This window comes from Amycolatopsis sp. 195334CR (genome assembly GCF_017309385.1).
Classification (GTDB): Bacteria; Actinomycetota; Actinomycetes; order Mycobacteriales; family Pseudonocardiaceae; genus Amycolatopsis.
Genome location: NZ_JAFJMJ010000003.1, coordinates 167,773 through 225,443 on the forward strand (window position 1 = coordinate 167,773; position 57,671 = coordinate 225,443).

Sequence of the window (57,671 nt, forward strand, 5' to 3'; positions counted from 1 at the left end):
GTGACGGGCTCTACGTGGTGGAGTCCGGGTTCACCGTGACGGAGCTGGTTTCGCTGGACCTGACCCGGCGCGTGGCGGACGTGACGCTGTCCGGTGCCCAGGGCACGCCGATCGCCACCGACGCGGCGGCGGCCGAAGCGCTGACCGCGGCGCTGACCGCCGGGGCCGCGCTGCTGGCCTCGGAACAGCTGGGGCTGGCGGAGTGGTGCCTCGAGGAAACGGTGCGGTACCTGAAGGGGCGCTACCAGTTCGGCAGGCCGGTCGGCTCGTTCCAGGCGCTGAAGCACCGGCTGGCGGACGTGTGGCTGGACCTGGTCTCGGCCCGCGCCGCGGCGCGGTACGCGGCCGACTGCCTGGCACGCGGGGACGAGGACCTGCCGGTGGCCGCGGCGGTGGCGCAGGCGCTGTGCTCGGAGGTCGCGGTGCACGCGGCGGAGGAGTGCGTCCAGTTGCACGCGGGGATCGGGATGACCTGGGAGCACCCGGCGCACCTGTACCTGAAGCGGGCGAAGGCGAACCAGCTCGCCCTGGGCACCGCCGGGCGGCACCGGGCCGCGCTCGCCACCCTGCTGGAGCTCCCCGCCTGAGACCGAGCAACCGGGTGGAGCCCGGCTGGCGGTGGGTTTTGTCGGTGGCGGGTGGTACTGGTGAGGCAGGTGATTCGCCGATCCGGAGGAAGCCATGAAACTGCTCGTCGCGACCTCGGTGACCCAGGGCAGCCGCGGGAACGACTTCAGCTACTGCACCGACGGGGAACTGGTCTGGATCGGCCTGGTCTGCAGCGAGGACCAGGCCGACCCGGACGGCGGGTGCGGGTGCGGCCGCGCCTTCTCCGGGATGAACTCCCACCGGGCGGGCACCACCGCGATGGTGGTGGAACGCCCGGGCTTCACCGAGGCCGACTACACCGAGGCCATCCGCTCCAGCCTCGACCAGCAGGGCTTCCCGCCCGACATCGCCGGTGAACTGGCCGCCAGCCTGCTCCGGCTGGCCGCCCACTACCCGCCGGGAACCGTCGTCGAACGCCGCCTCGACGACATCTTCCCGCGCGCCGTCGTGCCGTATTGAAGAGATCTCTAGAGGGGGCGCAGCGCGGAGAGCAACAGGTCCGCGTAGTGGTCGCCGACCTGCTGGGCGGACATCGAGCCGCTGCGCCGGTACCACGAGCCGAGGTGGTGCACCCCGCCGAAGAAGAAGTCCAGCACCAGATCAGCGGGCTTGTCGGCGCGGAACTCGCCGCTGGACTGCCCTTCCTCGATCAGCGAGCGGAACCGCTCGTGGTACTTGCGGCGCTCGGCGCGCACCGACTTCTGCTTCTCCGGGCTCAGGTGGTGCATCGACTGCATGAAGATGGTGGCGTCGTCGAGGTTGGCGATCGTGCTGACCACGACGTCCGACGCGGCGGCGCTGAGCCGCTCGGCCAGCGGCGCGTCGCCGGCCATCAGGCGCTCCAGCTGTTCGGTCTGCTCGCGCAGCACCCGCGCGTAGATCTCGTAGAGCAGATCGTCCTTCGAACCGAAGTAGTGGTACATCGCGCCCTTGGTGACGCCGGCCGCCTCGACGATCTCCTGCACCGAGGTGCGGTCGAAGCCCTTCTTCGCGAAAAGCTTGGTGGCCACCGAAAGCAACCGCCGCGGCACCGACCCCGGAGCGTAACCGTTCTCCTCGACCGTGGTGCCCGGCTTGCGGGTGTTGGCTCGAGTCATCGCCCGGTCCCCTTCACGTCACCCGGCTCACCTGCGGCGAGCCGACCCTCATCGAACGCTGAGCGTACCGATGCGGTGATCACTGTACGTACACCGGGCCGCTGCTCATCCGCGTGCCCGCAACTCCCGGCGCAGGATCTTGCCACTCACCGTCTCCGGTAGCTCGCCGAGCACCTCGATCGAGCGAAGGTTTTCGGCCGCGGTCAGCCGTTCGGCGCAGTTCACCCCGCGAAGCTACGCCTCGACGCGGACCTAAGCAACCGCTTAGTCTGTTGACGGAGAAGGAGGTCCCAGATGTCCGAAACCACTCTGGTCGACGGGGTCCGCTACGCCCTCACGGCGGGAGTCGCCACGCTCACCTTCGAGCGCCCCGAACGGCACAACGCGATGGACCCGGCCATGCGCACGCGCTACGGCAAGGTGTTGCGGGCGGCCGAGCAGGACCCGGCCGTGCGCGCGGTGGTGGTCACCGGCGACGGCCGGTCGTTCTGCCCCGGTGCCGATCTCGACGCGCTCGCCGGCATCGGCGCCACCGGCGTGGCCGACCAGGACCTGACCGCCGAGGACGGCGGGTACGCCGATGTGCTCGCCGCCGCGACGGTGGCGAAGCCGGTGGTCGCCGCGATCAACGGCGGCTGCGCGGGGCTCGGTTTTGTGGTCGCCTGCGCGGCCGACGTCCGGTTCGCCGCGGCGGGCGCCAAGTTCACCACCGCGTTCGTGCGGCGCGGGCTGATCGCCGAGTACGGGATCGCCAAGCTGCTGCCCGAACTGGTGGGCCGGGGCCGCGCGCTGGACCTGCTGCTGTCCGGACGGACGTTCACCGCCGAGCAGGCGCTGGACTACGGGCTGGTGCAGGAGGTCCTGCCGCCGGAGGACCTGCTCGCCGCCGCGACGGCGTACGCGGGCGAACTCGCCACCTACAGCGCGCCCCGGTCGATGGCGCTGATCAAGGACCAGCTCCGGGAGGAGGCGGCGCTGCCGCTGGCCGAATCCGCCCGGCGGGCCACCGAGCTGATGCTCGAGTCGTTCGACCGCCCGGAACTCGCCGAGGGCGTGCGCAGCTGGAACGAGCGCCGCCCGCCGGCGTTTCCGCCCTACCCCAGCGAAAGCTGACCCGGCACACCCTCGAAGGCGAGCAGGAACTGCTTGCGCGGCAGCCCACCGCCGTAACCGGTGAGGCTGCCGCCGCTGCCGATCACCCGGTGGCACGGCACGATGATGCTGATCGGGTTGCGCCCGTTGGCCGCGCCGACCGCGCGCACCGCGCTCGGCTTCCCGATCCTCGCCGCCAGTTCGGCGTAGGAAACCGTTTCCCCGAACGGGATCCGGGACAACTCGGTCCACACCGAACGCTGGAACTCGGTGCCGTCGAAGTGCAGCGGCAGGTCGAACTCGGTGCGCCTGCCGTCGAAGTACTCTTCGAGCTGCCGCGCGGTCTCTGTAAACGGCGCCACCGCGAACGGCGTCTCGTCGCGCAGGCCGAAGCTCTCCTCCGGCGGCCGGTGCCGCTGCTGTTCCATGTAGACACCGGCCAGCCGGTCGCCCGCGGCGACCAGGGTCAGCTCGCCCACCGGGCTGTCCACCACCGCGTGGACCCTGTTCATGCGATTTCCCTTTCCATGTCACGGTTCTCAAGGTATTGCGCGGCGTAGGCCCGCCACGGCCGCCACCGCTGCCCGCCTCCAGGGCGGGGGAAGGCGTCCGGATCGCCCAGCGCGCGCATCGCGATCAGCTCCACCTTGGCCGGGTCGAGGGCGGCCAGCTGTTCTCTGGCCCGCGTCCAGTCGCTTCCCGCGCCGAGTTCGAGTTCGCCGTCGACGAGGGCACGCGCCAGCCCGGCGACCGGTTCCTCGTCGACCAGCGCGGTCGGTTCGGGGAAGAGCAGGGAAAGCCCGCCCGCGGGATCGTCGATGGGCTCACCGTGCTTCGCGACCAGTGCCGCCGCTTCCTCCCCCGCGAACGCGCGGAGCGCGAACTCGGCGCCGTCCACCGTGCGCGGCACCCGGCGGCCGGGGTGCGCGGCGATCAGCGGGGCGAGCGCGGCGTCCTCGGCCAGCAGGGCGTCGACCGCCTCCGGATCGGCGTCGAGGTCGAGCAGCCGGCGGCAGCGGTTGATCGCGGTGTGGAGGTCGCGCAGGTCGGTCAGCGACAGCTCGGCGGCGATGTGCCCCGGCATCGGGCGCAGCGAGACGATCGCCGGACCGTTCGGCAGCCTCAACGTGCGCCGGTACGCACCGTCGCGCCACTCCTCCACCCCCGGCAGCGCCTCGGCGACGAGCGTGTCGAACAACCCGTCGGCGTACAGCGGGGCACGGAACGGAAGGCGCAGCGACAGCGTTCCCGACGCGGGCCCGCCCTTTCCCACGCGGCGGCGGAGTTCGGTCGGCGACATCGCGAAGACCTCGCGCACGGTGTCGTTGAACGTGCGCAGGCTGGCGAATCCGGCCGCCAGCGCCACTTCGCTCATCGGCAGCGCGCTGGTTTCGATCAGCAGGCGGGCGGTCTGGGCGCGTTGCGCGCGGGCCAGCGCCAGCGGCCCGGCGCCGAGTTCGGCGAGCAACTGCCGCTGCACCTGGCGGACGCTGTAGCCGAGCCGGCGCGCGAGCCCGTCGACGCCGTCGCGGTCGACCACCCCGTCGGCGATCAGGCGCATCGCCCTGGCCACCAGGTCGGCCCGCTCGTTCCAGCGCGGCGAGCCGGGGCTCGCGTCGGGACGGCAGCGCTTGCAGGCGCGGAACCCGGCCTGCTGGGCGGCCGCCGCACTGGGCAGGAAGCGCATGTTCTCCACCTTGGGCGGCACCACCGGGCAGCTGGGGCGGCAGTAGATCCGCGTGGTCAGCACCGCGGTGAAGAACCAGCCGTCGAACCGGGCGTCCTTCGACCGCACGGCCCGCACACAGCGTTCGGTGTCCTCGTGTACTTCCTGCACCGCCCCAGCATCGCCGCGCCGGGGCGCCCGCGCTAGCGGAAAAACGACATCTGCGTGGGCCGGCTGGTGAGCCAGGCCTTCGTCGCGGGCCGCAGCACCGCGACCAGGGTGCTCACCGGGACCAGGCCGAGCACCGCCGCGCCGAGGAGCACCACCGCCCCGCCGGTCTGGCCCACCGCGACGACCGAGCCCAGCACCAGCCGGAGCACGACCACCGCCGCGCCGAAGACGACGAGCACCCGGCCGACCGGCTTGCGGGTGCCCAGCAGGACCGCGCCGAGCAGGCAGCCCACCGCGCACACGGCGTCGAGGAACAACCAGACCAGCGTCAACGCCAGCGACCCGCCGAGCCAGGCCCGCACCACGAGGTCGTCGATGCCGCTGAGCACCCCGGCCGTGAAGAAGGCGCCCATCACGGCGGCGAGCACCACGGCCAGCATCGCGGTCCGCGCGGACGGCTGTTCACCGGAACCCATTCACGCGACGCTAACCACGCCGCCCGGGACCCCTCCCCGCGGAAACCCGCCTCAGGGGCGAACCCCGAACGAGGGGCGGCCGAGCAGTTTCGGCAGCACCCGGTACGCGTCGGTCACCCAGTCGCACAGGCGGGCCCGGGTTTCCCTCGGATCGATGACGTCCTCCACGCCGAACTTCTCCGCGGTCCGGAACGGCGACCGCACCCGGTCCAGCCGCTCCCGGATCTCTTCCAGCCGGGCCGAGGGGTCCTCGGCCGCCTCCAGTTCGGCGCGGTAGGCGGCTTCGATCCCGCCTTCGACCGGCAGCGAACCCCAGTCACCCGAGGGCCACGCCCAGCGCCGGACCAGCCGGTGCCGGTTGGTGATCCCGGCCCCGCCGACGCCGAACACCCGCCGCACGATCACCTCGGCGGAGGGCACCCGCGCCTGGTAGACGGCGGTGATCGCCCTTGCCCCGCGCCGGATCGAACCGCGCTTCTCCCCCGCCAGGCCGATCACCATGCCCGCCTGGTCGGTCAGGTTGACCAGCGGCAGGTGGAAGGTCTCGCACAGGTCGACCAGCCGGGTGATCGCGTCGGCGCCCTCGGCGGTCAGCGTCGCTCCGCGGTACGGGTCAGTGGCGATCACCCCGACCGGGTGCCCGTCCAGCCGCGCCAGGCCGGTGTAGGCCGAACCGCCGTAGCACGCGTAGTCGAACACCGAACCCGCGTCGAACACCGCGTCCAGCAACGGCCGCAGCCGGTACGGCTTGCGCCGGTTGCGCGGCACCAGCGAGATCAGCGACTCCTCGGCCCGCGCCGGATCGTCCGTGGACGGCACCACCGGCGGCAGCGAATCCACATTGGAGGGAAGGTACGACAGGAAGGCCTTGGTCACCGCGAAAGCCTCGGCCTCGCTGCCCACGATCCGCTCGACCGCCCCACTGCGCCGGTGCACCGCGGCGCCGCCGAGCTCCTCTTTGGACAGATCCTCCCCGGTGGCGTGCCGGACCAGCGGCGGCCCGGCGACGAACAGCTGCCCGGCCCCTTCGACCAGCACGCACAGGTGTGACATCACCGCCCGAGCCGCACCCAGCCCGGCCACCGGCCCCAAGCAGGCCGACACCACCGGCACCGCGGAAAGGTTGTCCACCACCAGATCCCAGCCGGGGTTGAACGGCATGTAGGTGAAGCCGTAGTCCTCCAGCGACTTCACGCTGCCGCCCCCGCCGGTGCCCTCGATCAACCGGACCAGCGGCATCCCGAGTTCGTTCGCCAGCCGTTCGGCGAGCACCTGCTTGCCGATGATCCCGGCGTCGGCGGCCCCGCCGCGCACGGTGAAGTCGTCCGCGCCGAGCGCCACCCGCCTGCCGTCCAGCCGCGCGGTGCCGACCAGGAAGTTGGCCGGGGTGAACGAATCCAGCGCACCGTCCTCGGTGTACTCGCCGAAGCCGGCCAGCACGCCGATCTCGTCGAAGGTGCCGGGATCGGCCAGCGCCTCGATCCGCTCGCGCACGGTGAGCCGCCCGGCCGCGTGCTGGCGGGCGATCTTGGCCGGTCCGCCCATGCGGTGGGCCAGGTCCCGCCGCCGGGCGATCTCGGCGACCTCGGCCAGCCAGTCCTCGCTCATCTCACTCCCCGAGCGCTTCGACCTTCCGCTGCAGCTTGTTCATCCCGCCCAGCCAGCGATCGGTCTGGGTGGCGCGGGCGGCGTAGTACTCGGCCACCTCCGGGTGCGGCAGCACCAGGAACCGCTTCTCGCCGATCGCGTCGAGCAGCGCGTCGACCACCTGCTCCGGCTCGATCGCCGAGGCGCCCATCAGCAACTGGCCGCCCTTGCCGGTGTTGGCCAGCATGTTCGTGCGCACCCCCTGCGGGCACACCGCGTGCACGTCGATGCCGCGGTGGCGGTAGGTGGCGCTGAGCCATTCGGCGAACGCCAGCGCGCCGTGCTTGGTCACCGAGTACGGCGCCGAGCCCAGGCTGGTCAGGATCCCGGCCGCGGACACCGTGGCGACGAACCGGCCCCGCCCGCGCTCCAGCCACGACGGCAGCAGCGCGTTCGCCGCGCGGACGTGGGCCATCACGTTGACGTCCCAGGTGCGCGCCCACACCTCCTCCGGGCTGTCCGCCCCGCCCAGCGGCGCGATCCCGGCGTTGGCGCAGAAGACGTCGATCTCACCGAGCACCTCGCGCGCACGGGCGAGCAACCGCTCGACCCCGTCCACCCCGGCGGCGTCTCCGGCGACCGCGGTGCCGCCGATCTCCTCGGCCACCGCGGCGGCCGCGTCGCCGTCGAGATCGGCGACCACCACGCGCGCGCCCTCGGCGTGGAACCGGCGCGCCATCGCCGCGCCGATGCCCGCGCCACCACCGGTGACGACGATCCCGGCGTCCTTCAGCTCCTCGCTCACAGGCCACCCGCCAGCGTGCGGCCGCCGTCGAGCACCATGGTCTGCCCGGTGATCCAGCCCGCCTCGTCGGAGAGCAGGAAGGCGACCGCGCCGGCGATGTCCTCGGGCAGCCCGAGGCGCTTCATCGGGTACTCGGCCGAAACCTCCGCCTCCTTGCCCTCGTACAGCGCGGTGGCGAACTTGGTCTTGACCACGGCCGGGGCGACCGCGTTGACCCGGATGCCCGGGCCCAGTTCGTACCCCAGCTCCACGGTCAGCCGGATCAGCGCGGCCTTGCTGATGCCGTACATGCCGATGCCCGGCGAGGCGCCCAGCCCGGCGACCGAGGCCACGTTGACCACCGAACCGCCGTGCTCGCCCATCCACGCGTCGCGCGCCTGGCGGGTCCAGGCCAGCGGTGCCAGCACGTTGACCGCGAGGATCTTCGCCGCCGCCTCGGCGTCGATGTCCAGCGTCGGCCCGAAGACCGGGTTGATGCCGGTGTTGTTCACCAGCATGTCCAGGCTGCCGAAGGTCTCCACCACCTTGGCCACCGTCTCGGCCTGGTGCGCGGGGTCGTCGGCCTTGCCCGGCACGGCGATGGCGTGGTCCGGGCCGCCGAGTTCGGCGACCGCCTCGGCCAGCGGTTCCGGCTTGCGCGCGGTGATACAGACCTTGGCGCCGCGGTCGACCAGGGTGCGCGCGATGCCGAGGCCGATGCCGCGGCTCGCGCCGGTGACGATCGCGACGCGGTCCTTCAACGAGTTCACGGGGGCGTTCTCCTTAATCACCTTCAGGATCGAGCTAAGCGCTCGCTTACACTGTTCAGCGGCGGGCCGCCCTGTCAAGCCCGCCCGGGATCGGAAAGGTGTGCCGCGATGAGCGAGCCGAGCGGCGCGGTGTCGGCCGAGCTGTCCAGCGAACTGTGGCCCGACGTGCAGCCCGACGCGGCCCGGCGGCTGATGCTGGCCGGGGTCGAGTCCTTCGCCCGGCGCGGGTTCCACGCCACCACCACGCGGGACATCGCCGGCCGCGCCGGGATGAGCCCGGCCGCGTTGTACGTGCACTTCCCGTCCAAGGCGGCGCTGCTGTTCGCGATCAGCAAGTACGGCCACGAGCAGACGCTGCACCTGGTCGAGCGGGTGATGGCCCGGCCGGACCCGGCGACGGCGAAGATGACCGCGCTGGTCGAGGACTTCGTGGCCTGGCACGCGCGGCGGCACACCGTGGCCAGGGTGGTGCAGTACGAACTGCAGGCGCTGCCCGAGGCCGAGTACGAGGAGGTCGGGCGGCTGCGGCGGCGCATCGAGCAGCTGGTCCGCGAGCTGATCGCCGAGGGCGTGGCGGCGGGTGAGTTCACCGTGCCGGAGCCGCGCACGGCCGCCAGGGCGGTGCTCTCCCTCGGGGTCGACGTGGCGCGCTGGTACAGCGAGCGCATGCGCAAGTCACCGGCGGCACTGGGCCGCGAGTACGCCGGGCTGGTGCTCAACATGCTGGGCGCCAAGTCCGGCTGACGAGGGGTGCGCACCGCCCCAGGATGACATACTAAGCGGTCGGTCAGCCAGCCCGGCCGAACCGCGCGGCCAGCTCGCGCACGTGCGCGGCCAGCTCCGGCGGGTGCTCCACCTCGAAGTCGCAGCCGAACCTGGCCAGGTAGAACGGGATTTCCTCGATCCGCGCGCCACCGGCGTGCAGGCGGCAGGTGTGCTCGTCGATCGGCTCCACCTCACCGATCGCCGCACCGACCAGTTCGGTGACGCGGCTCGCGGGCGCGTGCAGCTTCACCCGGCACTGGTACCGGTAGGGCGCGCTGGACAGCTGCCGCGTGAGGTACGCGCCGAGGTCCGCCGACGGCGGTTCGCGCGGGGTGAACCGGCCCGCGATCCTCGGTTCGTCGGTGATCCGGTCGATCCGGAAGGTGCGCCACGCCGCTTTGTCGACGTCCCACGCGAGCAGGTACCAGCGGCGGCCGGTGCAGGCGAGCTTCAGCGGCTCGACCCGGCGTTCGGTGGCCGTGCCGTCCCCGGCGGCGTAGGCGAACCGCAGCTTCTCGGTGTCCCGGCAGGCCGCGGCGATCGCGGTCAGCTTGGCCGGGTCCACCGCGGACACCCCGCCGCCGAGCGGCAGCAGCACCGAGCGCAGCGCGTCGACGCGGTGGCGCAGCCGGGCGGGCAGCACCTGTTCGAGCTTCATCAGCGCGCGCACCGAGGTCTCCTCGATACCGGTCACCGTGCCGCCCGCGGCGGTGCTCAGGCTGACCGCGACGGCGACGGCCTCCTCGTCGTCCAGCAGCAGCGGCGGCAGCGCGGCGCCCGCGCCGAGCCGGTACCCGCCCGCCACCCCGGGCGTGGAGTGCACCGGATAACCCAGGTCCCGCAGGCGATCCACGTCGCGGCGCACGGTCCGCACGTCCACCTCCAGCCGGGCGGCGAGGTCGGCACCCGCCCACTCGCGGTGGAGCTGCAGCAGGCTCAGCAGGCGGAGCAGTCTCGCGGAAGTTCGCACCGGTCTCCAATCGAGGACCCATCCTGTCCTGAATGGCTCCTACCTTGGAGAACATGAACGAAGAGATCAAGCCCTTCCGCGTCGAGTTCCCCGAATCCGCCCTCGAGGACCTGAAGGCCCGGCTGGCCCAGACGCGCTGGCCCGACGAGCTGCCCGGGGTGGGCTGGGCGCAGGGCGTTCCGGTGAGCTACCTGCGTGACCTGGCCGAGTACTGGCGCACCGGGTACGACTGGCGCGCGGCGGAGCGGGAGCTGAACGCGTACCCGCAGTTCACCACCGTCATCGACGGGCAGCGGGTGCACTTCCTGCACGTCCGCTCGGCTTCGCCGGCGGCGACCCCGCTGCTGCTCACCCACGGCTGGCCCGGTTCGATCGTCGAGTTCCTGGACCTGATCGAGCTGCTGACCGGCGAGTTCCACCTGGTCATCCCGTCGCTGCCGGGGTTCGGGCTGTCCGGGCCGACCGGCGAGAGCGGCTGGACCTCCCCGCGGATCGCCCGCGCGTGGGTCGAGTTGATGGACCGCCTCGGTTACCAGCGGTTCGGCGTGCAGGGCGGGGACACCGGCGCGATCGTGTCGCCGGAGATCGCCCGGCTCGTCCCCGATCGGGTCATCGGCGTGCACTGCAACGGGCTCACCGCGTTCACGCCGGTGGATCCCGATGCCGAACTGACCGAGGCGGAGCGGGCTCGGGTCGACCGGCTGGCATACCTGGAGCAGGAGCAGTCCGGGTACGCGATGATCCAGATCAGCAGGCCGCAAACGCTCGCGTTCGGGCTCAGCGACTCCCCCGCCGGGCAGCTCGCGTGGATCGTGGAGAAGTTCCACGAGTGGACCGATCCGGCGGCGGACCTGCCGGAGAAGGCGGTCGACCGCGACCGGCTGCTCACCAACGTGATGCTCTACTGGCTGACCGGCACCGCCGCGTCCTCGTCCCGGCTGTACTACGAGACCGCGCACGCCGGGGCCTGGGGCGCGGCGGCGAAGTCACCGGTGCCGACCGGGGTGGCGGTGTTCCCGCACGACGTGTCGATCCGGCGGACCGTGGAACTGGAGCACACGGTGGTGCACTGGGCCGAGTACGACCGGGGCGGGCACTTCGCCGCGATGGAGGCGCCGGACCTGCTGGCCGCGGACGTCCGGGAGTTCTTCGGTTCCCTGCAATAGGCTTGGCCCATGGACGACGGGAGCATGCTGGCGATCGCGCGGGAGGAAGCCCGCCTCGGCAAGGCCGAGGGCGGGGTGCCGATCGGGGCGGCGTTGTTCGGCGCGGACGGGGAACTGCTCGGCCGCGGGCACAACCGGCGCGTGCAGGACGGCGACCCGTCGATGCACGCCGAAACCTCGGCGTTCCGCAACGCGGGCCGTCGCCCGCACTACCGCGACACGATCATGGTGACCACGCTGTCGCCGTGCTGGTACTGCTCGGGGCTGGTGCGCCAGTTCGGCATCGGCCGGGTGGTGATCGGCGAGGCGGAGACCTTCCACGGCGGGCACGACTGGCTCGCCGAGCACGGGGTGGCGATCAGCGTGCTCGGCGACCAGGAGTGCGTGGACCTGATGCGCGAGTTCATCGCGGCGCGGCCGGAACTGTGGTTCGAGGACATCGGCTTCGAGGACGTCGGCTTCGGAGACATCGGCGAAGTGTCCGGAAAGGACTGATCATGGGTGCCGTGCCGCTGATCGATCTGGAGCCGTGGTTCCACGGCGGCGCGGCCGACCGCGCCGCCGTGGCGCGCCGCGTCGACGAAGCCCTGCAGGACTCCGGTTTCCTGCTGATCACCGGCCACGGCGTGGATCCGGCGCTGCGGGCGGAAACCCGGCGGCTGGCACGGGAGTTCTTCGCCCTGCCGCCGTCGGCCAAGCAGCGGTACGCGGTGACCGTCGGCGGCCGCGGCTGGCTGCCGCCGGGGGTGGAGGCGAACGGGTACGCCGAGGGCACCGAGACCCCGCCGGACCTCAAGGAGTCCTTTTCGGTCGGTGCGGATTCCGGGGTCGGCGATCCGGCGGTCGACGCGTTCTGGTTCCAGCGCAACGTCTTCCCGGCCGAGGTGCCGGGTCTGGAAAGGACGGTCACCGCCTACCTGGCCGAGATGCGGCGGGTGTCCGACGAGCTGCTCACACTGTTCGCCGTCGCGCTCGACCTCGAACCGGCGCACTTCACCGCGCACACCGGGCACCCGACCTACACCATGAACATCAACTGGTACCCGCCGCTGACCGCGGTGGGCCCGCCGGAGCCGGGCCAGTTCCGCATCGGCCCGCACACCGATTTCGGCACGGTGACCGTGCTGGACCGGCAGGCGGGCGTCGGCGGACTCCAGGTGTGCACGGCGGCCGGTGACTGGGAGGACGCGCCGTTCGACCCGGCGGCGTTCACCGTGAACATCGGCGACCTGATGGCCCGCTGGACCGGCGACCGCTGGCGGTCCACCCGGCACCGCGTCCTGCCCCCGGCCGCCGACGCCCCCGACGAGGACCTGGTCTCCCTGATCTTCTTCTACGAAACCGACCACGACGCGCGCATCAGCTCACTGGCCCCGCCGCGGGGCCGGACCACCTACCCGGAAGTGGTGGCCGCCGACTACCTGAAGGAGAAGCTCGACGCCATCACCATGACCCCCGACGCGCTGTGAAGGTGGCTTTCACGGCATCGTGCGCACGCGGTCCCGCCCGGCCTCCTTGGCGACGTAGAGGGCCCGGTCGGCGGCGGCCAGCAGCGGGTCGAGTGCCTGGCCGTCGCGGGGTTGCGCGGCCACGCCGATCGAGACGGTGACGCCGACTTCCCCGCTCGGCACCGACACCAGCAGCTGCCCCACCCGGTGCCGGATGCGCTCGGCGATGGTCACCGCGTCGAACCGGTTCGTGCCCGGCAGCAGGATCACGAACTCCTCGCCGCCGAAGCGGCCGAGCACGTCCGCGCTGCGCACCTCCGCGCGCAGCGCCGCGGCCACGGCGAGCAGCACCTGGTCACCGGTGAGGTGCCCGTGCCGGTCGTTGATCACCTTGAAGTGGTCGAGGTCGAGCATCAGCACGCTGGCGGGCACCCCGCGGCGCCGCCCCCTGGCGAGTTCGGCGGACGCCACCTCGGCCCACTTCGCCGCGTTGAGCAGGCCGGTCTTCCCGTCGGCGCCCGCCTGTTCGCGGAACTGCTGCACCAGCGTGCTGCGGTGCAGCACCAGGGTCACGCCCATGATCAGCAGCAGCACCGGCGGCCAGTCCACCAGTGCCCAGGCCAGCAGCACACCGAGCGCGATGGTCGAGGCTTCGAGCGCGTAGTCCGCCGGGGAGAACATCGCCTCGCGCAGGGTGGTGCCCGGGCGGCTGCGCTGGACCGCGAAGGTGATCAGCGCGGTGTTGCTCAGCCCGTAGAGCAACGCGGCGGCGAAGATGGCGAACTCCTGCGGCGCGAACGGCACCAGGTTCGCCAGGAAGGCGGACACGATCGAGGCGGCGGCGCTGAAGGTCTGGCGGTAGACCGGGCGGTGGCGCACGCGCAGCCAGCGGTAGGCGAACGAGACCGCGATGACCACCGCGGCCAACCCGGGGTGCAGCAGGAGCGCGGCGGCGAACATCCAGACCGAGTTGAGGTCGATGTGGGGCCCATCGAGGAAGTCGGCGCGGCTGCGTTCGATCGAGCGGGAGACCTCGACGTAGACCACGCAGCAGGCGAGCAGGATCCAGAACGGCCGCCAGTCGCGCGCCGGCACCGGCAGCGCGTGGAACGCCACCGCGGCGCCGGTCAGCGCGGTCAGGTCGACCGCGAGCACGTAGCCGACGAGGAACCGGTCGGGCAGGCCCCACAACCGCCAGCGGCTGATCGCGAGCACCCCGAACGGCCCCCAGCCGGGCTGGGTCCGCTCCCCCTCCACCTCGTCAAGGAAACCACTGTTCGCCGCCGATTCACTCGGTCAATCGGAGGAAACCGAATACACAACGGGCACGGTTCACTACCACCAGCAGCCAGGTTTCAGGGGAGGAAACCAAGGTGACGCACTCCGGCACCCTTCGCGTGCAGCCGCGGAATCGGCAGGCCGTACGTGCTGACCGGCGAACACCCGCTGCGGGAGCCGTTCTACCGGCAGCTGATGCCGCGGACCTCGCCCTGGCGCGACCCACCGGGCGGAGCTCATTCCTCCGTGCTTACGCCGGATCGCCTTGGGCCGCCGCCACCGTCTCGTGCGGTCTGACCGCGACGAAGCCCGGTCTCAGCGCCGGTGAGGAGCGGGGGTGCGGGTCAGGCGGCGGCGACCATGCCGAGTGCGGCCCACCCCGCCGGGGTCAGTTCGGCGCGGACTCGCGTGCCGGGGCGCGCGGTTTCCGCCGGGCGCAGGTAGCCCCGGTGGGCCAGGGTGTGCGCGGTCACCTGGTCGCAGCAGGCGAAACCGTCGATGAACAGGTCCGGCTCGCAGCTGCCGGACATCATCGCCCGCCGTTCGCCCACGGCGCGCAGCATGGCCAGCGCGCGATGACTCAGTTCATCATTTTGCTCGGACATCGGACTGTCCCCCTTGGTGCGTAACCCTCTGTTACCTGGCTATCGGACGTTGCTCCGAAAGTGTTAGCCAGTCATTGAGACGGAGTTCACACCGACCTGGTTCCCGCCCGTTCGGGCAGCGTGCCGGCCAGCGCCGGCTCCAGCATCCGCGCCCACTGCCGCACGATCCGGCGGCGGCGCCGGGTGTCGTCGGTGAGCAGGTTCGCCAGGCCCAGCCCGCGGGCCAGGTCCAGCGTGGCCTGCACGGTTTCCCTGACCCCCGGCCGGGATTCGTCCGCGCCGAGCAGGTCCAGCGCCACCCGGTGCGCCTCGCGGCCGACGCGGGCCTCCAGCGGCGCGAGCACGGCGAGCAGCTTCGGGTCAGTGGAAGCCGCCACCCACAACTGCAGGGCCGCGCGGAACATCGGCCCGGTGTAGAGGTTCAGCAGCATCTCCGCGACCGCTTCACTCCGTGACGCCCCACCGGGCAGCAGCTCCACGTGCCCCCGCAACTCGGCCAGCTGCACCTCCCCCACCTGCTCGACCGCGGCGACCACCAGGTCCTCGCGGGTCGGGAAGTGGTGCTGCGCGGCCCCGCGCGACACCCCGGCCTGCTCCGCCACCATCGCCACCGTGGTGCCGTGCCAGCCACGGGCGGCCAGGCACTCGACGGCGGCTTCGACCAGCCGCCGCCGGGTGGTCCGGCTCCGTTCCTGTTGTGGTTCTCGCATGACGCCTCAGGCCGGTTCGACCCAGAAGTCGAGCTGCAGGTCGGACTCCTCGCCGGCGATGCGGTACTTCGAGAAGTCCGTGACGCCCTCGGCGGCGAGCACCTCGTCGTCGAGGTAGAAGTTGCCGGTGTGCTCCCGGCTCGGCCGGACCAGGATCGCGTGCGCCGCGTCCGCCATGATCTCCGGGGTGCGCGAGCGGTTGGCCAGTTCCGCGCCGACCACGTTCCGGATGGCCGCGGTGTCGATGGTGGTGCGCGGCCACAGCGAGTTCGCCGCGACGCCGTCCTTGCGCAGTTCCGCGGCGAGCCCGACGGTCACCAGGCTCATGCTGTACTTCGCGATGCTGTAGGCCAGGTGCCCGGCCTCGAACCACTTCGGGTCCAGGCTGATCGGCGGCGACAGCGTGAGGATGTGCGGGTTCTCCGCCTTGCGCAGGTGCGGAATCGCCAGCTTCGCCAGCAGGAACGAGCCCCGCGCGTTGATGTCCTGCATCAGGTCGTAGCGCTTCATGCTGACCTGCTCGGTCGGCGTCAGGTCGATCGCGCTGGCGTTGTTCACCACGATGTCGATGCCGCCGAAGCGCGAAACCGTCTGCTCGATCGCGGCGGCCACCGACTCGTCGTCGCGGATGTCGCCGACGATCGGCAGTGCCTGCCCGCCCGCCTCCTCGATCGCCTTGGCCGCGGTGTAGATGGTGCCGGGCAGCTTCGGGTGCGGCTCGGTGGTCTTCGCGATCAGCGCCACGTTCGCGCCGTCGGCGGCCGCGCGCAACGCGATCGCCTCACCGATGCCCCGGCTGCCGCCGGACATGATGATGGTCTTGCCGGAAAGAGAAGACACGGGTCAAACCTCTCAGTAGGACTTGGGCAGGCCGAGCGAGTGCTGCCCGACGAAGTTGAGCACCATCTCGCGGCTCACCGGCGCGATCCGGCCCAGCCGGACCGCGGCGAGCAGCGTGCCGAGGCCGTACTCCGACGCGAGCCCGTTGCCGCCGTGGGTCTGCACGGCCTGGTCGACCGCGCGGATGGCCACCTCGGCCCCGGCGTACTTGGCCATGTTCGCGGCCTCACCGGCCCCGAAGTCGTCGCCGCCGTCGTAGAGCGTGGCGGCCTTCTGGGTCATCAGCTTCGCCAGCTCCAGCTCGATCTTCACCTGGGCGAGCGGGTGCGCGAGGCCCTGGTGGGTGCCGATCGGCGCACCCCACACCTGGCGCTCCTTCGCGTAGGCCACGCCCTTGTCGAGCGCGTACCGAGCGATGCCGAGCGAGAACGACGCGCCCATGATGCGCTCGGGGTTCAGCCCGGCGAACAGCTGCGCGATCGCCGCGTCCTCCGAGCCGACCAGCGCCTCGCGCGGCAGCTTCACGTCGTCGAGGAACAGGCCGAACTGCTTGTCCGCGGAGACCAGGTCCATCTCGATCTCGCGGTACTCGAAGCCGGGCGCGTCGGTGGGCACGATGAACAGGGCGGGCTTGAGCTTGCCGGTCTTGGCGTCCTCGGTGCGGCTGACCACCAGCACCGCGTCCGCCTCGTCCACGCCGGAGATGTAGACCTTGCGCCCGCTGAGCACCCAGCCGTCCCCGTCGCGTTGCGCGGTGGTGGTGATCCGGTGCGAGTTGGACCCGGCGTCGGGTTCGGTGATGGCGAAGGCCATCCGCACCTGGCCGGTGGCGAACCCGGGCAGCCAGTGCTTCTTCTGCTCCTCGGTGCCGTACCGCGCGATCACCGTGGCGCAGATCGCCGGGGACACCACCATCAGCAGCAGCGGCGTGCCGGTGGCGCACAGTTCCTCGCAGACCGCGGCGAGATCGCCGATGCCCGCGCCGCCCCCGCCGAACTCCTCCGGCACGGACACCCCGAGGTAGCCGAGCCGCCCGGCCTCGTCCCACAGCTCCTTGGTCTTGCCGCCTGAGCGCGCCTTGCCCAGGTAGTACTCGTGGCCGTAGCTCTTGCCGAGCTCGTGCACCGCCTTGCGCAGCGCGATCCGCTCTTCCGGTTCGGTGAAGTTCATGCTCATTCCGACTCCTTCTCCCGCACCACGGCGAGAACCGTGCCCAGCTCGACCTGTTGTCCCACTTCGACGGGTAGTTCGGCGACCACGCCCGCGGCGGGCGCGGCGATCTTGTGCTCCATCTTCATCGCCTCCAGCCAGAGCAGCGGTGCCCCGGCCTCGACCTGGTCCCCGGCGGCGACCGCGAGCCGGACCACGGTGCCGGGCATCGGCGCCACCAGCGAACCCGCGGCCAGCGCGGCCGACGGGTCGGCGAAGCGCGGTACCACGTCCAGCACCACCGGCCCGAGCGCGGAGTCGACGTACACGCGGTCGTCGTAGCGCGCCACCGAGAACTCGCGGCGCACCCCGTCGACCTCCAGCACGACCCGGTCCTGCTGGGCGGAAACGAGGGACACCCCGGGATACTCCTCGGCCCGCAGTCCGCCGCGGTCGAGCACGTACCGCACGTCGAATTCGGCGTCTCCGGCGGCGAAGCGCTTGTGCTGCGGCGACGAGCGGACGTTGCGCCAGCCGCCGGGCAACCGGCCCTGAACGGTCGCCGCCCGCCGGTTCGCCGAAGCACCCGCGAGCGCGGCCACCAGTGCCGCCGTGCGGGTGGTGTCCGGCGACGCCAGCGGCCGCGACAGCGTGTCGAGTCCGTGCGTGGCGAAGAACGCGGTGTCGGTGTCCCCGGCCAGGAAAGCCGGGTGCCGCAACACGTTCACCAGCAGGTCGCGGTTGGTGCGCACGCCGTGGACCTGCGCGCCGGCCAGCGCGGTGGCGAGCCGCCGCGCCGCCGAGGTGCGGTCGGGGCCCCAGGCGATCACCTTGGCCAGCATCGGGTCGTAGTGCACGCCGACCACCGACCCGCTGACCACACCCGAGTCCAGCCGGAGCCCGAACCCGGCCGGGATGCGGAACTCCGCGTCCACCCCCGGCACGGTGAACCGGTGCAGCGTGCCGCTCTGCGGTTGCCAGTCGGCCGCCGGATCCTCGGCGTAGAGCCGGACCTCGATCGCGTGCCCCGTCCACTGTGGAGGATCGACCGGCAGCCGGTCGCCCTCGGCGATCCGGAGCTGGCGGGCGACCAGGTCCTCCCCGGTGACGCATTCGGTGACCGGGTGCTCCACCTGCAGCCGGGTGTTCATCTCCAGGAAGTAGAACCGGCCGTCGGCCCCGGCGAGGAACTCGACCGTACCGGCGCCGACGTAGCCGATCGCCTTGGCCGCCTTGCGCGCGGCCTCGAACAGCTCCTCGCGCATGGCCGCGCCGACCAGCGGCGACGGCGCCTCCTCGACCACCTTCTGGTGGCGCCGCTGGATGGAGCACTCCCGCTCCCCCAGCGCCCAGACCGTGCCGTGGGTGTCGGCGAGCACCTGGACCTCGATGTGCCGCCCGGTCTCCAGGTAGCGCTCGCAGAACACCGTCGGGTCCCCGAAGGCCGAACCGGCTTCGGCGCGGGCGCTCTCGACCGCGTCCGCCAGCTCACCCGGCGCACGCACCACCCGCATACCGCGCCCGCCACCCCCGGCGGAAGCCTTGACCAGCAACGGGAAATCGGCCTCGGTGACCTCGGCCGGGTCCAGCTCGGCGAGCACCGGCACCCCGGCCGCGGCCATCAGCCGCTTCGACTCGACCTTGGAACCCATCGTCTCGATGGCCTCCGGCGGTGGCCCGACCCAGGTCAGCCCGGCGTCGAGGACCGCACGCGCGAAGGCCGCGTTCTCCGAGAGGAACCCGTAACCGGGGTGGACCGCGTCGGCGCCGGCCTTCGCCGCGGCTTCGATCAGCAGGTCCGCGCGCAGGTAAGTTTCCGACGGCGCGTTGCCAGGCAACCGGACCGCCGCGTCGGCCTCGGCGGTGTGCGGGGCGTCCGCGTCGGCGTCGGCGAACACCGCCACCGTGCCGATCCCGGCGTCACGGCAGCTGCGGAACACCCGGCGGGCGATCTCCCCGCGGTTGGCGACAAGCAGATTCTCGATCATCTCTCACATCCGGAAGACGCCGAAGCCACCGGCGCCGCTGATCGGTCCATTGTGGATCGCCGACAGGCTGAGCCCGAGCACCGTGCGGGTGTCCCGCGGATCGATGATGCCGTCGTCGTAGAGCATGCCGGAGAGGAAGGTGGGCAGGGACTCGGCCTCGATCTGGCCCTCCACCATGGCGCGCATGGCGGCGTCGTGCTCCTCGTTGTACTCCTGGCCCCGGCTCGCCGCGGCCTGGCGCGCCACGATGGAGAGCACCCCGGCCAGCTGCGCCGGGCCCATCACCGCGGACTTCGCGCTGGGCCAGGCGAACAGGAACCGCGGGTCGTAGGCCCGCCCGCACATGCCGTAGTGCCCGGCGCCGTAGGAGGCACCCATCAGCACCGAGATGTGCGGCACCCGCGAGTTCGACACCGCGTTGATCATCATCGCGCCGTGCTTGATGATGCCGCCCTGCTCGTACTCCTTGCCGACCATGTAGCCGGTGGTGTTGTGCAGGAACAGCAGCGGGGTGTCGCTCTGGTTGGCCAGCTGGATGAACTGGGCCGCCTTCTGCGACTCCTCGGAGAACAGCACCCCGCGCGCGTTGGCCAGGATGCCGACCGGGTAGCCGTGCACGTCGGCCCAGCCGGTGACCAGGCTGGACCCGTAGAGCGGTTTGAACTCGTCGAAGTCCGACCCGTCGACCACCCTGGCGATCACCTCGCGCGGGTCGAACGGCACCTTCAGGTCGGCCGGCACGATGCCGAGCAGGTCCTCGGGGTCGTGCAGCGGTTCGGCGTAGTCCGGCTTCGGCGACGGGCCGCGCTTGGTCCAGTTGAGCCGCCGCACGATGCGCCTGCCGATCCGGATCGCGTCCTGCTCGTCCTCGGCGAGGTAGTCGGCCAGGCCGGAGGTCCGCGCGTGCATCTCGGCACCGCCGAGCGACTCGTCGTCGGACTCCTCGCCTGTGGCCATCTTCACCAGCGGCGGGCCGCCGAGGAAGACCTTGGCCCGCTCCTTGACCATCACCACGTGGTCGGACATGCCGGGCAGGTAGGCCCCGCCGGCGGTGGAGTTGCCGAAGACCAGCGCCACGGTCGGCACCCCGGCCGCCGAGGACCGGGTCAGGTCGCGGAAGATCCGCCCGCCCGGGATGAAGATCTCCTTCTGCGTGGGCAGGTCCGCGCCGCCGGACTCGACCAGGTTGATCGTCGGCAGCCGGTTCTGCGCGGCGATGTCGGCGGCCCGGTAGGACTTCTTGGCCGTCCACGGGTTGCTCGCGCCGCCCTTCACCGTGGGGTCGCTGGCGCAGATCATGCACTCCACGCCCTCGACCACGCCGATGCCGGTGACCAGGCTGGCGCCGACCTGATAGTCCGAGCCCCAGGCGGCCAGCGGGGACAGCTCCAGGAAGGCCGAGTCCTCGTCGAGCAGCAGCTCGACCCGTTCCCTGGCCAGCAGCTTGCCGCGCTTGCGGTGCCGCTCGACGTACTTCTCACCGCCCCCGGCGACGGCCTTGGCCTGCTCGGCCTCCAGTTCGGCGAGCTTGGCCAGCATCGCCTCGCGGTTCGCCGCGAAGTCGGCGCCCCGGCTGTCCACCATGGACCTCAACGTGGTCATGCGGTGTATCCCAATCGTTTCGCGGCCAGCCCGGCGAGGATCTCGTTGGTGCCACCGCCGATGCCCAGGATGCGGACGTCGCGGTAGTGGCGCTCCACCTCGGTCTCGCTCAGGTAGCCGAGCCCGCCGTGCAGCTGCACGGCTTCGTTGACCACCCATTCCGCGGTCTCCACCGCGGTGTTCTTGGCGAAGCAGGCCTCGGCGATCACCTCTTCACCCGCCACGTGGCGGATCCCGACCTGGCGGGCGTAGGTCCTGGCCACGTCGATCCTGCGGGCCATCTCGGCCAGTTTGTGCTGCACCAGCTGGCGGGAGATCAGCGGGCGGCCGAAGGTCTCCCGGAGCCGGCACCAGTCCAGGGTCAGCTCCAGCGCGCGCTGCGCGTGCGCGTACCCCTGCACCGCCAGCGAAAGCCGTTCCGCGACGAACTGGGTGGCGACCTGGGCGAAGCCGGAGTTCTCCGGTCCGACCAGGTTCTCCACCGGAACGCGGACGTCCGCGTAGGACAGTTCGGCGGTGTCCGAGCAGTGCCAGCCCATCTTGGCCAGCTTGCGGCCCACGGTGAACCCCGGCGTGCCGCGTTCCACCACCAGCAGCGAAAGCCCGTGCGCGCCCTCGCCGCCGGTGCGCACGACGGTGGTGACGAAGTCGGCGCGGCAGCCCGAGGTGATGAACGTCTTGGCCCCGTTGACGACGTAGTGGTCACCCTCGCGACGGGCCGTGGTGCGGATGCCCGCGACGTCGGAACCGCCGTCCGGCTCGGTGACCGCGAGCGAGCCGATCAGCTCGCCGGCCAGCGTCGGGCGCACCCACTTGGCCAGCTGCGCCTCGTCCCCGGCGGCGGCGATGTGCGGCACCGCGATCCCGCAGGTGAACAGCGAGGCGATCAGCCCACCGGAACCGCCGGCGTAGTGCATCTCCTCGGTGACCGTCATCGCGTCGAGGAAGTCACCGCCGGCACCACCGGCCTTCTCGTCGAAGGCGATGCCGAGCAGGCCCAGCGCCCCGGCCTTGCGGTGCAACTCCCTGGGCAGCTCGCCGTCGCGCTCCCACTGGTCCAGATACGGCAGCACGTCGGTCTTCATGAAGCCGCGCACCGTTTCCCGGAGCGCTTTCCGCTCCGGCGTGGCGAACGGGTCGATCACAGCAACACCTCCGGGATCTCGGCGTACCGGCCGCGCAGCCATTCGCCGAGCGCCTTCGCCTGCGGGTCGAACCTGGCCTGCGAGGCGACCCCCTGACCGAGGATGCCGGTCACCACGAAGTTGATCGCTCGCAGGTGGGGCAACATATGCCGGCGCACCGACAGTTTCGCGGTCTCCGGCAGCAACCTGCGGAATTCCTCGACGGTCAGCGTGTGCGCGAGCCAGCGCCAGCCCTCGTCGGTGGTGGCCCAGACGCCGACGTTCGCGTCCCCGCCCTTGTCCCCGCTGCGGGCACCGAGCACGGCACCGAGCGGCGCCCGGCGGGTCGGCCCGTCCGGCAGGGGTTCGGGCAGTTCCGGGTCGGCCACGTCGGCCAGTTCGAGCGTCTCGGCCGCCGGTGCCACATCGATCCGCGAGTCGCCGACCACCGCCACGTGCGGCACTTCTCCTGCGTCCACATAGGACGCTCGGTACACCCCGTACGGCGAGGCGTCCGACGGCGGCGCGGTGACGTGGAAGCCGGGGTAACTGGCGAGGGCGAGTTCGATCGCGGCCTGGCTGAACGCGCGTCCGGCCACCTTCGGGTCGGCGTCGGTGACGGCCACGTGCAGCAGCGCGCTCGCGGTCTGCTCGGTGTCGGCGTCCTCGCGGTCCGTGCGGGCGAGCGTCCAGCGCACCTTCTCCGGCGGCTTCGCCTTGAGCGCCTCGGTGAGCTGGTCGCGCACCAGCGCCGCCTTCTGCTCGATGTCGAGACCGGTGAGCACGAACGTGGTTTCGTTGCGGAAGCCGCCGAGCGCGTTGAGGCACACCTTCAGCGTGGGCGGCGGTGGTTCGCCGGTGACCCCGCTGATCCGGACGCGATCGGGACCCTCCTGCGCCAAGACGAGACTGTCGAACCGCGTGGTGACGTCGGGACCGGCGTACCGCGCACCGGTGATCTCGTACAGCAGTTGGGCGGTGACCGTGCCCGTGGTGACCACGCCGCCGGTGTCCTCGTGCTTGGTGATCACGCTGCTGCCGTCCTCGTGGACCTCCGCGATGGGGAACCCCGGGTGGGCGAGTTGGGCGCTGTCGTGTTCGGTGAAGAACGAGTAGTTGCCGCCGGTGGCCTGCGCACCGCATTCGATCACGTGCCCGGCGGCGACCGCGCCGGCGAGCCGGTCGTAGTCCGTCCGCGCCCAGCCGAAGTGCGCGGCGGCCGGGCCGACCACCAGCGAAGCGTCGGTGACCCGCCCGGTGACCACCACGTCGGCACCCGCGTTCAGGCATTCGGCGATGCCCCACGCACCGAGATAGGCGTTGGCGGTCAACGGTTCCCCGAAGCCCAGCTCCTCGGCGCGATGCCGGAGGTCGTCGCCCTCGACGTGTGCGATGGAGACGTCCACACCGGACTTCGCGGCGAGCTCGCGCAGTGCGGCGGCGAGCCCGGCGGGGTTCAGCCCGCCCGCGTTCGTGACCACCTTGACGCCGCGTTCCTTGGCCAGCGCGAGGTTCTCGGCCATCTGCCGGAGAAAGGTCTTGGCGTACCCGCGGTCCGGGTCCTTGAGCAGGTCGCGGCCGAGGATGAGCATGGTCAGCTCGGCCAGGTAGTCACCGGTCAGCACGTCCAGCGGGCCGCCGGTGAGCATTTCGCGCACCGCGCTGAACCGGTCGCCGTAGAAACCGGAGGCGTTGCCGATGCGGATCGGGGCCATCACGCGAACTGCCCCTGCTTGCGCCCGGATCCCGGGGGCCCGGCGAAGGCCTGCGCGAAACCGAGCCAGGCCCTGGCCTGCTCGCCCTCGGTCCGCAGATCGGTGTCGCCGGGGTGCCGCCGCTGCGTGACCACCAGCACGAAACCCAGTGCGCAGCCGGTGATCCGGTCCGCCGCGTCCTCCGGGCCCCACGCCCAGGTCGAACCGTCGGGCGCGGTCAGCTCCACGCGGAACTCCCCGTCCGGCGGGGTGCGTGAGTTGATCGTGTAGGCGAAGTCCCTGGTGCGCACGCCGAAGCGGGCGATGTGCCACAGCCGGGCGGTCGGCTCGCGCGTGCGGCCGAGCGCGTCGAACACGTCCTGCGTGTGCGCCCAGGTCTCCATGATCCGCGCGGTGACCATCGACGCGGCGCTCATCGGCGGGCCGTACCACGGCACCTTCTGGCCGTGGGGGACCTCGGCGAGCGCCCGCGCGAGGTCCTCACGGCCCCGGCGCCAGCGCGCGAGCAGTTCGGCGGGCGGTGCGGTGGCACCGGCTTCGGCACCCTCGTCCACGTCCTTGCCGCCGGAGGCGAACGCCTTCTCCACCTCGGCGGCGAACTTCTCCGGGGTGCGCACGGCGATGAGCGCCTTGTCGTCGGTCCAGGCCAGGTGCGCGATCTGGTGCGCGATCGTCCAGCCCTCGGCCGGGGTCGGCCGGGCCCAGTCCGCCGTCGGCAGCGCCGCGACCACGTCGTCCAGCTCCGCGCTCTCGGCCGCGAGATCCCGCAGGATCGCGCCCACATCCGCCACGGTGGCACCTCCTCGTCCACTGCTGCCCCGCCGCCGAGCGTGGCACCGGGACCAAGAAAAATCAAGCGTGCATGATTGTTTTGCGCCGGACCGGGGCTAGAGTCGGGGCATGCCGCGAGAAGCGCCCAGCCCGGAAAGTGTCCGCCTCCGCACCGCCTTCGCCACCCGCGTCCGCCCGCTCGCCGATCGCTCCGCGCCGAGGGGCTACCAGCTGCGCGGCATCCGCCGGATCGCCGACAGCGCCGGGCTGACCCGGCTCCCCCGCGGCACCAGGGCCTGGCCCGCCCGCTACGGCCGCGTGCGCGGGGTGTGGATGCGCGCACCCGGCGCCGACCCGACCCGCGGCGCGCTGCTTTACCTGCACGGCGGTGGGTATGTGTTCGGCTCACCGCGGTCGCACCGCACCTTCGCCTACCGGCTGTCCAAGCAGGTCGGCGTGCCGGTGTTCCTGCTGGACTACCGCCGGGCGCCGGAGCACCCGTTCCCGGCCGCGGCCGACGACGCGCTCGACGCCTACCGGTTGCTGCTGGCGCAGGGGTACCCGCCGGAGAAGCTGCTGGTCGCCGGGGATTCCGCGGGCGGGCACCTGACCGCCTGCCTGCTCGGCGACCTCGCTCGGCTGCACCTGCCGCAGCCCGCGGGCGCCTACCTCATCTCGCCGTGGCTGGACCTGAGCGTCGCTTCGGCGGCCGAGCGGGACGGCAAGCAGCGCGACCCGTTCCTCTCCCCCGCCTACGCCGCCAAATGCCGCGACGCCTACCTGACCAGCACGCCGTGGAGCCATCCACGCCTCGACGTGCTCGGCGCCGACAAGACGGGCTGGCCGCCGATCCTGCTGCAGGTCGGTGACACCGAATCACTGCTGGACGAGGCGCACCGCTTCGCCGGCACCCACGACCGCACCGAGCTCGAGGTCTGGCCGGGGCAGATCCACGTGTTCCCGATCTTCTCGAACCTGCCGGAGGGCCGCGACGCCGCGCGGCGGGCGAGCGAGTTCCTCGGCAGCTTGTTGACAGCTTGCCAGTAAGCCGGGAACCGCCTTATCTTCGTCGCACGCGGAGCAAAGGAGCACCTGTGTCGCACACGGGGTACACCGACATCACCTACCAGGTCAGCGACCGGATCGCGACGATCACGCTGAACCGGCCGGAAGCACGCAACGGCTACACCATCAAGATGGCCGACGAGCTCGGCGACGCCTTCGACCGGGCCGACCACGACGAGCAGGTCCGCGTGGTGGTGCTGACCGGCGCGGGCGACAACTTCTCCGTCGGGGCCGACCTGTCCCAGGGCGGGTTCGACTTCGACGCGGAGAAGGGCCCCGACCCGGAGTGGCAGGAGCCGGCCGGCCGCTGCTCCAAGCGCGTGTTCACGATGAACAAGCCGGTCATCGCGGCGATCCGCGGCGCGGCCATCGGCGGCGGGATCACCATCACGCTGTCCGCCGACTACCGGCTGGCCTCCACCGACGCCCGCTTCGGCTTCGTGTTCGTGCGCCGCGGGATCTATCCCGAAGGCGCGTCGGCGTGGTTCCTGCCGCGCCTGGTCGGCATGGGCACCGCGATGGACTGGATGATCAGCGGCCGCGTGTTCGGCGCCGAGGAGGCGCTCGAGGCCGGTCTGGTGCAGCGCGTGCACGAACCGGAGGAGTTGCTGGACAAGGCGTACGAACTGGCCCGCGAGCTGATCGAGACGACCGCGCCGGTCTCGGTCGCGGTCACCCGGCAACTGCTCTACCGGATGGCCTCCGCGGACTCCCCGTTCCCGGTGCACGAGGTCGACTCGAAGCTGATCGGCGGCCTGTCCACCAATCCGGACGCGGTCGAGGGCGTGCTGTCGTTCCTGCAGAAGCGCCGGCCGGAGTTCAAGCTGCGCGTGCCCGAGGACCTGCCGGGCCACCTGCCGTGGGTGGCCGGGAAGTGACCGCCTACCCGCCCGAACCCTGGAACCTGGCCGGGCAGGCGTACGCGACCACCTGGCGGGTGCCGGTGGACGCGCTGCCCGCGCTGCCGTCCGGACTGGACCCGGTGGTGCTCGCCGGACAGGCGATCGTGGTCACCGCCTGGCTCGACTACCAGCCGCCCGGCCAGCTCTCCTACCACGAGCTGCTGGCCACCGTCGCGGTCCGCAACGGCACGCGCGCCACCGGGTCGATCACCGACATCTGGGTGGACAGCGAGGTGTCGCTGGCCGGTGGCCGCGGGCTGTGGGGCATCCCGAAGGACCTCGCCGCGTTCGACTTCACCCACGGCCGCACCTTCACCGCCTCGGCGAGCCTGGCCGGCGGCTGGATCGCCACCGCGGCCTTCACCCGGCGCGCCGGGCTGCCGTTCGCGCCGCCTGCCGCGTTCAGCATCGCGCAGGAACTCTCGGGCGCGCTGAAGTACACCCCGGTCCGCTCGGCCGCCCGCCCGCACCTGGCTTCGGCGAGCTGGAACCTCAATCCGGACGGCCCGCTCGGCTTCCTCGACGGCCGCCGTCCCGGCCCGAGCGTGGCGCTGGCCGACTTCCGCCTCACGTTCGGCGAGTAGCCCCCCCGGGGCGGGTGATCACCGCCCTCCCGGACGAGGGATGCCCCGGTACCGCCTGGTGCCGGGGCATCACTCTGAGTGGCGTTCCGGATGCCGAACGGCCCAGCGCCGCGGGTGATCCGCACACTGTTCAACAACGGCCAAACCTCCCCTGAGCAGCAGCCGAGCACCAGCCCCTAACCTGCCTGGGGGAGGGTCGAGTTCAGCATTCGGGAACGCCGCGACACGCCACCCGTTGGGGCATGTGCGCGCCGACACCCCTACATGTAGTCTCTGGGCACCGAGAGCGCAGCAGCGACGGGAGACCGCTGTTCAGCTCCCTCGGCCAGACCTGCACCACCGCACAGCACACCGCCTCTCGAGACGGTGTGGGGAACCAACGCGCCCTTTTGGAGCCACGCATGTCACTGGACATCACCGAGACAACCCAGCGGCCACCGTCCGTCACGGACCAGACCGCCACCGTGCGCGTCATCCGCCGTGACGGCAGTGTGTCGCCGTTCGACGCGAACAAGATCTCGGTGGCGATGACCAAGGCGTTCCTCGCCGTCGAAGGTGACGACGCCGCCGCGTCCTCGCGCATCCACCACCTGGTCGCGGAGCTGACCGAGCAGGTCGAGCAGTCGCTGCTGCGCCACGCCGGCCCGGAGACCTCGCTGCACATCGAGCAGATCCAGGACCAGGTCGAGCTGATGCTGATGCGCGGCGAGCACCACAAGGTCGCCCGCGCCTACGTGCTGTACCGCGACGAGCGCGCCAAGGCCCGCGCCGCGGCCGCCGCCCCCGCGCGTGACGAGAACGTGCTGCACGTCAAGTCCGCCGACGGCGCGCTGCGCCCGCTGGACTGGGACCGCGTGGCCCACGTGGTCGGCGAGGCCGTGGCCGGGCTGTCCGACGTCAGCGCCGAGCCGGTGCTGGCCGAGACCCGCCGCAACCTCTACGACGGCATCTCCGCCGACGAGCTGGCGCTGGCCCAGATCATGGCCGCCCGCACGCTGGTCGAGCAGGAGCCGAACTACTCCTACGTCAGCGCCCGCCTGCTGGCCGACAAGCTGCGCGCCGAGGCGCTGAGCTACCTGGCCGGCCGCCCGCGCCAGGCCAGCCAGGACGAGATGGCCGAGGTCTACCCCGGCTACTTCCGCGACTACCTGCGCCGCGCGATCGAGCTGGAGCTGGTCAACAGCGAGCTGGCCTCGTTCGACCTGGACAGGATCACCGCCGCGCTGCGCCCCGAGCGCGACCTCGACTTCGGCTTCCTCGGCCTGCAGACGCTGTACGACCGCTACTTCCAGCACCACGACGGCACCCGGTTCGAGCTGCCGCAGGCGTTCTTCATGCGCGTGGCGATGGGCCTGGCCATCCGCGAGGACGACCGCGAAGCCCGCGCCATCGAGTTCTACGAGCTGCTCTCGTCGTTCCACTTCATGGCCTCGACGCCGACGCTGTTCAACTCGGGCACCACCCGCCCGCAGCTGTCCTCCTGCTTCCTCACCACGGTGGACGACGACCTGGACTCGATCTTCCAGGCGTACAAGAACAACGCGCTGCTGGCGAAGTACTCGGGCGGGCTGGGCAACGACTGGACCCCGGTCCGCGGCCTCGGCGCGCACATCAAGGGCACCAACGGGCAGTCGCAGGGCGTGGTCCCGTTCCTCAAGATCGCCAACGACACCGCGGTCGCGGTGAACCAGGGCGGCAAGCGCAAGGGCGCGGCGTGTGCCTACCTCGAGACCTGGCACGTGGACATCGAGGAGTTCCTCGACCTGCGCAAGAACACCGGTGACGACCGCCGCCGCACCCACGACATGAACACCGCGAACTGGGTGCCCGACGAGTTCCTCCGCCGGGTGGAGGCCAACGCGGGCTGGACCCTGTTCTCCCCCAACGAGGTCCCCGACCTGCACGACCTCTACGGCAACGCGTTCGCCGAGCGCTACCGCGAGTACGAGGCCGCCGCCGAGCGCGGTGAGATCAAGGTGTTCCGCAAGGTCCGCGCGGTCGAGCTGTGGCGCCGCATGCTGACCATGCTGTTCGAGACCGGGCACCCGTGGATCACCTTCAAGGACCCGTGCAACCTGCGCTCGCCGCAGCAGCACACCGGTGTCGTGCACTCGTCGAACCTGTGCACCGAGATCACCCTGAACACCAGTGCCGACGAGGTCGCGGTGTGCAACCTCGGCTCGGTCAACCTGCTCAAGCACGTCGGCCCGGACGGCCTGGACACCCAGCGCCTCGAGAAGACCGTGCGCACCGCGGTGCGGATGCTCGACAACGTGATCGACATCAACTTCTACACCATCCCCGAGGCACGCCGGTCCAACCTGCGCCACCGCCCGATCGGGCTGGGCCTGATGGGCTTCCAGGACGCGCTGTTCGAGCTGGGCCTGCCGCTGTCGTCCGAGGCCGCGGTGGAGTTCGCCGACCGCAGCATGGAGCACATCAGCTACTACGCCATCTCGGCCTCGACCGACCTGGCCGAGCAGCGCGGGCAGTACCAGACCTTCGAGGGTTCGCTGTGGAGCAAGGGCATCCTGCCGATCGACTCGATGCAGCTGCTGATCGACGCCCGCCGCGGTGACGCGCTGGACGTGGACACCTCCACCACGCTGGACTGGGAGCCGCTGCGCCAGCGCGTGCGCACCGTCGGCATGCGCAACTCCAACGTGATGGCGATCGCGCCGACCGCGACGATCTCCAACATCTGCGGGGTCGGGCAGTCCATCGAGCCGCTGTTCCAGAACCTCTTCGTCAAGTCGAACATGTCCGGTGACTTCACCGTGGTCAACCCGCACCTGGTGCGCTCGCTCAAGGAGCGGGGCCTGTGGGACGAGGTGATGGTGTCGGACCTGAAGTACTTCGACGGCAGCCTCGGCCAGATCGACCGCGTGCCGGACGACCTCAAGGCCCTCTACGCCACCGCGTTCGAGGTGGAGAGCAAGTGGCTGGTCGACGCGGCCTCGCGGCGGCAGAAGTGGATCGACCAGGCGCAGTCGCTGAACCTCTACATCGCCGCGCCGAGCGGGCGCAAGCTCGACGAGCTGTACCGCTACGCCTGGCACAAGGGCCTCAAGACCACGTACTACCTGCGGGCGCAGTCCGCGACGCACGTGGAGAAGAGCACCCTGCGCGGCACCGACGGCAAGCTGAACGCCGTCTCGGCCACGCCGGCCCCGGCACCCGCCGCCGCTCCTTCGCCCACCCCGGCCCCGGCCCCCTCGCCGTCGCCTTCCCCGTCGCCGTCGCCGTCGGCTTCCGTGCCCGCGGTGCCCCCGGCCCAGCCGGAGCCCAAGGAGATGCCGAAGGTGGAGGACGTCGACTTCGCCGCCACCGACGGCGCGGCCTGCCGGATCGACGACCCCGACTGCGAAGCCTGCCAGTAAGGAACCCCTGACGATGACCAACACCGAAGCACCGCTCACCGACGCCACCGGCCTAGGCGAGATCGAGCGCGGAGCCGAGCGCATCAGCGTCGACGACAAGCGCATGATCAACGCCCGCGCCGACGTCAACCAGCTGCTCCCGCTCAAGTACACCTGGGCGTGGGAGAAGTACCTGGCCGGCTGCAACAACCACTGGATGCCGACCGAGGTCGCCATGCAGGCCGACATCGCGCTGTGGAAGTCGCCCGACGGGCTGACCGAGGACGAGCGGCAGATGCTCAAGCGCAACCTCGGCTTCTTCGCCACCGCGGAGTCGCTGGTGGCGAACAACATCGTGCTCGCGGTCTACCGGCAGATCACCAACCCGGAGTGCCGCCAGTACCTGCTGCGCCAGGCCTTCGAGGAGGCCGTGCACACGCACACCTTCCAGTACATCTGCGAGAGCCTCGGCCTGGTCGAGGGCGAGCTGTTCAACATGTACCGCGAGGTGCCGTCGATCTCCGACAAGGACGCGTGGGCGCTGAAGTACACGCAGAACCTGGAGAACCCGGACTTCGAGACCGGGACCCCGGAGGCCGACCAGGCGTTCCTGCGCGACCTGGTGGCGTTCTACGTGATCTTCGAGGGCATGTGGTTCTACACCGGTTTCGCGCAGATCCTGTCGCTGGGCCGCCGGAACAAGATGGTCGGCATCGCCGAGCAGTACCAGTACATCCTGCGCGACGAGTCGATCCACCTGAACTTCGGCATCGACTGCATCAACCAGATCAAGATCGAGAACCCGCACCTGTGGACCGAGCAGTTCCAGGCGGAGATCCGGGGCATGCTGACCGAGGCGTGCGAGCTCGAGGTCGCCTACGCCCGGGACACCATGCCGCGCGGCATGCTCGGGCTGTCGGCCCAGCTGTGCGAGCAGTACATGCACTTCATCACCGACCGCCGCGCGCAGCAGATCGGCCTGGCGCCGATCTACGGCGAGAACGAGAACCCGTTCCCGTGGATGTCGGAGGCGATGGACCTGAAGAAGGAGAAGAACTTCTTCGAGACCCGCGTCATCGAGTACCAGAGCGGTGGCGCGCTCGACTGGGACTGATCCCGCCCGCTAGGCTCGGCCACGCCACTGGTTCCCCGGTGGCGTGGCCGAGCTTTTTTCGTGCCGCGTGCCGGGGAGGCAACAGGGAACCCGGTGCGAATCCGGGACTGCCCCGCAGCGGTAAGCGGGAACGAACGCTGTCACCGCGCAAGCGGTCAAGCACTGGGCACCGCCCGGGAAGCGACAGCCAGTAGGTCCGGCTCCCACGTTCTGGGAGCCCCGCCCGCGAGTCCGAATACCTGCCCGTGGTGCGCGCGCCGCCGGCGCGCGCGGGTCCGGGTCTCGCGGGAGGACACGGCCGAACCAGGTGTCGCCGGTTCGTGCTGTGCTGTGCCCTCCTTGCCGTCCCGGGCTCGTCGGACGAGCTCGCGAGGAGAGAGCTGTGGCAGAGCAGAACCGCCTGGGTTCGACCGTTCTCGGTTACCCGAGGATCGGTCCGGACCGGGAACTGAAGAAGGCCGTCGAGGGCTATTGGGCAGGCCGGATCGACGAGGCCGAACTCCGGAAGGTGGCGCGGGAACTGCGCCTGGACACCTGGCGCGGCCTGGCGAAGGCCGGGCTCGACACGATCCCGTCGAACACCTTCTCCTTCTACGACCAGGTGCTCGACACCACCGTGTTGTTCGGCGCGCTGCCGCGCCGGTTCACCGGCCTCGGCCTTTCGCCGGTCGACACCTACTTCGCCGCGGCGCGCGGGGTCCAGGAGGCACCCGCGCTGGAGATGACGAAGTGGTTCGACACGAACTACCACTACCTGGTGCCGGAACTGGGCCCGGACACCGAGTTCAGCGCAACCGGTGGCAAGCCGCTCGACGAGTACCGCGAGGCCAGGGCGATCGGCGTGGAAACGCGCCCGGTGCTCGTCGGCCCGGTGACCTACCTGCTGCTGGCGAAGGCGGCCGAGGGCGCGCCCGGCGGCTTCCGGCCGCTCGACCTGCTCCCGCGGCTGGTCACCGCGTACGCCCAGCTGCTCACCACGCTGCACGACGAAGGGGTCCAGTGGGTCCAGCTGGACGAACCGGCGTTCGCCGCCGACCGCGCCCCCGAGGAGCTGGAGGCGCTCCGGCAGGCGTACGCGGCGCTGGGCGGCTTGGCGCGTCGCCCGAAGCTGCTGGTCGCCGGGTACTTCGGCGCGCTGGGGGACGCGCTCGGCGTGCTCGCCCGCTCCCCCATCGAGGCGCTGGCCGTGGACCTGGTCACCGATCCGGCCGCGGTGCACGCCGTCGCGGCGGAAAGCGCGTTGCGGGACAAGGAAGTGCTGGCCGGCGTGGTGGACGGTCGCAACATCTGGCGGGTCGACGCCGACGCCGCGCTGGCGAAGGCCGCGACCCTGCTCGGCACCGCGGCCGCGGTCGGAGTGTCCACTTCGGCCTCCCTGCTGCACGTGCCCTACGACGCCGCTCGCGAGTCCGATGTGGACGGACGACTGCGTGGTTGGCTCGCTTTCGCCAAGCAGAAGGTCGAAGAGGTGGTGCTGCTCGGCCGGGCGCTCGCCGGTGAACCCGCCGACCTGACCTCGGCGCGCGCGGCCACTGCGGAGCGCGCGAACGCCGGTGACCTGCGTGACGACCGCGTGCGGGCCCGGCTCGCCGCGCTGAAGCCGGAGCACAGCCGCCGCGGTGACTACGCCCGGCGCGCGGCGGCGCAGGCCGAGGCGCTCGGCCTGCCCCCGCTGCCGAGCACCACGATCGGGTCGTTCCCGCAGACCGGTGACGTGCGCAAGGCACGCGCGGCGCTGCGGGCCGGGCGGATCGACGCGGCGGCCTACCGCGCCCAGATGCACGACGAGATCGAGAAGGTGGTGCGGCTGCAGGAAGATCTCGGCCTCGACGTGCTGGTGCACGGCGAGCCCGAGCGCAACGACATGGTGCAGTACTTCGCCGAGCAGCTCGCCGGGTTCGCGGCCACGGAGTTCGGCTGGGTGCAGTCCTACGGCTCGCGGTGCGTGCGGCCGCCGATCCTGTTCGGCGACGTGTCCCGCCCGGCGCCGATGACGGTGGACTGGGCGTCGTACGCGCAGTCGCTGACGGCGAAGCCGGTCAAGGGCATGCTGACCGGGCCGGTGACCATTCTCGCGTGGTCGTTCGTGCGCGACGACCAGCCGCTGGCGGACACCGCGCGGCAGGTCGCGCTGGCCATCCGCGACGAGGTGCACGACCTGGAGTCGGCGGGCATCCGGATCATCCAGGTCGACGAGCCCGCGTTGCGCGAACTGCTGCCGCTGCGGTCGGCGGAGCACGCGGCGTACTTCGGCTGGGCGGTGGAGTCGTTCCGGCTGGCCACCTCGGGCATCGCGGATTCGACGCAGATCCACACGCACATGTGCTACTCGGAGTTCGGGGACATCCTGCCCGCCATCGACGCGATCGACGCGGACGTCACCAGCATCGAGGCCGCGCGCTCGCGCATGGAGGTCCTCGACGGCCTCGGGGACTTCGCGCGCGGGGTCGGCCCCGGGGTGTACGACATCCACTCGCCGCGGGTGCCGGGCGTCGACGAGGTGACCGGCCTGCTGCGCACGGCGGTCGCCGCGGTCCCGGGTGAGCGGATCTGGGTGAACCCGGACTGCGGCCTGAAGACCCGGGGGTACGCCGAGGTCGAACCGGCGCTGCGGAACCTGGTCACCGCCGCGCGCCGCCTGCGCGCCGAACTCGCCACCGACTAGCCCCACGCCGTGAATGTGGCTTTCACGGCACTTGCCGCTGTGAAAGCCACAGTGATGATGGTGTGTATGGACGGGGGCTGCCCCGGGGCTTGGCCCGGAAAGCCACTGATGCCCTGGCCGGGGTTGTCTTGCGAATGATCTGCCGGTTCCGGGGTGGTCTCCGTTCGTGCACGTCACCAGGCCAGGGGATGTGACTTGATAGGAGCCTGTGCCACCAGGACACCCATCACTGTGCTGTCCACCCCTGCTGGCCCGGTACGTGCCCTCCCTGACCACTGAACACCACGGGACGGCAGAGACCAGGATGACTGATCAGCACACCGGCGTCGACACTGCCCAGCACACCGCGGTGATCGCCGGGGTCGATACCCATAAAGACACCCACACCGCCGCCGCGCTCGATCCTGTCGGCCGGGTACTGGGCACGCACACCTTCCCGGCCACCACCGCCGGCTACACCGCGCTGGGCACCTGGCTGGCCGGGTTCGGCACGGTGTCCGCGGCCGGGGTGGAGGGCACCGGTTCCTACGGCGCGGGCCTGGCCCGCTACCTGGCCGGCGAGGGTGTCACGGTGGTGGAGGTCAACCAGCCCGACCGGCATGCCCGCCGCCGCAAGGGAAAGACCGACACCCAGGACGCGATCAACACCGCCCGCGCCGTCCTGGCCGGCCACGCTGAGGCCACCCCCAAAGCCGGCACCGGGCCCGCCGCCGCGATCACCGCCCTGCGCACCGCGCTGACCAGCGCGGTCAAATCCCGCACCGCCGCGCTCAACCAGCTCCACGCCCTGATCGTCACCGCCCCCGCCCCGCTACGCGAATCCTTGTCCGGCCTGACCGGCACAACCCTGATCAGGGCCTGCGCCCGGCTGCGCCCCGGCACCGACCTCACCAGCCCCGTCAACGCCACGAAAACCGCGCTCCGCCGCCTCGCCCGGCGCATCACCGACCTCACCACCGAGATCACCGACGCCAAAACCGACCTGAACACCCTGACCCGCCAGGTCCTGCCCGCCACCACCGCCGTGTTCGGCGTCGGCCCCGACACCGCCGCCCAGCTCCTGGCCACCGCCGGAGACAACCCCGACCGCATCACCACCGAAGCCCAGTTCGCCCACCTCTGCGGCACCGCCCCGATCGACGCCAGCAGCGGCCGCAACAACCGCCACCGCCTCAACCGCGGCGGCGACCGCCACGCCAACGCCGCCCTCCACCGAATAGTGATCGTCCGCCTGCGCCACTGCCCCCGCACCCGCGCCTACCTCGAACGACGCACCCGCGAAGGCCTCCCCAAACGACACATCATCCGCTGCCTCAAACGCTACGTCGCACGCGAAATCCACCGAACCATCACCACAGACATGGCCAACCTCACAACAACCCCTTGACCTCAATAGGAGCATCATTCACGGCACCGCGCCGCACGGCGAACTGACCCGATCGCGTTCTTGTCAGAGCGCCAACAAGCGGGCAAGCTGGACGGACCAGGTCACGCAGTGATCTCTCTCAGCGACGAGAGGAGCCGACCGTGCCGAGCCCCGCCGTCAGCAAGGTGACCAGCGCGCTGCGCGAGCGCGTCCCGCCGCTCACCTCGATCCCGCTCCCCCGCGCGGTCGACCGCAGGCTGCTCGGGCAGCGCTGGCCGACCAGGGAGCTCGCCGCGCCCCCGGCGGGCAGCGGCCTCAAGGCCATTCCCGGCGACGACGGCGCCCCGCTGATCGGGCACTCACTGGACTTCATGCGCTTCGGCGTCGAATGGGCGCTGCGGCGCCACGAGCTGTACGGGCCGGTCTCCTGGATGGGCGCCTTCGGCCGCCGGATCGTCAGCCTCAGCGGGCCGGAGGCCACCCAGATCGCGCTGGTCAACAAGGACAAGGCGTTCTCGCAGCAGGGCTGGGAGTTCTTCATCGAGAAGTTCTTCCACCGCGGCCTGATGCTGCTCGACTTCGGCGAGCACCTCGGGCACCGCCGGATCATGCAGGAGGCGTTCACCCGCGACCGCCTGGCCGGCTACGTCGCCCAGATGGGGCCCGCGCTGCGCGACGGGATCGGCGCGTGGTCACCGGATTCGCGCCCGCGGCTGTACTGGTCGCTCAAGCGGCTGACCCTCGACGTGGCGAGCCGCGTGTTCATGGACACGCCCAGCGGCCCGGAGGCGGCACAGCTCAACCGCGCCTTCGTCGACTCGGTCCGCGCCGGGACGGCGATCGTGCGGCACCCGGTGCCGGGCGGGCGCTGGGCCGCCGGGCTCACCGGCCGCAAGGTGCTGGAGCGCTACTTCCGGGAGAACCTGCCCGCCAAGCGCCGCGACGACGGGGACGACCTGTTCTCCGCGCTGTGCCACGCCACCACCGAGGACGGCGAGCGGTTCTCCGACGCCGACGTGGTCAACCACATGATCTTCCTGATGATGGCCGCGCACGACACCACCACGATCACCAGCACCGCCGCGGTCTTCTACCTGGCCAAGCACCCCGAGTGGCAGGAACGCGTGCGCGAGGAGTCGCTGCGCCTCGGCGACGGCATCCCCGACGTGGCCGCACTCGGTGAACTGTCCACACTGGAACTGGTGGTCAAGGAGGCACTGCGGCTGGTCGCGCCGGTACCGTCGATGGCCCGCAAAACCCTGCACGACACCGAAGTTCTGGGATTCCACCTGCCGGCGGGCAGCCTGGTCGGCGTGTCGCCGACGATCAACCACTTCGACCCGCGGTACTGGACCGATCCGCTGCGCTTCGACCCGGACCGGTTTTCCGAGGCACGGCGGGAAGATCGGGGCCACCGCTTCGCCTGGATGCCCTTCGGCGGCGGCGCGCACAAGTGCATCGGCCTGCACTTCGGCATGTTCGAGGTGAAGGCACTGCTGCACGAGATGCTGCGGCGGTTCCGCTGGTCGGTCCCGGCGGGCTACGAGGCGCGCTGGGACTACGTTTCGCTACCGGTGCCCGCCGACGGACTCCCGATCCTCCTGACCAGGCGATAATCTGTCACACTCAGAGTACCCGTTCGAGTACCGATCATCACCCTTTCAGCCGGTAGACACCCAGCGTGCTGCGTGATGACGTGACATGACTCTCGGCTGGCTCGTGTGCTGTGCGGGCGCACCGATCCCCGCACGGGCTTTGAGCTGGCCTTTGCATCGCATGAAGAGGTGGAGTGTGCCGAGACCTGGTGACGCGCCAGGATTGGTGGAGATCGCCCGCAAATGGGCGGCCACATTGGCCGACACGGAAGGAGTATCGCTTCCGCCCGAGGAACTCGAGGGAAGCCTGCTCTCCTTCGCCCAGGAGTTGAGCGAGGACACCGATCCCGCGCGCGAAGGCGCCAAACTCCGGTTCGCCGCGCTGTATTCGGCTTCACCGCTGGGTATCGCACTGGCCGATCAGGACGGCGTGATCGTCGAGGCGAACCCGGCGCTGGGCCGCATGCTCGGCCGCCGGTCCGAGTCGCTGCGCGGCACGCCGATCCCGAGCCTGGCCTCCACCGACAAGGGCGCCGCGACGCTGCGGACCGGGCTGGCCGAACTCGACGGCGCCGATCTTTCCCTGTACCGCCAGCTGATCGTGCTCTCCAACGCCGAGGACGACCCGCTGTGGGTCAACATCACGCTGTCCCAGCTGCCGGGCGACAACACCGACCGGGTGTACCCGGTGCTGATGGTCGAGGACGTCAACGACCTGCACCTGCTGCAGGAGCGGCTGCGGCACCAGACCCTGCACGACGCGCTGACCGGGCTGCCCAACGCGCTGAGCTTCTCCACCAAGCTCGACACCGCGGTGGCGGCGGACTCCCCCGGCCAGCTGGCGCTGGTGTACCTGGACATCGACGGGTTCAAGGTGATCAACGACGGCCTCGGCGCGGAACTGGGCGACCAGGTGCTGCGCGCGGTGGGCCGCAAGCTGGGCACCGTGTTCGCCGACCACGACGCGTTCATCGCGCGGCTGTCCGGTGACGGGTTCGCGGTGCTGCTGCACGGCGAGCTGAACGCCACCGAGGTGATCGCGCTGGTGCAGCGGGTGCTCGACGAGCTGACCGAGCCGGTCTACTACGACGAGCTCGGCGTCGGCGTGAGCGCCAGTGCCGGGATAGTGGTCCGCAAGGCGGCGGGCGGCTCGGCGAACGAACTGCTCCGCGCCGCCGAGATCGCGCTGCACCGCGCGAAGGAGGCGGGCAAGGCGCAGTGGATGCTGTTCGACCCGGAGCTGGACGCGCGCGACCGCAGCCGCTACCGGCTCGGCGCCACCATCGCCGGCGCGCTGGAGAACGGTGAGTTCTCGCTGGTGTTCCAGCCGACCGTGCGGCTGGCCCGGCAGCACGAGCTGGCCGTGGTCAACGCCGGGCTGCGCTGGGACCACCCGGAGTTCGGCGCGCTGGAGTCCGAGGACTTCTACCCGCTGGCGGCGACCACCGGCATGATGATCCCGCTCGGGCGGTGGCTGCTCACCGAGTCGCTGGCGGCCACGGCCCGCTGGCGCGAGAAGTTCGGCGACGCCGCGCCCGAGGTGTGCGTGCGGTTGCCGTACCGGCTGGCCACCGACCCGGATCTGGTGCTGCTGGTCAAGGAGGAGCTGGACCGCAACGACCTGCCCGCGGGCGCGCTGCGGTTGTGCACGGACGGGCCGTCGGTGCTCGACCCGCACGGTGAGGTGATCGACTCGCTGGCGGTGCTCGCGGATCTCGGCGCGCACCTGGTGCTGGCGGTGTCCGGCAGTGCCGATCTGGAGCTGATCCGCACGCACCAGCTGCCGGTCCGGCACGTCATCCTCACCGGCGAGGTGGTCGACGCGCTCGCCGACCGCGACGACGAGGTCGCCTCGCGCCACCTCGGGCAGCTGGTCGCCCGCGCGAAGGAGATGGGCCTGCGGATCGGCGCCGAAGGCGTGCGCGACGCCGCCCACGCGGAACGGCTGCGGGCGCTGGGCGTGCTCGCCGGGCGGGGCCCGTTCATCGCCGAATCGGCCACCAAGTCCGATGTCGAGGAACTCATCGACCGGCACGCCGCGGCGGGGTGAGACCAGGCCGCCGTGCGGGTGGCTCCGAAGACCAGGGAGGATCGACCGGTCCACCGCGCACGGCAGAGGAGTTCTTCACATGCAGCAGGGAGACCTGGCCCCGGACTTCACCCTCGACGACGATCGCGGGCAGCCGCGGTCGTTGAGCGGGTTGCTCGCCGACGGGCCGGTGGTGCTCTTCTTCTACCCCGCCGCGATGACCAGCGGCTGCACCGCGGAGAGCTGCCACTTCCGCGACCTGGCCGCCGAGTTCGCCGCGGTCGGCGCGCAGCGGGTCGGGATCAGCCCCGACGACGTGGCCAAGCAGCACCTCTTCTCGGCCACGCACGGCTTCGACTACCCGCTGCTGGCCGACCCGGACGGCGCGGTGGCCACGCAGTTCGGCGTGCGCCGCAAGTTCGGGCCGCTGCTGACCAAGCGGCACACCTTCGTCATCGACACCGACCGCAAGGTGCTCGAGGTGATCAAGAGCGAACTGCGCATGGGCGTGCACGCCGACCGCGCGCTGGCCGCGCTGCGGGCCCGCCGCACCGCCTGAGCCCGGAAACCGCATCCGTCCCGGGCGGCGCCACCGTCAGTTGACGATGACGCTGTCCGGGATCGCCTTGTCCGTCTTCAGCGCGTCGAACAGCTGCTCGGCCTTCTTCTTGTCCCAGTTCTCCGCCGAGGCGTTGGTGACCGGCACGGTCGTGGTGACCACGCCACCACTGGAGATACCGCGCATCGCGAACGCCAGCCCGACCAGGTTGTGCAGGTGGTCGCCCTCGTCCATGGTCAGCGCCTCCGGCGCCTCCGACAGCAGCGGGAACAGGTAGAACGGGTTGAGCAGGGTGCCCGGGCTGGCCATCTCGGACACCATCGCGCCGATGAACTTGCGCTGGTTGGCCACCCGGTCCAGGTCCGACCGCGGGGTCGCGCTGCTGTAGCGCATGCGCACGAAGCTCAGCGCCTGCGCGCCGTCGAGTTCCTGGCAGCCCGCAGCCAGCTTGGCGCCGGTCTTCGTGTCGTTCATCTCGGTGTCGAGGCACATCTCGACCCCGCCGATGGCGTCGACGATGTTGGCGAACCCGCCGAAGCCGATCTCCGCGTAGTGGTCGATCCGCAGGCCGGTGGCGCCCTCCACGGTCTTGGCCAGCAGCTGCGGGCCACCGAAGGAGAAGGCCGCGTTGATCTTGTTGGTGCCGTGGCCGGGGATCTTCACCTGCGAGTCGCGCGGCAGGCTGAGCAGCGTCGGCGGGGTGTCGTTGTCCGGGATGTGCGCGAGCATGATGGTGTCGGTGCGCTGCCCGGCGGTGTCCCCGGTGGACAGGCGCGCCTCGTCCTCCGGGTCCAGCCCCGCCCGCGAGTCCGAGCCGACGATCAGCCAGTTGGTGCCCTCGCCCGCGGCGGGACGGCCCTCGTAGTCGGCCAGCGCGTCGATCCGGTTGATGGAGAACTCGAGGTAGATCCACACCCCGGCGAGGAAGACCACGAACACCATCAGCAGGCTGAGCAGCACCTTGCCGAAGCTCCACCGGCGGCGGCGCGGCGGCCGCTCGGGCGGCATCGGCCGGCGCGGCGGCGCCTCCGGCCCGCGCGGCGGCACCGGGGCGCGCATGGTCGGCTGCGGCGGCATGTGCTGCTCCTCGCGCGGCGCCGGGTACTCGTCACGCCGCGGCGGCTGTTCCCGCCCCGGGATGGGCAGCATCTGCGCGCGCTGGTGTTGCCGCGGGCCTCGGGGGGCCGGGCGGGGCTCCTGCCCGCCGTAGTCTCCGCCGTAGGTCATCAACCTCACCGTTTCCTGCCGTCCGACATGCCTGCGGTGCACAGTGAACCGCAGCTCCCGGAGACAAGGACGTGCGACACCCCCTTCCGGTTGTGCCGACCACCCTGAAGTGGCCGTCTACCTGCCGAAGGAGAGCTGGCGCACCTTGATGTACCCGGACCGGAACCCGGCTTCGGAGTAGGCCAGGTAGAACTCCCACATCCGCTTGAACACCTCGTCGAAGCCCAGGTCGGAGACCTCGGCCCAGCGGTGGGTGAACCGCTCGCGCCACTCGCGCAGCGTGCGCGCGTAGTCCTGGCCGAACTCGCGCGCGGCACGCAGCTTCAGCCCGGCGTGCTCGGCGAGCCCGGTCTCGATGGATTCGGGCGACGGGATGAGCCCGCCGGGGAAGATGTACTTGTGCATCCAGGTGTACGAGGACGCCGAGGCCACCATGCGGTCGTGGCTCATCGTGATGGCCTGCAGGCCCAGCTTGCCGCCGGGGCGCAGCCGCTCGCCGATGGTCCGGTAGAACGCCGGCCAGTAGTCCGCGCCGACCGCCTCGATCATCTCCACGCTGACCACCGCGTCGTACTGCCCCTCGGACAGGCGGTAGTCGCGCAGCTGCACGTCCACCCGGTCGGCCAGGCCCGCGTCGGCGATCCGCTTGGTGGCCAGCGCGGCCTGCTCCTCGGAGATGGTCAGCGAGGTGACCCTGGCGCCGCGCTGGGCCGCCCGGATGGACAGCTCGCCCCAGCCGGTGCCGATCTCGAGCACCTCGCTGCCCTCGCGCACCCCGGCGTAGTCGAGCACGCCGTCGATCTTGCGGTGCTGCGCGGTGGTCAGCGCCTCCTCGGAGGAACCGTACAAAGCGGACGAATACGTCATCGTTTCGTCCAGGAAGGTGGCGAACATGTCGTTGGACAGGTCGTAGTGCCGGTGGATGTTGGCCCGCGCGCCGTCCACCGTGTTCTCCTCGTCGGCGGGCTGGCGCCGGTCGACCAGCCGCCGGAACCGCTGCAGCACCGGCGGGATCAGCGTGGCCATCCGCTCGGCGAACGGGGTGAGCACCTCGGCCAGCGCGTCGGAGGTCCAGTCACCGACCATGTACGCCTCGCCGAAACCGATTTTCGCGTCCACGCCGAGGCGGTGGAAGAAGGCGGCCGGGCGCCGCAGGTACATGCACGGCGCTTCGGGCCCGCCCGCGCCGAGCCACCGGCCGCCGGGCAGGACCACGCGCACGTCGAGCGGCCGGACCGCGCGCCGGAACAACGCCTCGGCGATCTTCGCCCGCATCGGCGAATGCGGCGGCGTGGCCAGTTCGCGCCACGCGCCGTCCTCCGCCGCCCCCGAATCAACCCTGGAACTGGTCACCGTGAAAAACCCTCCCACCGATAGCGCCGTCTAAAGCGGAATTCGCAGCCGTTCCGCGGCCGGCCTGGTCCAGGCCCCGCTCAGCACGCCGTCCGCCGGCGGCAATCCGAGTGTGTCCAGTGTGAAAGCACAGACCAGCCTGGTCCATACCGGCGAGCGCCGCAGCATCGCGTGTCCCTCGTCGGAGACCTCGAACCGGGCCAGCCGCGAAGCCACGGTCTCCGCCCGGCTGCCGAAGGTGTAGGAATCGGCCGGGCTGGTGATCAGGTCCCGGGTGCCGTGTGCGATGAGCACGGCGCGGCCGCGCACCGCCGCCACCGGTTCGCCCTCCGGCGTCCACGGGGCGAGCGCGCAGACCCCGGCCACCGCGGGGTCGTCGGCCACGCGCAGCGCGACCCGGCCCCCCATCGAGTGACCGACGAGCACCACCGGCACCCCGGGGTGGTCGGCGCGGATGCCGTCGAGCGCCCAGCGCGCGTCGCGCACCGCGTCCAGCCCGGGCGCGTTCCAGCCGCGGACGCGGTTGCGCAGCAGGCGCACCTCGACGCCGTGGCGCGCGGTGGCCCGGTGCAGCGACTTCGCGATCGGCACCATCCGGAGGTAGGCCAGCCGCCACGGGCGCACCACGGCGCGGCCGTGCTCGGCACCGCCGTGCAGCACCAGTACCACCGCGCGAACTGGTCCGCGTGCCCGCCGGATCGTGACAGCGGCCTGTCTTTCGCTCACGCCCACCTCCTGCTCCGATCATGGCAAGGTTGCTTCGTAGCCGACCATTCCCAGGAAGGGACGATGTGGTGAGCACCACCCAATCCCCCGTTTTCGCCGACCTCGCCGCGACCGCGCTGGAGCGGGCGCGGCAGGACAACGCCGAGGCCGTCACCGCGGCCGCCGCCCAGATCGTCCGGACCATCCGGGCGGACGCGCTGATCTTCACCGCGGGCGCCGGGCATTCGCTGGCCGCGGTGGCGGAGACCTTCTACCGCGCCGGCGGGCTCGCCAACGTCTACCCGCTCTACCACGAGGAGTTGCTGCCGCTGCACGGCGCGCAACGCAGCACCAAGGCCGAGCGGCGGTCCGGGCTGGCCGCCGAGGTGCTCTCGGCCAAGGCGCCGGGCCCGGACGACCTCCTGGTGGTCTTCTCCACCTCCGGGGTGAACCCGTACCCGGTGGAACTGGCGATGGCGGCGCGCGAAGCGGGTGCCCCGGTGATCGCGGTCAGCTCGCGGGCCTCGGTCGAGGCGGCGCCGCGGCGGTCGGCGAGCACGCTGGTCGAGCAGGGCACCATCGTGCTGGACACCGGTATCCGGCCGGGTGACGCCAGCTACCCGGCCGAGAACCCGGTGACCGGCCCGCTGTCCACTGTGGTCAACGCCTTCCTGTGGAGCCAGGTGCTCACCGCGGTGCTGGAGCAGGCGGCGGCCGAGGGGGTCGAGGTCCCGCTGTGGCGCAGCTCCAACGTGGACGGTGGCGACGCGGCGAACGCGGCGCTGTTCGAGCGGTACCAGCCGCGCGTGCCGATGCTGGGCTGATCCCGGGCGCGGCCCCGGATGCGGTGAATGTGGCTTTCACAGCGGATGGTGCTGTGAAAGCCACATTCACAGCGTGGCTTCCGGTCAGACCGGGGTGGGGTCGCTGGTGAACTGGGTGCGGTGCAGTTCGGCGTACCGGCCGTCGGCGGCCAGCAGCTCCGAGTGCGTCCCGCGTTCGACGATGGCGCCGCCCTCCACCACCAGGATCTGGTCCGCCGCGCGCACCGTCGACAGCCGGTGCGCGATGACCAGTGCGGTCCGCCCGCGCAGCGCGTCGGTCAGCGCCTCCCCCACCGCGGCTTCCGAGGACGAGTCCAGGTGCGCGGTCGCCTCGTCCAGCACCAGCACCCGCGGCCGCGCCAGCAGCAGCCGCGCGATGGTCAGGCGCTGCCGTTCCCCGCCGGACAGGCGGTAACCGCGTTCCCCGACCACCGTGTCCAGTCCGTCCGGCAGCGCGGCGATCGTCTCGGCGAGCCGCGCCCGGCGCAGCGCGTCCCACAGTTCCTCGTCCTCGGCACCGGGCTGGGCGTAGACCAGGTTCGCGCGGATGGTGTCGTGGAACAGGTGGCCGTCCTGGGTGACCACGCCGACCGTCGACCGCAGCGCGTCGAAGCTCAGGTCACGGACGTCCACACCGGACAGCCGCACCGCCCCGGAATCCACGTCGTACAACCGCGGCAGCAACGAGGCGATGGTCGACTTCCCCGCGCCCGAGGACCCGACCAGCGCCACCATCTGCCCCGGTTCGGCGCGGAAGCTGATGCCGTGCAACACCTCCTCGCCACCACGACCGTCCACAGTGGCCACTTCCTCGAGCGACGCGAGCGAGTACCGGTCCGCCGCCGGGTAGCCGAACCGCACATCCTCGAACTCCACCGACACCGCGTCGTCGGCGGGCAGGCGCTTGGGTTCCGGCTTCTCCTTGATCATCGGGTCGAGGTCGAGCACCTCGAAGATCCGCTCGAACGACACCAGCGCGGTCATCACGTCCACCCGCACGTTCGCCAGCGCGGTCAGCGGCGTGTACAGCCGGGTCAGCAGCAGCGCCAGCGCGACCACCGTGCCCGCGGCGAGCTGCCCGTTCAGCGCGAGCCAGCCGCCGAGGCCGTAGACCAGCGCGAGCGCCAGCGCGGACACCAGGGTCAGGCTGGTCATGAACCACCGCGTCAGCATCGCCGTGCGCACGCCGATGTCCCGCACGCGCCCGGCCCGCGCGCCGAACTCGTCGGCTTCGGCCGCCGGACGGCCGAACAGCTTCACCAGGGTGGCGCCCGGCGCGGAGAACCGCTCGGTCATCTGCGTGGTCATCGACGCGTTCAGCACCGACGCCTCCCGCTGCAGCCCGGCCATCCGCCTGCCGATTCGCCGCGCGGGCAGCACGAACACCGGCAGCAGCACCAGCGCCAGCAGGGTCACCTGCCAGGACAGCGCCAGCATCACCACCAGGGTCAGCACCAGCTGGATCGAGTTCGTCAGCAGCCCGGACAGCGTCGCGGTGAACGTCCGCTGCGCGCCGATCACGTCGTTGTTCAGCCTGCTCACCAGCGCGCCCGTGCGGGTGCGCGTGAAGAACGCCACCGGCATGCGCTGCACGTGCTCGAACACCGCGCGCCGCAGGTCGAAGATCACCCCTTCACCGATGCGTGCGGACTGCCACCGCTCGGCCAGTCCCAGCGCGGCGTCGAGCACCGCCAGCCCGGCGATCGCCAGCGCCAGCCACACCACCACCGAGGCCTGCCCGCCGCCGGTGATCACGTCGATCACCCGGCCGGCCAGCAGCGGGGTGCTCACCGCGAGCACCGCGGAGATCACCGTGAGTCCGCCGAAGACCGCGAGCCTTCGCCAATGCGGCCTGGCGAACTTGGCCACCCGCTTGACCGTCCCCCTGGTCAGGCCCTTCGGCGCGGTCTCCGCCTGCATCGCGCCCATCATCAGCGACCACGTGTTCTCCATCTGCGCCCCATCCTTCGCCCCAGAACCTCAAGTAAAATAGAGGTTTTCACCGGATATGCCCTGGACAACAGTGAAATCCAACCCGTTGTTCCCAATCCAGCGGAATTCTTCCCGGTCCGCTCGGTAACCTGCATGCCACAAGACCGGTTTCCGTGGCGAAGGTGAGCAGAATCGCGTGGTCCGCACCGTTTCCGAGCGACTGCGGCAGCTCGTGTCCGCCCACCCGCTCGCCATCGACCTCGCGGTCTACTTCGCCTGTGCGGTCTACGCGCTGATCCTGGCCCGCACCAACGAGTTCTACGGCTTCCGCGTCTGGGGCAACTTCGCCACCGCCGCCTACGGGCTGGCCTTCGCGCACACCGCCTGGCTGCTGGCCACGCGGACGGGGCACCGGCACGGGTGGTGGCGCAGCCGCTGGGTGGGCGTGGCCGCGGTCGGCGTGGTCGGCATGCTCGCGCCGCTGCTCACCCTGGTCGTCCGGCGGCTGACCGGGGTGGACTGGCTGATCACGCCGTGGTCGTGGAGCGCGCAGCCCGAGGTCTGGGTGATCGAGCGTTCGGCGCGGCTGCTGGTCGAGACCGGCACCCCGTACGTGGACGTGCACGCGCTCGGCAGGCTGCCCGAGGTCAACGACTACACCCCCTACGGCCCGGTGATGACCGTGTTCGGCATGCCGAGGGCGCTGTTCGGCGACAGCCCGGTCACCGACGCGCGGCTGATGTTCGCGCTCACCGCCGCGCTGTGCGTGTGGGCGAGCCTGCGGCTGCTCGGCAGGCCGCGCGTCCCGGTGGCGGCCGCGCAGCTGGCGGTGGCCTTCCCGCTCACCGCGCTGACCTTCGCGGTGGCCGGGCCGGACCTGGCGATCATCGGCCTGGTGGTGCTGGGCACCGCGCTCGCGGCGACGGACCGCCACCTGCCCGCGGCGGCGGTGATGGCGCTGGTGGTCAGCGCCAAGCTGACCGCGCTGCCCGCCGCGGTGGTGGTCGCGGTGCTGATCGCCGCCCGGCTCGGCGCCCGCGCGCTCGGCACCGCGACCCTCGCCTTCGCCGGGGTGTGCGCGGTGGTGAACCTGCCCGTGCTGCTCGCCGACCCGGCCGCCTTCGCCGAACACGTGATCCGCTTCCCGGCCGGGCTCGGCGTGGTGGGCTCGCCGGCGACGAGCCCGTTCCCCGGCTACCTCATCGCGAGCACCGGCGAGGCAGGCCACGTGCTCGCCATCGCCCTGCTGGCCGCCGCCGCGCTGGCGCTGAGCTGGTGGCTGCTGCGCCGTCCCCCGGTCACCGGCGCGGACGCGATGTTCCGCATCGCCGTCGGGCTGGGCACCTCGATCCTGCTCACCCCCGCCACCCGGTTCGGCTATCTGGTGTACCCGGTGGCGTTGTTCGGCGCGATGCTGTGTTTTCCGCGCGAAACCCCGGACGAGCGGATTGTTACTTCTTCTTGACCCTGGTGGCCCCACCGCGCCCGCGAAGCTGCACGCCGGATTCCGAAAGCACCCGGTGGACGAATCCGTAGGACCGTCCGGTGGACTCGGCCAGCGCGCGAATGCTCGCGCCCTTCTCGTATTTCTTCTTCAGGTCAGCGGCCAGCTTGTCGCGCGTGTTACCGGTGATCCGCGCGCCCTTCTTCAGGTCAGCCACGTCTCTCCGCCTTCCGCATGAGCGTGTTCTGGGCCACATTCGACCCCTGCCGCCGCAATGATCGAACACTGAGCCGCGGAATGCCAGACGACAGGCGAAAAACATCCGGAAACCGGCCTGACATTGGGCCATTCCAGTGCCTGTCCCATGCTTGTTGAACATCAACTAAGCACATGATCAACCAGACAGGTGTTATCCCCGCGGAAGTACCTCAGGCCAGTTGCACGAGGTCCAGATAGTCGGCGGACCAATGGTCCTCGGTGCCGTCGGGCAGCAGGATCACGCGTTCGGGTTCGAGCGCCTCGACCGCGCCGGGGTCGTGCGTCACCAGCACCACGGCCCCGGAGTAGGTGCGCAGCGCGTCGAGCACCTGGGCGCGGCTGGCCGGGTCCAGGTTGTTCGTCGGCTCGTCGAGCAGCAGCACGTTGGCGGCGCTGGAAACCAGCCCGGCCAGCGCGAGGCGCGTCTTCTCACCACCGGAGAGCGTGCCCGCGGGCTGGTCCAGCTGCTCCCCGGTGAACAGGAAGGAGCCCAGCAGGTTCCGCAGTTCCTGCGCACCGGTGTCCGGCGCGAGGTGGCGGATGTTCTCCCAGACACTCGCGTCGTGGTCGAGGGTTTCGTGTTCCTGGGCGTAGTAACCGAGCCGCAGGCCGTGGCCGGGCACGGTTTCGCCGGTGTCCGGCCGCTCCATTCCGCCGAGCAGCCGCAGCAGCGTGGTCTTCCCGGCCCCGTTGAGGCCGAGTACCACCACTTTGGACCCGCGGTCGATGGCGAGGTCCACCCCCGTGAAGATCTCCAGCGAACCGTAGGACTTCGACAGCCCCTCGGCGGTGAGCGGGGTCTTCCCGCACGGCGCGGGCGCCGGGAACTTGATGTGCGCGACCTTGTCCGCCTGGCGCGTCTCGTCCAGGTTCGCCAGCATCTGCTCGGCGCGGCGGGCCATGTTCTTCGCCGCCACCGCCTTGGTCGCCTTGGCCCCGAGCTTGGCGGCCTGCTGCTGCAGCGCGGACGCCTTCTTCTCGGCGTTGGCGCGCTCGCGGCGGCGGCGCTTCTCGTCGGTGGCGCGCGCGTCCAGGTAGCGCTGCCAGGTCATGTTGTAGTGGTCCAGCTCGCCGCGGGTGGCGTCGAGGAACCAGACCTTGTTGACCACCTCGGCGAGCAGTTCCACGTCGTGGCTGATCACCACCAGGCCGCCGTCGTGCGCCTTGAGGAAGCCGCGCAGCCAGGTGATCGAGTCGGCGTCGAGGTGGTTGGTCGGCTCGTCCAGCAGCAGGATGGTGTCCGAGCGGCCGCTGGCGCCCGCCTCCGAGGCGGCGAACAGGATGCGCGCCAGCTCCACGCGGCGGCGCTGGCCGCCGGAGAGGGTGCGCAGGGTCTGCGCCAGCACGCGGTCGGCCAGGCCCAGGTTGGCGCAGATGCGCGCGGCTTCGCTCTCGGCGGCGTACCCGCCGCGGGCGGCGAAGCGCTCTTCCAGCCTGCCGTAGCGGCGGATCGCCTTGTCGCGCTCGTTCTCGTCGACCAGTTCGGACATCGCCGACTGGGCCTTCTCCATGTCGCGCAGCAGGGCGTCGAGCCCGCGCGCGGAGAGCACGCGGTCCTTCGCGGTGACCGACAGGTCGCCCTCACGCGGGTCCTGCGGCAGGTAGCCGAGTTCACCGGCGTGGCGGACCTCGCCGGCGTAGGGCTCGCCCTCACCGGCGAGCACCTTGAGCGTGGTGGTCTTGCCCGCGCCGTTGCGGCCGACCAGGCCGATGCGGTCGCCCTGCTGGATGCGCAGGGTGACGTCGGACAGCAGGATGCGGGAGCCGGCGCGCAGCTCGAGGCCGGAGGCCGTGATCAAGGGAAACTCCGAGGTGGGAGGGTGGATGTTCAGGACAGCGTCGACCTCGCCCGCGGTGCCTTCACGCGGGCGGCGCGCTACTCCAGGAGGATGTCCACCACCCCAGTGTACGGCCCGGTGTCCACCGGTTTACCCGGCCCATGACCGGGATCACCCTCCCGGCCCCGCACCGTCCACTCCGGACGGTGCGGGGCCGGGCGGTGGATCAGACCGGGCGAACCGGCCCGTTGCGCACTTCCTGGTGCACCTGGGCGGGCTTGGCCGCCGCCGCACCGGGGACATATCCGTTGATGTGCAAGGAAACCGCGCGGATCGCGCCGGAGTCGCCGCCGGCCACGTCCCTGGCGTGGAAGGTCCAGGTGCCGTCCACACCGTCGGCGATCAGCCCGGACAGCACCGCCGCCGGGCGCCACGACCCGGTGAACGGCGCGTCCGAGAAGGACACCGAGCTGAACGCCCGGGCCGCCGCGTCGGTGAAGACCACCTGGCACAGGTTGTTGCCCGAACTGCCGTTGCGCTGGAACACCACCGCCTGCGCGCCCGAGGGCGCGGTCAGCGTGCCGACCAGGTCACCGACGTAGGAGTGGCTCAGCCCCACCGTGGTCGAGGTCTGGTCGGTGCTGCAGGTGCTGCCGTCCGCCGAGAAGGTCAGCTTCGAGGCCCGGCCGACCCCGGACACCGTGATCGGCACGCTCACCCCGACCTGGTTGTTGTCCGGGATGGCCACCGGCGCACCGGCGTAGGCGAAGTCGCTGGCCACCGGCGACGGCTTGCCGACCGCCAGCGGGAACCGGACCGTGGTCGGCGAATGCGCCCCGGCGAAGCTCACCTTGGCGTCGAGCAGGATCGGCACCCCGAGTTCGTGGGTCGGCGGCACGGTGATGCCGAACTCGTTGATCCCGGTCTGCTTCGGGCTGATCGTGCCGTAGGACTTCGACCGCGGCGTGATGGTCACCCCGGGCGTCGGCGTGCTCAGCACCACGCTGGTGGACACCGACGCGCCGTCACCGGTGTTGGTCACCGGCAGGCTCAGCTTGGCGGTCTCCCCCGGGTCGAGGTAGCTGTCGGCACCGAGCACGGACGGCGCCCTGGCCACGGTCACCGGCTGCGGGCTGGCGCCGGTGTAGTCGAGCACCCGGTCGGCCAGCAGCACGCCCGCGCCGCTGAGCACGTCGGTCCCGGCCAGTTCGATGTCGGCGGCGGTGTTGACCAGCGCCTCCCGCATCTCCTTCGGGTGCAGCCCCGGATTGCCCGAGAGCACCAGCCCGGCGATCGCCGCCGCGTGCGGGGCCGCCGCCGAGGTGCCGTAGAACGTGGTGAACCCGCTGACGCTGGTGCTCACCCCGTCGGCCGCGGTCAGGTCCGGCTTCTGCCGCACCTCTCCCCCGGTCGCCGAGACGTCGCCCGGGGTGATCGGGGTGCCGTCGGATTCGTAGAAGACCCGGCGCGGGCCGTCCGAGCTGAACCGCTCGATCTGCGTGTTCGGGCCGAACGCACCGGGGAACGGGCCGGTCGGGTTGGCCGGGTCGCCCGGCTCCAGCGGCGAGCCGAACGGCTTGGCCGCCGGGGTGGCCGCCACGCTGTAGGCCTGTCGTGCGGCCGAATGGCCCACCGTCACGCCCGGCGTGGTGTAGGCCTTGAGGCCGTCCGCCGAGTCCTTGAAGCGGCCGCCGAGGCCGGACAGCGACAGGTACCGGTTCTCGCCGGAGTACTTGACCACGGCCAGCCGCAGCCCGGTGCCGCCGAACAGCGGGGTGTCGAGGCGCTCGTACGGGTCCTGGGTGCCGGTCTGGTTGTTCTGGCTCATCGCCACCACCGCGCCGGTGGCGTTGAACAGGTACAGGTCGTAGTCGTTGGCCGACCTGCCCACCGGGTCCGACCAGAACAGCGTGACCACCACCGAAGCCGAGGAGGCGTCGGAGATCGGCTGGAAGATCTGGGTGCCCGCGGCGCCGGCGAAGTCGTGCGCCGCGCCGGAGAACTTGCCCGCCTGCAGCCCGGAATCGGCGAAGTCGCCTTCCCAGTGCGCGGTGGTGCCGTCGCTGGTGTTGCCCTCGTTGCCGGCCGAGGAGAAGTACAGCGCGCCGTCCGCGGTCACCTCGTTCACCGCCTGCGCGATGATCCAGTCCTGGAACGGGGATTCCTTGAAGTACAGGACGTCGTCGACGATGATGTCGCAGCCCGCGTCGAAGCGGAGCTTGCGGATGTTGTCCGCGAACCCGGCGTCGGAGCTGAACGCGGTGGCGAAACCGAGGTCGGCCCCGGGCGCCACGTCGTGGATGATCTCCAGCATCGCGGTGCCCTCGTTGCCCGAGCCCTCCTGGCCGGCCAGCACGTCGATCGACGGCGGCAGCTCGCCCTTGGCCTGGGAGGCGGCCAGCGACGCGACCCCGTCGGACAGGGCGCAGATCTTCACCCCGGCGCCGCTGACGCCGAACTGCTGGCGCGCGGTGTCGGCGTTGTGCGCCCGGTCGCCCTCGCTGGTGATCGGACCGGCCTGGATGCCGACCTCGGCCTGGGCCAGTTCAGCCTCCAGCTTCTCGGCGAACTGCTCCTTGGTCTGCGCGGGGGCGTCGTCCGAGCGCGGGGCGCGCGCGGACGGATCGCTCAGCTGGTGCGCGGTCATCGCCTGCACGGCCGGTTCGACGAACCGCACGTCGGCGCGCTGGGCCAGGCCGGTGACCGCGTCGAGCGGCAGTTCGGCCCGGATGCTGGCCGCCTTCTCCGAGACGGTGCGGAGTTCGGCACCCGCGGCCCCCAGTGCCGCGAGCAGGTCTCCGGTGACCGCGGTGGCCCGGACGTCCACGGTGACCGTGCCGCGGTCGCTGACCTTCGCACCGGTGTCCAAAGCGGACAATTCACCGGCGGGCAGCCGCTGCGCGCGACGGTCCCGCTCCACCAGCAGGTGGCTGTCCACTTTGGCGTCGGCGGGCGGCTGCGCGCGCTTGAGCTGCTGCAGCGCGGCGATCTGCTCGAACACCTTCTCCTGGACGTCCTGGCCATCCACAGCGGGATCCGCCGCCGCGGCCGCGGGCGTGAGCACCCCGGCCACCAGCGCGAAGCAGGCCGCGGTGGTCAGGCCTCTTCGCGTTCTCCCGCGGGGTCGTTGAGCTGGACGCACATGCGCCTCCGGTTTGCTAGGCGCGTGCCCCGACTCACGCTGGCCGATCGCCGGTGATCACCGGCTGACACCACTTAAGTGCAGAGCGCACTGCTTGGCAGCAGCCTTTCGAGTGACCGTCGATCGGTGAATTTCTGACGGGTGCTAAAGGACGAACGAATCGGACCACGGCTGCGACGCCCGGCCGGTGAGCGCGTCGAGCAGGCTCACCGCCTGCTTGTCGGTCAGCGACGCGACGAAGTCGACCACCGCGCGGCCGCGGGCCAGCGCGCGCACCTCGTCCTGCCCGCGCACCGGCTCGCCGGTGGCCCCGATCAGCAGCTCGGGCGAGTGCGCGGCCAGCTGCGCGTACTCGCGGTGGGCCAGTTCGACCAGGTCGTGCAGCCGCCTCGGCAGCCGGGAGGCCTCGTCGCGGTCGACCAGCCAGGCGTCCAGTGCATCGACCAAAGTGGACACCAGGCTGGCCTGGCCGCGCTGGTGCAGCGCCAGGTCCGGGCGGAGCAGGACGAACCGCCGGTGCACGAACTTGAGCACCTGCACCTCGTGCCACTGGGCGGGGCGCAGGGTGACGTGGCCGGACCGGGTGGACGGCGACGGGGTCAGCGAGACCCCGCCGACCAGGCGCGCGGTCCAGCGCGCGGAGAAGGCGGCGGTGGCCTGCTCGGCCTCGATCGAGCCGTCGAACGCGCCGGCGAGCAGGTCGTCGACCAGTTCCCCGCGCACCCGCGCCACCGCCAGCGCGAACGCCTCGTCGTCGACCACCCAGCGGTCCTTGGCGTGCATGCGGCGGCGCAGGCGTTCCAGGGAGTAACCCGGTTTGCGCCGTTCGGCGGCCAGCGTCGCACCGTCCAGTTCGGACAGCTCGGTCATCTTCGCCGACCACTGCCCGAGTTCGGCCGCGACCGACGCGTGCTGCAGCACCCCGATGCGGTGGAAGTCCTGCAGGTCGTGGATGGCGTAGGCGATGTCGTCGGCGGTGTCCATCACGGACGCCTCGACGGTCTGCTGCCAGTGCTCGAGCCTGCCGGTGAACGGCGCCCGCGCTTCGGCGAAGTCGTCCAGTTCGGTGCTGTAGGCGGAGAACTTGCTCGCCCCGGTGCCCGGCGCGCCCTCCGGCTCGGCGGCGCCGCGCGGTGGCACGCGCATGCCCGACGGGTGCGGATCGGGCACGTGCAGCCGGGCCCACGGGTACTTGAGCACCGCCGCGCGCACCGCGGCGGTCAGGTCGAGGCCGATCGCGGCGGGCCCGCGAACGTCGGTGGTGGTCAGGATGCGGAAGGTCTGGGCGTTGCCCTCGAAGCCGTCGGCCAGGCCGTAGCGGTGCCGGGCGATCCGGTCGAGCACCTGCTCGCCGAGGTGGCCGAACGGCGGGTGCCCGAGGTCGTGCGCCAGCGCGGCGGCCTCGGCCACGTCGGGGTCGCAGCCGCCCAGCTTCTCGGCCAGTTCGGCGGTGTCGGGCGAGGAGCCGAGCCGTTCGGCGATCGCCCTGGCCACCTGCGCCACCTTGAGGCTGTGGGTGAGGCGGTTGTGCAGGAGGCCGGCGCCGCCGGCGCTGACCACCTGGGTGACCCCGCCGAGCCGGGCGAAGAAGGGCGAGGCGGCGATCCGGTCGCGGTCGATCCGGAACGGGCTGCTGGCCAGGTCCGCGGCCGCCGAAGAACGCGCGGCCTGCCGGTCGTGGTCACGGCGGCGCGCACGCGGATCTTCGGCGGATGAGTTCAGCACGGCCCACACCCTAGATGACCGGGCCCGGCCGGGCCCGCCGTCACGACCGTGGTGGGATCGGGGCATGCACACGATCATCGCCGGGGGTGGGCCAGCGGGGTGGGCGCTGGCCGCGGCCTGTGCCCGCGCCGGGGTCCGCGTGGCGCTGGTCGACCCCGCGCCGCGGCGGGCCTGGGCGCCGGTCTACGGGGTGTGGCGCGACGAAGTGCCCGGCCTGCCGGACTCCGCCGTCGCCGCCGTCCCGCACACCGTGCTGGCCACCGCGGTCACCACGCACACCCTCGACCGCGAGTACGTGGTGATCGACAACGCCGGCCTGCGCGCGTGGCTGGACCACCCCGCCGTGGAGGTGATCACCGGCCGCGCCGAAAGCGTCACCCGGGGCGATCGGGGCGCCACCGTCCGGCTCACCGACGGCAGGCGGCTCGCCTGCGCGGTGGCCGTCGACGCCACCGGCGCCCGGCGCGCGCTCACCGGCGGCCCGGCCCGGCGACCGGCCGAGCAGACCGCGTTCGGCCTCGCCTTGGACGAAGCGGCGGCGGAACGGGTCACCGGCCACTCCCCCGGCACCGCCGTGTTCATGGATTGGCGGCCCGCCCACGCCGATTTCCCGACATTCCTCTATTCCCTGCCGCTCGGCAACGGCCGGACGCTGGTCGAGGAAACCTGTCTCGCGGCGAAACCCGGGCTGCCGCAACACATTCTTTCCGCCCGCTTGCGCGCGCGGCTGACCGCCGCCGGAGTGGTTGAACCACGCGGACCGGAACGCGTGCGCATTCCGCTCGATCTGCCCATTCCGCGCACGCTCGCGTTCGGCGTCGCCGGTGGCTTCGCACATCCCGCCACGGGCTACAGCCTCGGCACCGCGTTGCGGCTCGCTTCCCCGGTGGCACAGGCCATCGCGGCCGCGTCGACCCCGCGCGAGGCCGATCGCGCCGCCCGTGCCGTGGTGGCCTCCGCGGCCGCGCGCGAAGTGCACGCGCTGCGCCGATTCGGCCTCCGGGTATTGACCCGGTTACCCTCCGCGCAGGTTCCGGAATTCTTCGAAATGTTCTTCTCCCTGCCACCGGATCGGCAGCGCGCCTATCTGTCCGGCCGTGAAGACCTGGCGGGAACGGCCGCCGCGATGACGGGGCTTTTCCGGCGCGCGCCATGGCGGATCCGCACCCGGATGGTCTAATTGCGCGACCAGCCGGTGAACTTTTGTTTACAGACCACCCGATCTCGCCCCGGACTCGGCACGATGCGGTCGTGGGCCCGACCCAGATCGCCGTCAGCTTCGCCTTCCAGCCGCTGTACAGCCTGCACACCGGCGGTGCCGTGGCACTGGAAGCACTCGCGCGCGCCGGAACCGGGGAGCACTCGGTGGCCAGGCTGCTCGACGAAGCCGCCCGCGCGGGCAGGCTCGCCGAGACCGACGTGGCACTGGCCGCGCACGCCGTCCGCCAGGAGGCCGACAGCGGGGCCGAGACCGCCGAAGCCCTGCTGCCGCTGCACCTGAACCTCACCGCCGCCTCGGTGGCCGAGGGCGCCGCGCGGTTCACCCCGCTGCTCGACGTGCTGGACGAGGTGGGCAGGCGCCCGCGCGAGGTGGTGCTGGAGATCGGGCCGCCGTTCAGCCGGGTGCGCCCGGCCGACCTGCTCGACAGCATGGCCGCGCTGACCGATCTCGGCTTCCGGCTGGCGCTGGACGGGCTCGGCCGCAGCGACCTGCCGCTGGCCCTGCTGGCCGCGGCCCCGGTCAACACGCTGAAGGTGGACGGCACGCTGACCGCCCACGCCGCGAGCAACACCGCGTCCGCGGTGGTGTTCGAGTCGCTGCTGCACTTCGCCTCGCGCACCGGCGCCCGGCTGGTGGCCACCGGCGTGGAGAACACCGCGCACTTCGAGGTGGTGCGCGGGCTCGGCATCCGCGTCGCGCAGGGACCGCTGTTCACCGGGACCGAGCAGGGCGGCTGGCTCGACGGCGTGACCACACCGCTGCCGGTGACCGGCGAGCGGGGCACCGCCCCCGCCGCGCCGCGGGTGAAGGACTTCCTCAAACCGGCCACCACCCTGCCCGCCACGGCCACCTGCGAGGACGTCCGATCGGCACTGGCCGCGTCCGAGCGGGCCACCGGCATCATCGGGGTGGACCACCGCAACCGTCCACTGTGGTCGGTCGACCGGGCGCGGTTCCTGCTCGCCTTCACCGGTCCGTACGGGCACGCGCTGCACGCCAAGCGCTCCGCCGACCGGCTGGCCGACATCCCGCACACGATCGACGCCGAGGCCTCCGCGCTGGAACTGCTGGACGTGGTGGCCGACGCCGACTGGGACCGCACCGGGGACGACGTGGTGGTGGTCGACCGGCGCGGCCGCTGCCTCGGCGTGGTGCTGGTGACCGAGGTGGTGCGCGGGGTGGCCGAGGCGAAGGTGGAGGAGGCCACCGCGCTCAGCCCGCTGACCCGGTTGCCCGGCACCGAAACCGTGGCCAGGGACATCGACCGCCGGATCGCCGCCGGCGAGCCGTTCGTCACCGCCTGGCTCGACGTGGACGCGTTCAAGTCGGTCAACGACAACGCCGGGTTCGCCGCGGGCGACGACCTGATCCGGGAACTGGGCCGCACGCTGACCGAGGCGGCCGCGCGGCTGCACCGGGTCACCGTCAGCCACGTCGGCGGCGACGACTTCCTGGTCGCCTGCGACGTGGACGAGATCGCCACGCTGGCCGCGGCGGTGCTGGACACCTCGTGGTCGGCCGACGGCCACCCGGTTTCGGTGTCACTGGCCACCCTGGTCTGCATGACCTCCTCGGTCGGCTCCTACCGCGACGTGTCGAAACTGCTGGCACCGCTGAAAAAGCGCGCGAAGGAGGTGCCGGGGTCGAGCTGGGTGCTCGGCCGCCCCGGCTCCGACCGCGTCGAGGTGCTGCGCGGCCGGGGTGGCCGCGAGGTCCGCCCGGTCGGCGCCTGAGCTTCACCCGGACAGCGGTACCGGCCTTGGTACTGAAACAAAAGCGCCGCCCGGGCGACTGTGGTGGGTGAGTCCCCACTCGTGCGCACCGAACGGAGGCACGTCCGTTGCCCGGTAGTGAGTCGCTGGCGCTCACCCTGCGCCTGGCCGGCGAGGAATCCGACGAACTCCGGCGGCGGGCGAACCGGGAGGCGCTGGCTTCGTTGTTCGAGCGAGCCGCGGCGAACAGCGGCCTGACCCCGCGCGCGAGCCGCGACGGCCTGCTCGCGCCGATCCCGGACGATTCCACGGTCACCTCGGTCACCGGGTTGCTCGACGGCCCGCTGCGCACCGAAGTGCGCCGGTACAACGAGCAATCGGGGGAAGCGAACCGGCTGCGCGTCCGCGCGTCGCTGCACCTGGCGGACGAAACCGACTACGGGCACTGGCTGGCCGGTGGGGACGCCCTCGTCGGCGGGAGCTGCGCCGAACTCGAACTCGCGGTGTCGGAGCAGGCCCACCGGGTGCTGCGCCGCCTGCCGGAAGCCGACCTCGACGCGTTCCACCCGGTGCAAACGCTTTACCACACCGAGCAGGTGCGGGTTTGGTTCCACGGCGACGCCCCGGATCTGGCGCGCCGGCCGGAACCCGCGCTTCCCGCGCTGCCACCGGGTCCGGCCGAGTTCGTCGGCCGCGCGGACGCGCTCGCCCGGCTCGACGAGTACCAC

48 protein-coding genes and 1 riboswitch (2 of these 49 only partly in view) are annotated in these 57,671 nt (G+C 71.6%); of the genes, 22 read left to right on the forward strand and 26 right to left on the reverse strand.

Translation table 11 applies throughout. The annotated features are described in order from the left end of the window. Positions 1-587, forward strand: the 3' portion of a protein-coding gene (locus tag JYK18_RS37880; protein ID WP_206808602.1) for an acyl-CoA dehydrogenase family protein. It extends 496 nt beyond the left edge of the window; the window shows 587 of its 1,083 coding nt (coding positions 497-1,083); the start codon falls outside the window, past its left edge; its stop codon occupies positions 585-587. A gap of 94 nt (positions 588-681) precedes the next feature. Beyond that, the gene (locus tag JYK18_RS37885) at positions 682-1,068 is read left to right on the forward strand and encodes a hypothetical protein (protein ID WP_206808605.1); all 387 of its coding nucleotides are present in this window, start codon (positions 682-684) and stop codon (positions 1,066-1,068) included. A gap of 8 nt (positions 1,069-1,076) precedes the next feature. Here JYK18_RS37885 and JYK18_RS37890 read toward each other — a convergent pair whose 3' ends face one another. Then, positions 1,077-1,706 (reverse strand): TetR/AcrR family transcriptional regulator, encoded by a 630-nt coding sequence (locus tag JYK18_RS37890; protein ID WP_206808607.1) that lies wholly within the window; start codon positions 1,704-1,706, stop codon positions 1,077-1,079. Between the two features lie 294 nt (positions 1,707-2,000). Here JYK18_RS37890 and JYK18_RS37900 point away from each other — a divergent pair, with 294 nt between their 5' ends. Then, complete coding sequence (locus tag JYK18_RS37900; protein WP_206808608.1) at positions 2,001-2,819, forward strand: enoyl-CoA hydratase-related protein; 819 nt, start codon at positions 2,001-2,003, stop codon at positions 2,817-2,819. Here JYK18_RS37900 and JYK18_RS37905 read toward each other — a convergent pair. From JYK18_RS37905 to JYK18_RS37930, 6 genes are read right to left on the reverse strand one after another with little or no spacing between them, the layout of a single operon-like run. After that, positions 2,801-3,310 carry a methylated-DNA--[protein]-cysteine S-methyltransferase gene (locus JYK18_RS37905; RefSeq protein ID WP_206808609.1) on the reverse strand — a complete coding sequence of 170 codons (510 nt, stop codon included), beginning with the start codon at positions 3,308-3,310 and terminating at the stop codon, positions 2,801-2,803. The two genes, JYK18_RS37900 and JYK18_RS37905, sit on opposite strands and share 19 nt — an antisense overlap. Then, on the reverse strand, positions 3,307-4,635 hold the full coding sequence (locus tag JYK18_RS37910; RefSeq protein ID WP_206808610.1) for an AlkA N-terminal domain-containing protein: 1,329 nt from the start codon (positions 4,633-4,635) through the stop codon (positions 3,307-3,309). Before JYK18_RS37910 ends, JYK18_RS37905 begins: the two co-directional genes overlap by 4 nt. A gap of 32 nt (positions 4,636-4,667) precedes the next feature. Next, a complete protein-coding gene (locus tag JYK18_RS37915) occupies positions 4,668-5,111 on the reverse strand; it encodes a hypothetical protein (protein WP_206808611.1) in 444 nt (147 codons plus the stop codon). Between the two features lie 51 nt (positions 5,112-5,162). Further along, positions 5,163-6,719, reverse strand: a complete 1,557-nt coding sequence (locus tag JYK18_RS37920) for an acyl-CoA carboxylase subunit beta (protein ID WP_206808612.1) — start codon at positions 6,717-6,719, stop codon at positions 5,163-5,165. 1 nt (position 6,720) lies between these two features. Next, positions 6,721-7,503 (reverse strand): SDR family oxidoreductase, encoded by a 783-nt coding sequence (locus JYK18_RS37925; RefSeq protein ID WP_206808613.1) that lies wholly within the window; start codon positions 7,501-7,503, stop codon positions 6,721-6,723. Next, positions 7,500-8,252, reverse strand: coding sequence for an SDR family oxidoreductase (locus JYK18_RS37930; protein ID WP_206808614.1), 753 nt, complete (start codon positions 8,250-8,252; stop codon positions 7,500-7,502). The genes JYK18_RS37925 and JYK18_RS37930 overlap by 4 nt, the downstream gene beginning before the upstream one ends. Before the next feature lie 108 nt (positions 8,253-8,360). Between JYK18_RS37930 and JYK18_RS37935 the strand changes: the two genes are divergently transcribed. Further along, entirely contained in the window at positions 8,361-8,996 is a 636-nt protein-coding gene (locus JYK18_RS37935; RefSeq protein WP_242583931.1) for a TetR/AcrR family transcriptional regulator, read from the forward strand. Positions 8,997-9,039: 43 nt separating this feature from the next. On the opposite strand, the gene JYK18_RS37940 is transcribed toward JYK18_RS37935, so the two are convergent. Then, positions 9,040-9,987, reverse strand: coding sequence for a YafY family protein (locus JYK18_RS37940; protein ID WP_206808615.1), 948 nt, complete (start codon positions 9,985-9,987; stop codon positions 9,040-9,042). Positions 9,988-10,040: 53 nt separating this feature from the next. On the opposite strand from JYK18_RS37940, the gene JYK18_RS37945 reads away from it, so the two are divergent. The 3 genes from JYK18_RS37945 to JYK18_RS37955 are packed head-to-tail and all read left to right on the forward strand — an operon-like array spanning position 10,041 to position 12,622. Beyond that, complete coding sequence (locus JYK18_RS37945) at positions 10,041-11,153, forward strand: epoxide hydrolase family protein (RefSeq protein ID WP_206808616.1); 1,113 nt, start codon at positions 10,041-10,043, stop codon at positions 11,151-11,153. Between the two features lie 9 nt (positions 11,154-11,162). Then, positions 11,163-11,648: a nucleoside deaminase gene (locus JYK18_RS37950; RefSeq protein ID WP_206808618.1), complete on the forward strand. Its 486-nt coding sequence runs from the start codon at positions 11,163-11,165 to the stop codon at positions 11,646-11,648. Between the two features lie 2 nt (positions 11,649-11,650). Further along, positions 11,651-12,622, forward strand: coding sequence for an isopenicillin N synthase family oxygenase (locus tag JYK18_RS37955; RefSeq protein WP_206808619.1), 972 nt, complete (start codon positions 11,651-11,653; stop codon positions 12,620-12,622). Between the two features lie 9 nt (positions 12,623-12,631). On the opposite strand, the gene JYK18_RS37960 is transcribed toward JYK18_RS37955, so the two are convergent. From JYK18_RS37960 to JYK18_RS38005, 10 genes are all read right to left on the reverse strand, one after another. Beyond that, the gene (locus JYK18_RS37960; protein WP_307796245.1) at positions 12,632-13,858 is read right to left on the reverse strand and encodes a diguanylate cyclase; all 1,227 of its coding nucleotides are present in this window, start codon (positions 13,856-13,858) and stop codon (positions 12,632-12,634) included. A 365-nt stretch (positions 13,859-14,223) separates the two neighbouring features. Beyond that, positions 14,224-14,484: a hypothetical protein gene (locus JYK18_RS37965; protein WP_206808620.1), complete on the reverse strand. Its 261-nt coding sequence runs from the start codon at positions 14,482-14,484 to the stop codon at positions 14,224-14,226. Positions 14,485-14,570: 86 nt separating this feature from the next. After that, a complete protein-coding gene (locus JYK18_RS37970) occupies positions 14,571-15,194 on the reverse strand; it encodes a TetR/AcrR family transcriptional regulator (RefSeq protein ID WP_206808621.1) in 624 nt (207 codons plus the stop codon). Positions 15,195-15,200: 6 nt separating this feature from the next. Continuing rightward, entirely contained in the window at positions 15,201-16,034 is an 834-nt protein-coding gene (locus JYK18_RS37975) for an NAD(P)-dependent oxidoreductase (RefSeq protein WP_206808622.1), read from the reverse strand. Positions 16,035-16,046: 12 nt separating this feature from the next. Then, positions 16,047-17,204, reverse strand: coding sequence for an acyl-CoA dehydrogenase family protein (locus JYK18_RS37980; protein WP_206809925.1), 1,158 nt, complete (start codon positions 17,202-17,204; stop codon positions 16,047-16,049). Positions 17,205-17,206: 2 nt separating this feature from the next. Continuing rightward, positions 17,207-19,171, reverse strand: a complete 1,965-nt coding sequence (locus JYK18_RS37985) for a biotin carboxylase N-terminal domain-containing protein (RefSeq protein ID WP_206808623.1) — start codon at positions 19,169-19,171, stop codon at positions 17,207-17,209. A gap of 3 nt (positions 19,172-19,174) precedes the next feature. Then, entirely contained in the window at positions 19,175-20,773 is a 1,599-nt protein-coding gene (locus tag JYK18_RS37990; protein WP_206808624.1) for an acyl-CoA carboxylase subunit beta, read from the reverse strand. After that, positions 20,770-21,918 (reverse strand): acyl-CoA dehydrogenase family protein, encoded by a 1,149-nt coding sequence (locus JYK18_RS37995; RefSeq protein WP_206808625.1) that lies wholly within the window; start codon positions 21,916-21,918, stop codon positions 20,770-20,772. The genes JYK18_RS37990 and JYK18_RS37995 overlap by 4 nt, the downstream gene beginning before the upstream one ends. Next, a complete protein-coding gene (locus JYK18_RS38000) occupies positions 21,915-23,612 on the reverse strand; it encodes an acyclic terpene utilization AtuA family protein (RefSeq protein ID WP_206809926.1) in 1,698 nt (565 codons plus the stop codon). The genes JYK18_RS37995 and JYK18_RS38000 overlap by 4 nt, the downstream gene beginning before the upstream one ends. After that, on the reverse strand, positions 23,612-24,403 hold the full coding sequence (locus JYK18_RS38005) for a TIGR03084 family metal-binding protein (protein ID WP_206808626.1): 792 nt from the start codon (positions 24,401-24,403) through the stop codon (positions 23,612-23,614). Before JYK18_RS38005 ends, JYK18_RS38000 begins: the two co-directional genes overlap by 1 nt. Positions 24,404-24,512: 109 nt before the next feature. On the opposite strand from JYK18_RS38005, the gene JYK18_RS38010 reads away from it, so the two are divergent. From JYK18_RS38010 to JYK18_RS38055, 10 genes are all read left to right on the forward strand, one after another. After that, positions 24,513-25,430, forward strand: coding sequence for an alpha/beta hydrolase (locus JYK18_RS38010; RefSeq protein WP_206808627.1), 918 nt, complete (start codon positions 24,513-24,515; stop codon positions 25,428-25,430). A 47-nt stretch (positions 25,431-25,477) separates the two neighbouring features. Continuing rightward, positions 25,478-26,326, forward strand: a complete 849-nt coding sequence (locus JYK18_RS38015) for an enoyl-CoA hydratase-related protein (RefSeq protein ID WP_206808628.1) — start codon at positions 25,478-25,480, stop codon at positions 26,324-26,326. Then, entirely contained in the window at positions 26,323-26,934 is a 612-nt protein-coding gene (locus tag JYK18_RS38020) for an acetoacetate decarboxylase family protein (protein WP_206808629.1), read from the forward strand. Before JYK18_RS38015 ends, JYK18_RS38020 begins: the two co-directional genes overlap by 4 nt. Positions 26,935-27,335: 401 nt before the next feature. Continuing rightward, positions 27,336-30,314: a ribonucleoside-diphosphate reductase subunit alpha gene (locus JYK18_RS38025; protein WP_206808630.1), complete on the forward strand. Its 2,979-nt coding sequence runs from the start codon at positions 27,336-27,338 to the stop codon at positions 30,312-30,314. A 13-nt stretch (positions 30,315-30,327) separates the two neighbouring features. Further along, positions 30,328-31,407, forward strand: a complete 1,080-nt coding sequence (locus JYK18_RS38030) for a ribonucleotide-diphosphate reductase subunit beta (protein ID WP_206808631.1) — start codon at positions 30,328-30,330, stop codon at positions 31,405-31,407. A gap of 48 nt (positions 31,408-31,455) precedes the next feature. Next, a riboswitch (cobalamin riboswitch) is annotated at positions 31,456-31,669 on the forward strand. A gap of 120 nt (positions 31,670-31,789) precedes the next feature. Continuing rightward, complete coding sequence (metE, locus tag JYK18_RS38035) at positions 31,790-34,072, forward strand: 5-methyltetrahydropteroyltriglutamate--homocysteine S-methyltransferase (RefSeq protein ID WP_206808632.1); 2,283 nt, start codon at positions 31,790-31,792, stop codon at positions 34,070-34,072. A gap of 304 nt (positions 34,073-34,376) precedes the next feature. Then, complete coding sequence (locus JYK18_RS38040; protein WP_206806962.1) at positions 34,377-35,459, forward strand: IS110 family transposase; 1,083 nt, start codon at positions 34,377-34,379, stop codon at positions 35,457-35,459. Between the two features lie 140 nt (positions 35,460-35,599). Continuing rightward, positions 35,600-37,054: a cytochrome P450 gene (locus JYK18_RS38045; RefSeq protein ID WP_206808633.1), complete on the forward strand. Its 1,455-nt coding sequence runs from the start codon at positions 35,600-35,602 to the stop codon at positions 37,052-37,054. Between the two features lie 211 nt (positions 37,055-37,265). Next, the gene (locus tag JYK18_RS38050; protein ID WP_307796340.1) at positions 37,266-39,083 is read left to right on the forward strand and encodes a diguanylate cyclase domain-containing protein; all 1,818 of its coding nucleotides are present in this window, start codon (positions 37,266-37,268) and stop codon (positions 39,081-39,083) included. A 79-nt stretch (positions 39,084-39,162) separates the two neighbouring features. After that, the gene (locus JYK18_RS38055; RefSeq protein WP_206808640.1) at positions 39,163-39,621 is read left to right on the forward strand and encodes a peroxiredoxin; all 459 of its coding nucleotides are present in this window, start codon (positions 39,163-39,165) and stop codon (positions 39,619-39,621) included. A 36-nt stretch (positions 39,622-39,657) separates the two neighbouring features. Here JYK18_RS38055 and JYK18_RS38060 read toward each other — a convergent pair whose 3' ends face one another. From JYK18_RS38060 to JYK18_RS38070, 3 genes are all read right to left on the reverse strand, one after another. Next, the gene (locus tag JYK18_RS38060; protein WP_206808642.1) at positions 39,658-40,848 is read right to left on the reverse strand and encodes an LCP family protein; all 1,191 of its coding nucleotides are present in this window, start codon (positions 40,846-40,848) and stop codon (positions 39,658-39,660) included. Positions 40,849-40,965: 117 nt separating this feature from the next. Then, positions 40,966-42,201, reverse strand: coding sequence for a cyclopropane-fatty-acyl-phospholipid synthase family protein (locus tag JYK18_RS38065; protein ID WP_307796246.1), 1,236 nt, complete (start codon positions 42,199-42,201; stop codon positions 40,966-40,968). A gap of 30 nt (positions 42,202-42,231) precedes the next feature. Beyond that, a complete protein-coding gene (locus tag JYK18_RS38070) occupies positions 42,232-42,927 on the reverse strand; it encodes an alpha/beta hydrolase (RefSeq protein ID WP_206808643.1) in 696 nt (231 codons plus the stop codon). A gap of 65 nt (positions 42,928-42,992) precedes the next feature. On the opposite strand from JYK18_RS38070, the gene JYK18_RS38075 reads away from it, so the two are divergent. Continuing rightward, a complete protein-coding gene (locus JYK18_RS38075; RefSeq protein ID WP_307796247.1) occupies positions 42,993-43,730 on the forward strand; it encodes a sugar isomerase domain-containing protein in 738 nt (245 codons plus the stop codon). An 84-nt stretch (positions 43,731-43,814) separates the two neighbouring features. On the opposite strand, the gene JYK18_RS38080 is transcribed toward JYK18_RS38075, so the two are convergent. Then, a complete protein-coding gene (locus JYK18_RS38080; protein ID WP_206808645.1) occupies positions 43,815-45,683 on the reverse strand; it encodes an ABC transporter ATP-binding protein in 1,869 nt (622 codons plus the stop codon). 175 nt (positions 45,684-45,858) lie between these two features. Between JYK18_RS38080 and JYK18_RS38085 the strand changes: the two genes are divergently transcribed. After that, positions 45,859-47,127, forward strand: a complete 1,269-nt coding sequence (locus tag JYK18_RS38085) for a glycosyltransferase 87 family protein (protein ID WP_206808646.1) — start codon at positions 45,859-45,861, stop codon at positions 47,125-47,127. Here JYK18_RS38085 and JYK18_RS38090 read toward each other — a convergent pair. The 4 genes from JYK18_RS38090 to JYK18_RS38105 all read right to left on the reverse strand — a co-directional run bounded on the left by JYK18_RS38090 (position 47,114) and on the right by JYK18_RS38105 (position 54,009). Then, the gene (locus tag JYK18_RS38090) at positions 47,114-47,323 is read right to left on the reverse strand and encodes a helix-turn-helix domain-containing protein (protein ID WP_005437638.1); all 210 of its coding nucleotides are present in this window, start codon (positions 47,321-47,323) and stop codon (positions 47,114-47,116) included. The two genes, JYK18_RS38085 and JYK18_RS38090, sit on opposite strands and share 14 nt — an antisense overlap. Positions 47,324-47,534: 211 nt before the next feature. Further along, a complete protein-coding gene (locus JYK18_RS38095) occupies positions 47,535-49,163 on the reverse strand; it encodes an ABC-F family ATP-binding cassette domain-containing protein (RefSeq protein ID WP_206808647.1) in 1,629 nt (542 codons plus the stop codon). 205 nt (positions 49,164-49,368) lie between these two features. After that, complete coding sequence (locus JYK18_RS38100; protein ID WP_242584122.1) at positions 49,369-52,242, reverse strand: S8 family serine peptidase; 2,874 nt, start codon at positions 52,240-52,242, stop codon at positions 49,369-49,371. 186 nt (positions 52,243-52,428) lie between these two features. Then, complete coding sequence (locus JYK18_RS38105; protein WP_374195094.1) at positions 52,429-54,009, reverse strand: deoxyguanosinetriphosphate triphosphohydrolase family protein; 1,581 nt, start codon at positions 54,007-54,009, stop codon at positions 52,429-52,431. A gap of 64 nt (positions 54,010-54,073) precedes the next feature. Here JYK18_RS38105 and JYK18_RS38110 point away from each other — a divergent pair, with 64 nt between their 5' ends. From JYK18_RS38110 to JYK18_RS38120, 3 genes are all read left to right on the forward strand, one after another. Further along, positions 54,074-55,189 carry a lycopene cyclase family protein gene (locus JYK18_RS38110; protein WP_206808651.1) on the forward strand — a complete coding sequence of 372 codons (1,116 nt, stop codon included), beginning with the start codon at positions 54,074-54,076 and terminating at the stop codon, positions 55,187-55,189. Between the two features lie 71 nt (positions 55,190-55,260). Further along, entirely contained in the window at positions 55,261-56,964 is a 1,704-nt protein-coding gene (locus tag JYK18_RS38115; RefSeq protein ID WP_307796249.1) for a GGDEF domain-containing protein, read from the forward strand. A 107-nt stretch (positions 56,965-57,071) separates the two neighbouring features. Further along, a protein-coding gene (locus JYK18_RS38120; protein WP_206808654.1) for a P-loop NTPase fold protein crosses the window boundary here: on the forward strand, positions 57,072-57,671 show its start. 2,451 nt of this gene lie beyond the right edge of the window; 600 of the gene's 3,051 nt are visible here — the first part of the coding sequence; its start codon is at positions 57,072-57,074; its stop codon lies off the right edge, out of view.

Coding starts and splice junctions, on each gene's coding strand:
- JYK18_RS38030 (WP_206808631.1), top strand. CDS start 30,328: ATGACCAACACCGAAGCACCGCTCACCGACGCCACCGGCCTAGGCGAG.
- JYK18_RS38025 (WP_206808630.1), top strand. CDS start 27,336: ATGTCACTGGACATCACCGAGACAACCCAGCGGCCACCGTCCGTCACG.
- JYK18_RS38060 (WP_206808642.1), bottom strand. CDS start 40,848: ATGACCTACGGCGGAGACTACGGCGGGCAGGAGCCCCGCCCGGCCCCC.
- JYK18_RS37955 (WP_206808619.1), top strand. CDS start 11,651: ATGGGTGCCGTGCCGCTGATCGATCTGGAGCCGTGGTTCCACGGCGGC.
- JYK18_RS38040 (WP_206806962.1), top strand. CDS start 34,377: ATGACTGATCAGCACACCGGCGTCGACACTGCCCAGCACACCGCGGTG.
- JYK18_RS37900 (WP_206808608.1), top strand. CDS start 2,001: ATGTCCGAAACCACTCTGGTCGACGGGGTCCGCTACGCCCTCACGGCG.
- JYK18_RS37890 (WP_206808607.1), bottom strand. CDS start 1,706: ATGACTCGAGCCAACACCCGCAAGCCGGGCACCACGGTCGAGGAGAAC.
- JYK18_RS37970 (WP_206808621.1), bottom strand. CDS start 15,194: ATGCGAGAACCACAACAGGAACGGAGCCGGACCACCCGGCGGCGGCTG.
- JYK18_RS38080 (WP_206808645.1), bottom strand. CDS start 45,683: ATGGAGAACACGTGGTCGCTGATGATGGGCGCGATGCAGGCGGAGACC.
- JYK18_RS38000 (WP_206809926.1), bottom strand. CDS start 23,612: ATGGCCCCGATCCGCATCGGCAACGCCTCCGGTTTCTACGGCGACCGG.
- JYK18_RS38010 (WP_206808627.1), top strand. CDS start 24,513: ATGCCGCGAGAAGCGCCCAGCCCGGAAAGTGTCCGCCTCCGCACCGCC.
- JYK18_RS37915 (WP_206808611.1), bottom strand. CDS start 5,111: ATGGGTTCCGGTGAACAGCCGTCCGCGCGGACCGCGATGCTGGCCGTG.
- JYK18_RS37950 (WP_206808618.1), top strand. CDS start 11,163: ATGGACGACGGGAGCATGCTGGCGATCGCGCGGGAGGAAGCCCGCCTC.
- JYK18_RS37905 (WP_206808609.1), bottom strand. CDS start 3,310: ATGAACAGGGTCCACGCGGTGGTGGACAGCCCGGTGGGCGAGCTGACC.
- JYK18_RS37965 (WP_206808620.1), bottom strand. CDS start 14,484: ATGTCCGAGCAAAATGATGAACTGAGTCATCGCGCGCTGGCCATGCTG.
- JYK18_RS37945 (WP_206808616.1), top strand. CDS start 10,041: ATGAACGAAGAGATCAAGCCCTTCCGCGTCGAGTTCCCCGAATCCGCC.
- JYK18_RS37920 (WP_206808612.1), bottom strand. CDS start 6,719: ATGAGCGAGGACTGGCTGGCCGAGGTCGCCGAGATCGCCCGGCGGCGG.
- JYK18_RS38055 (WP_206808640.1), top strand. CDS start 39,163: ATGCAGCAGGGAGACCTGGCCCCGGACTTCACCCTCGACGACGATCGC.
- JYK18_RS37985 (WP_206808623.1), bottom strand. CDS start 19,171: ATGATCGAGAATCTGCTTGTCGCCAACCGCGGGGAGATCGCCCGCCGG.
- JYK18_RS38110 (WP_206808651.1), top strand. CDS start 54,074: ATGCACACGATCATCGCCGGGGGTGGGCCAGCGGGGTGGGCGCTGGCC.
- JYK18_RS37980 (WP_206809925.1), bottom strand. CDS start 17,204: ATGAACTTCACCGAACCGGAAGAGCGGATCGCGCTGCGCAAGGCGGTG.
- JYK18_RS37885 (WP_206808605.1), top strand. CDS start 682: ATGAAACTGCTCGTCGCGACCTCGGTGACCCAGGGCAGCCGCGGGAAC.
- JYK18_RS37935 (WP_242583931.1), top strand. CDS start 8,361: ATGAGCGAGCCGAGCGGCGCGGTGTCGGCCGAGCTGTCCAGCGAACTG.
- JYK18_RS37990 (WP_206808624.1), bottom strand. CDS start 20,773: ATGACCACGTTGAGGTCCATGGTGGACAGCCGGGGCGCCGACTTCGCG.